The 54907-nt window shown below is 49.8% G+C and carries 65 protein-coding genes and 2 tRNA genes (2 of these 67 only partly in view); 49 read left to right on the top strand and 18 right to left on the bottom strand.

Annotated features, from left to right (window positions below):
- On the top strand, window positions 1-497 hold the 3' portion of the coding sequence (locus EVJ22_RS11660; protein WP_131443972.1) for a uridine kinase family protein. The gene continues 127 nt to the left of window position 1, outside the view; 497 of the gene's 624 nt are visible here — the last part of the coding sequence; its start codon lies beyond the left edge, outside the window; the stop codon is at window positions 495-497.
- 15 nt (window positions 498-512) lie between these two features.
- Here EVJ22_RS11660 and EVJ22_RS11655 read toward each other — a convergent pair whose 3' ends face one another.
- The gene (locus tag EVJ22_RS11655) at window positions 513-1295 is read right to left on the bottom strand and encodes a sporulation protein (protein ID WP_131443971.1); all 783 of its coding nucleotides are present in this window, start codon (window positions 1293-1295) and stop codon (window positions 513-515) included.
- A gap of 141 nt (window positions 1296-1436) precedes the next feature.
- On the opposite strand from EVJ22_RS11655, the gene EVJ22_RS11650 reads away from it, so the two are divergent.
- From EVJ22_RS11650 to EVJ22_RS11615, 8 genes are all read left to right on the top strand, one after another.
- A tRNA-Met gene (locus EVJ22_RS11650) sits at window positions 1437-1513 on the top strand.
- A 25-nt stretch (window positions 1514-1538) separates the two neighbouring features.
- Window positions 1539-1615 (top strand) — tRNA-Met (locus EVJ22_RS11645).
- A gap of 105 nt (window positions 1616-1720) precedes the next feature.
- Window positions 1721-2170 carry a tRNA (adenosine(37)-N6)-threonylcarbamoyltransferase complex ATPase subunit type 1 TsaE gene (tsaE, locus tag EVJ22_RS11640; protein WP_131443970.1) on the top strand — a complete coding sequence of 150 codons (450 nt, stop codon included), beginning with the start codon at window positions 1721-1723 and terminating at the stop codon, window positions 2168-2170.
- Window positions 2167-2823 (top strand): tRNA (adenosine(37)-N6)-threonylcarbamoyltransferase complex dimerization subunit type 1 TsaB, encoded by a 657-nt coding sequence (tsaB, locus tag EVJ22_RS11635; protein ID WP_071399031.1) that lies wholly within the window; start codon window positions 2167-2169, stop codon window positions 2821-2823. The genes tsaE and tsaB overlap by 4 nt, the downstream gene beginning before the upstream one ends.
- Entirely contained in the window at window positions 2816-3277 is a 462-nt protein-coding gene (gene rimI, locus EVJ22_RS11630) for a ribosomal protein S18-alanine N-acetyltransferase (protein ID WP_131443969.1), read from the top strand. Before tsaB ends, rimI begins: the two co-directional genes overlap by 8 nt.
- Window positions 3274-4296 carry a tRNA (adenosine(37)-N6)-threonylcarbamoyltransferase complex transferase subunit TsaD gene (tsaD, locus tag EVJ22_RS11625; protein WP_071399029.1) on the top strand — a complete coding sequence of 341 codons (1023 nt, stop codon included), beginning with the start codon at window positions 3274-3276 and terminating at the stop codon, window positions 4294-4296. The genes rimI and tsaD overlap by 4 nt, the downstream gene beginning before the upstream one ends.
- Before the next feature lie 13 nt (window positions 4297-4309).
- Complete coding sequence (locus EVJ22_RS11620; protein WP_071399028.1) at window positions 4310-4876, top strand: hypothetical protein; 567 nt, start codon at window positions 4310-4312, stop codon at window positions 4874-4876.
- A gap of 510 nt (window positions 4877-5386) precedes the next feature.
- Window positions 5387-5899: a DUF2599 domain-containing protein gene (locus EVJ22_RS11615; RefSeq protein WP_158625529.1), complete on the top strand. Its 513-nt coding sequence runs from the start codon at window positions 5387-5389 to the stop codon at window positions 5897-5899.
- Window positions 5900-6279: 380 nt separating this feature from the next.
- Here the strand turns inward: EVJ22_RS11615 and EVJ22_RS11610 are convergent, their stop codons facing one another.
- Together EVJ22_RS11610 and EVJ22_RS11605 are read right to left on the bottom strand one after the other, a co-directional pair.
- Complete coding sequence (locus EVJ22_RS11610) at window positions 6280-6687, bottom strand: hypothetical protein (protein ID WP_233589699.1); 408 nt, start codon at window positions 6685-6687, stop codon at window positions 6280-6282.
- Window positions 6684-8585, bottom strand: a complete 1902-nt coding sequence (locus tag EVJ22_RS11605; protein WP_071399025.1) for an ABC-F family ATP-binding cassette domain-containing protein — start codon at window positions 8583-8585, stop codon at window positions 6684-6686. The genes EVJ22_RS11610 and EVJ22_RS11605 overlap by 4 nt, the downstream gene beginning before the upstream one ends.
- A gap of 149 nt (window positions 8586-8734) precedes the next feature.
- On the opposite strand from EVJ22_RS11605, the gene EVJ22_RS11600 reads away from it, so the two are divergent.
- The 6 genes from EVJ22_RS11600 to EVJ22_RS11575 all read left to right on the top strand — a co-directional run bounded on the left by EVJ22_RS11600 (window position 8735) and on the right by EVJ22_RS11575 (window position 15121).
- Window positions 8735-9391, top strand: a complete 657-nt coding sequence (locus EVJ22_RS11600) for a redox-sensing transcriptional repressor Rex (RefSeq protein ID WP_070328993.1) — start codon at window positions 8735-8737, stop codon at window positions 9389-9391.
- The gene (locus EVJ22_RS11595) at window positions 9391-9609 is read left to right on the top strand and encodes a twin-arginine translocase TatA/TatE family subunit (RefSeq protein WP_286203278.1); all 219 of its coding nucleotides are present in this window, start codon (window positions 9391-9393) and stop codon (window positions 9607-9609) included. Before EVJ22_RS11600 ends, EVJ22_RS11595 begins: the two co-directional genes overlap by 1 nt.
- A gap of 3 nt (window positions 9610-9612) precedes the next feature.
- Complete coding sequence (gene tatC, locus EVJ22_RS11590) at window positions 9613-10401, top strand: twin-arginine translocase subunit TatC (RefSeq protein ID WP_071399024.1); 789 nt, start codon at window positions 9613-9615, stop codon at window positions 10399-10401.
- A gap of 143 nt (window positions 10402-10544) precedes the next feature.
- Window positions 10545-13184: a hypothetical protein gene (locus EVJ22_RS11585; RefSeq protein WP_131441542.1), complete on the top strand. Its 2640-nt coding sequence runs from the start codon at window positions 10545-10547 to the stop codon at window positions 13182-13184.
- Window positions 13185-13288: 104 nt separating this feature from the next.
- On the top strand, window positions 13289-13582 hold the full coding sequence (locus EVJ22_RS11580; RefSeq protein WP_131441541.1) for a hypothetical protein: 294 nt from the start codon (window positions 13289-13291) through the stop codon (window positions 13580-13582).
- Window positions 13583-13774: 192 nt separating this feature from the next.
- Window positions 13775-15121, top strand: a complete 1347-nt coding sequence (locus tag EVJ22_RS11575) for an FAD-dependent oxidoreductase (protein WP_131443967.1) — start codon at window positions 13775-13777, stop codon at window positions 15119-15121.
- Between the two features lie 39 nt (window positions 15122-15160).
- Here EVJ22_RS11575 and EVJ22_RS11570 read toward each other — a convergent pair whose 3' ends face one another.
- Window positions 15161-15343: a PspC domain-containing protein gene (locus EVJ22_RS11570; RefSeq protein WP_071399020.1), complete on the bottom strand. Its 183-nt coding sequence runs from the start codon at window positions 15341-15343 to the stop codon at window positions 15161-15163.
- 138 nt (window positions 15344-15481) lie between these two features.
- Here EVJ22_RS11570 and EVJ22_RS11565 point away from each other — a divergent pair, with 138 nt between their 5' ends.
- Window positions 15482-15955: a hypothetical protein gene (locus EVJ22_RS11565; protein ID WP_071399019.1), complete on the top strand. Its 474-nt coding sequence runs from the start codon at window positions 15482-15484 to the stop codon at window positions 15953-15955.
- Window positions 15949-16554, top strand: a complete 606-nt coding sequence (locus tag EVJ22_RS11560; RefSeq protein WP_330857587.1) for an NADPH-dependent F420 reductase — start codon at window positions 15949-15951, stop codon at window positions 16552-16554. Before EVJ22_RS11565 ends, EVJ22_RS11560 begins: the two co-directional genes overlap by 7 nt.
- Window positions 16555-16593: 39 nt before the next feature.
- Here EVJ22_RS11560 and EVJ22_RS11555 read toward each other — a convergent pair whose 3' ends face one another.
- On the bottom strand, window positions 16594-16953 hold the full coding sequence (locus EVJ22_RS11555; RefSeq protein WP_071399017.1) for a TM2 domain-containing protein: 360 nt from the start codon (window positions 16951-16953) through the stop codon (window positions 16594-16596).
- A gap of 118 nt (window positions 16954-17071) precedes the next feature.
- Here EVJ22_RS11555 and EVJ22_RS15575 point away from each other — a divergent pair, with 118 nt between their 5' ends.
- From EVJ22_RS15575 to bsh, 3 genes are all read left to right on the top strand, one after another.
- Complete coding sequence (locus EVJ22_RS15575) at window positions 17072-17230, top strand: hypothetical protein (protein ID WP_173647387.1); 159 nt, start codon at window positions 17072-17074, stop codon at window positions 17228-17230.
- A complete protein-coding gene (locus EVJ22_RS11550; protein ID WP_158625528.1) occupies window positions 17227-17640 on the top strand; it encodes a hypothetical protein in 414 nt (137 codons plus the stop codon). Before EVJ22_RS15575 ends, EVJ22_RS11550 begins: the two co-directional genes overlap by 4 nt.
- A gap of 132 nt (window positions 17641-17772) precedes the next feature.
- Window positions 17773-18747: a choloylglycine hydrolase gene (gene bsh, locus EVJ22_RS11545; protein WP_131441538.1), complete on the top strand. Its 975-nt coding sequence runs from the start codon at window positions 17773-17775 to the stop codon at window positions 18745-18747.
- 34 nt (window positions 18748-18781) lie between these two features.
- Here the strand turns inward: bsh and EVJ22_RS11540 are convergent, their stop codons facing one another.
- A complete protein-coding gene (locus tag EVJ22_RS11540) occupies window positions 18782-19060 on the bottom strand; it encodes a hypothetical protein (protein WP_131443965.1) in 279 nt (92 codons plus the stop codon).
- Between the two features lie 121 nt (window positions 19061-19181).
- On the opposite strand from EVJ22_RS11540, the gene EVJ22_RS11535 reads away from it, so the two are divergent.
- Together EVJ22_RS11535 and EVJ22_RS11530 are read left to right on the top strand one after the other, a co-directional pair.
- On the top strand, window positions 19182-19559 hold the full coding sequence (locus EVJ22_RS11535; protein WP_131441536.1) for a hypothetical protein: 378 nt from the start codon (window positions 19182-19184) through the stop codon (window positions 19557-19559).
- A 176-nt stretch (window positions 19560-19735) separates the two neighbouring features.
- Entirely contained in the window at window positions 19736-20137 is a 402-nt protein-coding gene (locus EVJ22_RS11530) for a hypothetical protein (protein ID WP_131443964.1), read from the top strand.
- A 13-nt stretch (window positions 20138-20150) separates the two neighbouring features.
- On the opposite strand, the gene EVJ22_RS11525 is transcribed toward EVJ22_RS11530, so the two are convergent.
- The gene (locus EVJ22_RS11525) at window positions 20151-20360 is read right to left on the bottom strand and encodes a YdiK family protein (protein ID WP_131443963.1); all 210 of its coding nucleotides are present in this window, start codon (window positions 20358-20360) and stop codon (window positions 20151-20153) included.
- A gap of 16 nt (window positions 20361-20376) precedes the next feature.
- Window positions 20377-21027: a CPBP family intramembrane glutamic endopeptidase gene (locus EVJ22_RS11520; RefSeq protein ID WP_071399011.1), complete on the bottom strand. Its 651-nt coding sequence runs from the start codon at window positions 21025-21027 to the stop codon at window positions 20377-20379.
- Between the two features lie 258 nt (window positions 21028-21285).
- On the opposite strand from EVJ22_RS11520, the gene groES reads away from it, so the two are divergent.
- The 4 genes from groES to EVJ22_RS11500 all read left to right on the top strand — a co-directional run bounded on the left by groES (window position 21286) and on the right by EVJ22_RS11500 (window position 25069).
- Window positions 21286-21570, top strand: coding sequence for a co-chaperone GroES (groES, locus tag EVJ22_RS11515; RefSeq protein WP_016510840.1), 285 nt, complete (start codon window positions 21286-21288; stop codon window positions 21568-21570).
- 43 nt (window positions 21571-21613) lie between these two features.
- The gene (gene groL, locus EVJ22_RS11510) at window positions 21614-23254 is read left to right on the top strand and encodes a chaperonin GroEL (RefSeq protein WP_016510836.1); all 1641 of its coding nucleotides are present in this window, start codon (window positions 21614-21616) and stop codon (window positions 23252-23254) included.
- A 190-nt stretch (window positions 23255-23444) separates the two neighbouring features.
- On the top strand, window positions 23445-23768 hold the full coding sequence (locus EVJ22_RS11505) for an ArsR/SmtB family transcription factor (RefSeq protein WP_131443962.1): 324 nt from the start codon (window positions 23445-23447) through the stop codon (window positions 23766-23768).
- Window positions 23769-23842: 74 nt separating this feature from the next.
- Window positions 23843-25069: an MFS transporter gene (locus EVJ22_RS11500; RefSeq protein WP_131443961.1), complete on the top strand. Its 1227-nt coding sequence runs from the start codon at window positions 23843-23845 to the stop codon at window positions 25067-25069.
- 63 nt (window positions 25070-25132) lie between these two features.
- Here the strand turns inward: EVJ22_RS11500 and EVJ22_RS11495 are convergent, their stop codons facing one another.
- The 3 genes from EVJ22_RS11495 to EVJ22_RS11485 all read right to left on the bottom strand — a co-directional run bounded on the left by EVJ22_RS11495 (window position 25133) and on the right by EVJ22_RS11485 (window position 27802).
- Window positions 25133-25840 carry an ABC transporter permease gene (locus EVJ22_RS11495; RefSeq protein WP_071399006.1) on the bottom strand — a complete coding sequence of 236 codons (708 nt, stop codon included), beginning with the start codon at window positions 25838-25840 and terminating at the stop codon, window positions 25133-25135.
- A complete protein-coding gene (locus EVJ22_RS11490; protein ID WP_071399005.1) occupies window positions 25837-26685 on the bottom strand; it encodes an ABC transporter ATP-binding protein in 849 nt (282 codons plus the stop codon). Before EVJ22_RS11490 ends, EVJ22_RS11495 begins: the two co-directional genes overlap by 4 nt.
- A gap of 130 nt (window positions 26686-26815) precedes the next feature.
- The gene (locus EVJ22_RS11485; protein WP_131443960.1) at window positions 26816-27802 is read right to left on the bottom strand and encodes a LytTR family transcriptional regulator DNA-binding domain-containing protein; all 987 of its coding nucleotides are present in this window, start codon (window positions 27800-27802) and stop codon (window positions 26816-26818) included.
- A 122-nt stretch (window positions 27803-27924) separates the two neighbouring features.
- On the opposite strand from EVJ22_RS11485, the gene EVJ22_RS11480 reads away from it, so the two are divergent.
- Complete coding sequence (locus EVJ22_RS11480; RefSeq protein ID WP_131443977.1) at window positions 27925-29574, top strand: DUF2075 domain-containing protein; 1650 nt, start codon at window positions 27925-27927, stop codon at window positions 29572-29574.
- A gap of 133 nt (window positions 29575-29707) precedes the next feature.
- On the opposite strand, the gene EVJ22_RS11475 is transcribed toward EVJ22_RS11480, so the two are convergent.
- Complete coding sequence (locus EVJ22_RS11475) at window positions 29708-29917, bottom strand: hypothetical protein (protein ID WP_131443959.1); 210 nt, start codon at window positions 29915-29917, stop codon at window positions 29708-29710.
- A gap of 144 nt (window positions 29918-30061) precedes the next feature.
- On the opposite strand from EVJ22_RS11475, the gene EVJ22_RS11470 reads away from it, so the two are divergent.
- The 4 genes from EVJ22_RS11470 to EVJ22_RS11455 all read left to right on the top strand — a co-directional run bounded on the left by EVJ22_RS11470 (window position 30062) and on the right by EVJ22_RS11455 (window position 32460).
- A complete protein-coding gene (locus tag EVJ22_RS11470; RefSeq protein WP_131443958.1) occupies window positions 30062-30631 on the top strand; it encodes a YdeI/OmpD-associated family protein in 570 nt (189 codons plus the stop codon).
- A 278-nt stretch (window positions 30632-30909) separates the two neighbouring features.
- A complete protein-coding gene (locus tag EVJ22_RS11465; protein ID WP_131443957.1) occupies window positions 30910-31131 on the top strand; it encodes a TIGR04104 family putative zinc finger protein in 222 nt (73 codons plus the stop codon).
- An 83-nt stretch (window positions 31132-31214) separates the two neighbouring features.
- Window positions 31215-31535, top strand: coding sequence for a nucleotide pyrophosphohydrolase (locus tag EVJ22_RS11460; protein ID WP_131443956.1), 321 nt, complete (start codon window positions 31215-31217; stop codon window positions 31533-31535).
- Between the two features lie 454 nt (window positions 31536-31989).
- A complete protein-coding gene (locus EVJ22_RS11455) occupies window positions 31990-32460 on the top strand; it encodes a hypothetical protein (RefSeq protein ID WP_131443955.1) in 471 nt (156 codons plus the stop codon).
- Between the two features lie 26 nt (window positions 32461-32486).
- Here the strand turns inward: EVJ22_RS11455 and EVJ22_RS11450 are convergent, their stop codons facing one another.
- The 4 genes from EVJ22_RS11450 to EVJ22_RS11430 all read right to left on the bottom strand — a co-directional run bounded on the left by EVJ22_RS11450 (window position 32487) and on the right by EVJ22_RS11430 (window position 34764).
- Window positions 32487-32759: a hypothetical protein gene (locus EVJ22_RS11450; protein WP_131443954.1), complete on the bottom strand. Its 273-nt coding sequence runs from the start codon at window positions 32757-32759 to the stop codon at window positions 32487-32489.
- A gap of 18 nt (window positions 32760-32777) precedes the next feature.
- Entirely contained in the window at window positions 32778-33005 is a 228-nt protein-coding gene (locus EVJ22_RS11445) for a hypothetical protein (protein ID WP_071398995.1), read from the bottom strand.
- Window positions 33006-33839: 834 nt separating this feature from the next.
- Window positions 33840-34292, bottom strand: a complete 453-nt coding sequence (locus tag EVJ22_RS11435) for a helix-turn-helix domain-containing protein (protein ID WP_071398992.1) — start codon at window positions 34290-34292, stop codon at window positions 33840-33842.
- A 190-nt stretch (window positions 34293-34482) separates the two neighbouring features.
- Entirely contained in the window at window positions 34483-34764 is a 282-nt protein-coding gene (locus EVJ22_RS11430; protein ID WP_071398991.1) for a hypothetical protein, read from the bottom strand.
- Between the two features lie 458 nt (window positions 34765-35222).
- Here EVJ22_RS11430 and EVJ22_RS11425 point away from each other — a divergent pair, with 458 nt between their 5' ends.
- Entirely contained in the window at window positions 35223-36263 is a 1041-nt protein-coding gene (locus tag EVJ22_RS11425; RefSeq protein WP_071398990.1) for a flavin monoamine oxidase family protein, read from the top strand.
- Between the two features lie 42 nt (window positions 36264-36305).
- On the opposite strand, the gene EVJ22_RS11420 is transcribed toward EVJ22_RS11425, so the two are convergent.
- Window positions 36306-36737 (bottom strand): MarR family winged helix-turn-helix transcriptional regulator, encoded by a 432-nt coding sequence (locus EVJ22_RS11420; protein WP_233589698.1) that lies wholly within the window; start codon window positions 36735-36737, stop codon window positions 36306-36308.
- A 14-nt stretch (window positions 36738-36751) separates the two neighbouring features.
- The gene (locus tag EVJ22_RS11415; protein WP_131443953.1) at window positions 36752-37957 is read right to left on the bottom strand and encodes an MFS transporter; all 1206 of its coding nucleotides are present in this window, start codon (window positions 37955-37957) and stop codon (window positions 36752-36754) included.
- Window positions 37958-38107: 150 nt separating this feature from the next.
- On the opposite strand from EVJ22_RS11415, the gene EVJ22_RS11410 reads away from it, so the two are divergent.
- The 17 genes from EVJ22_RS11410 to EVJ22_RS11330 form a co-directional block, all read left to right on the top strand.
- On the top strand, window positions 38108-38575 hold the full coding sequence (locus tag EVJ22_RS11410) for a hypothetical protein (protein ID WP_131443952.1): 468 nt from the start codon (window positions 38108-38110) through the stop codon (window positions 38573-38575).
- Between the two features lie 78 nt (window positions 38576-38653).
- A complete protein-coding gene (locus EVJ22_RS11405; protein WP_071398986.1) occupies window positions 38654-39109 on the top strand; it encodes a hypothetical protein in 456 nt (151 codons plus the stop codon).
- Window positions 39110-39120: 11 nt separating this feature from the next.
- Window positions 39121-39582, top strand: a complete 462-nt coding sequence (locus tag EVJ22_RS11400) for a hypothetical protein (RefSeq protein ID WP_131443951.1) — start codon at window positions 39121-39123, stop codon at window positions 39580-39582.
- Window positions 39583-39593: 11 nt separating this feature from the next.
- Window positions 39594-40088 carry a hypothetical protein gene (locus EVJ22_RS11395; protein WP_131441513.1) on the top strand — a complete coding sequence of 165 codons (495 nt, stop codon included), beginning with the start codon at window positions 39594-39596 and terminating at the stop codon, window positions 40086-40088.
- A gap of 6 nt (window positions 40089-40094) precedes the next feature.
- Window positions 40095-40583: a hypothetical protein gene (locus EVJ22_RS11390; protein ID WP_071398983.1), complete on the top strand. Its 489-nt coding sequence runs from the start codon at window positions 40095-40097 to the stop codon at window positions 40581-40583.
- Window positions 40558-41040, top strand: a complete 483-nt coding sequence (locus tag EVJ22_RS11385) for a hypothetical protein (RefSeq protein ID WP_131443950.1) — start codon at window positions 40558-40560, stop codon at window positions 41038-41040. The genes EVJ22_RS11390 and EVJ22_RS11385 overlap by 26 nt, the downstream gene beginning before the upstream one ends.
- A gap of 283 nt (window positions 41041-41323) precedes the next feature.
- Window positions 41324-43477 carry a glycoside hydrolase family 3 N-terminal domain-containing protein gene (locus EVJ22_RS11380; protein WP_131443949.1) on the top strand — a complete coding sequence of 718 codons (2154 nt, stop codon included), beginning with the start codon at window positions 41324-41326 and terminating at the stop codon, window positions 43475-43477.
- Window positions 43474-46692: a GH36-type glycosyl hydrolase domain-containing protein gene (locus EVJ22_RS11375; protein ID WP_131443948.1), complete on the top strand. Its 3219-nt coding sequence runs from the start codon at window positions 43474-43476 to the stop codon at window positions 46690-46692. The genes EVJ22_RS11380 and EVJ22_RS11375 overlap by 4 nt, the downstream gene beginning before the upstream one ends.
- A gap of 35 nt (window positions 46693-46727) precedes the next feature.
- Window positions 46728-48260, top strand: a complete 1533-nt coding sequence (locus EVJ22_RS11370; RefSeq protein WP_131443947.1) for an alpha-glucosidase — start codon at window positions 46728-46730, stop codon at window positions 48258-48260.
- 17 nt (window positions 48261-48277) lie between these two features.
- Complete coding sequence (locus EVJ22_RS11365) at window positions 48278-49249, top strand: LacI family DNA-binding transcriptional regulator (protein ID WP_131443946.1); 972 nt, start codon at window positions 48278-48280, stop codon at window positions 49247-49249.
- 149 nt (window positions 49250-49398) lie between these two features.
- The gene (locus EVJ22_RS11360; RefSeq protein WP_131443945.1) at window positions 49399-50640 is read left to right on the top strand and encodes a sugar ABC transporter substrate-binding protein; all 1242 of its coding nucleotides are present in this window, start codon (window positions 49399-49401) and stop codon (window positions 50638-50640) included.
- A gap of 42 nt (window positions 50641-50682) precedes the next feature.
- Window positions 50683-51570, top strand: a complete 888-nt coding sequence (locus EVJ22_RS11355) for a carbohydrate ABC transporter permease (RefSeq protein WP_131443944.1) — start codon at window positions 50683-50685, stop codon at window positions 51568-51570.
- Between the two features lie 12 nt (window positions 51571-51582).
- The gene (locus tag EVJ22_RS11350; RefSeq protein WP_016510018.1) at window positions 51583-52476 is read left to right on the top strand and encodes a carbohydrate ABC transporter permease; all 894 of its coding nucleotides are present in this window, start codon (window positions 51583-51585) and stop codon (window positions 52474-52476) included.
- A 121-nt stretch (window positions 52477-52597) separates the two neighbouring features.
- A complete protein-coding gene (locus EVJ22_RS11345) occupies window positions 52598-53536 on the top strand; it encodes a DMT family transporter (RefSeq protein ID WP_131443943.1) in 939 nt (312 codons plus the stop codon).
- A 19-nt stretch (window positions 53537-53555) separates the two neighbouring features.
- On the top strand, window positions 53556-53981 hold the full coding sequence (locus tag EVJ22_RS11340) for a DMT family transporter (RefSeq protein ID WP_131443942.1): 426 nt from the start codon (window positions 53556-53558) through the stop codon (window positions 53979-53981).
- 11 nt (window positions 53982-53992) lie between these two features.
- On the top strand, window positions 53993-54652 hold the full coding sequence (locus EVJ22_RS11335; protein WP_071398980.1) for a Crp/Fnr family transcriptional regulator: 660 nt from the start codon (window positions 53993-53995) through the stop codon (window positions 54650-54652).
- A 12-nt stretch (window positions 54653-54664) separates the two neighbouring features.
- Window positions 54665-54907: the 5' portion of a DMT family transporter gene (locus tag EVJ22_RS11330; RefSeq protein ID WP_071398979.1), read on the top strand. 231 nt of this gene lie beyond the right edge of the window; the window shows 243 of its 474 coding nt (coding positions 1-243); it begins with the start codon at window positions 54665-54667; the stop codon falls past the right edge of the window.

Here is a 54907-nt window from a genome sequence, read left to right as displayed (position 1 = left end):
AGGTCAACTACATTAACACCGACCCGTATATCACGGACTCAACGCTTCGGAAGAGTGCGATGATCGACTATATGGTCGATGGGAAGGTGCATCACTATAAGATGACGGCCTGTCATCCGGCGGCGCATCACTTGTTGTCGCTCGAGCGGGACGTCCGGATGGTACGGGAAGGGGTCGGGTTTTATACGATGGATGTCCCGTATCTCGAACGGACGTGGATCGATCCCGAGAAGCAGGTCACCATCGTCGAGGGGATGAGCGTCGCCTTTCTCGATCCAAGGTATATGGATTTATCGGTCTATCTATATACAGATGGGGATACGGAGTTCGCCCGACGCGCTGCTCGTGACATAACGGAGCGAGGGATGGAGATGGAATACTTGAAAGCATCGCATGAAGAACGGCGTCTGCAATACGAGCTGTTCATGCATCCGTATCGTGACAACTTTCAAACGATCGTCTCGATCAACGGTGACACATGGACGATTGAAAAATAGCCATTAAAAAACCGCTCATGAAGAGCGGTGGCTGCGTAGCGTATCTTGGATCCCGAGTCCGAGACGGTCTTGTTCGTGCTCGAGCTGTTCCCAGGTGAGGGATCGGTGCCGGAGTTCGACGTCGGTCGCCATCGAGTCGAGCGTGCGCTGTCGTTCGATATTGTCGAGCCAGTAATAGACGTCGACCCCATTTTCATCCATGCGCCAGAATGATTTTACGACCTCGAACTCATCGGCCCAGTCGCCGACGGGCTTAAACCCATACTTTTCGACGAACGGATAAGGTCGTTCTTCACCGAGCGGGTCGATGACGTTGCGGACGAACATGAGCTCGAGTCCGGCATGCTCGGTCGCCTCGAGCAACCGTTTCAACTCAGGGAGTGGTTCGATCTCGATATTTTCGACGACGTCGAACCATACGCGTTTACCATCGGTGTCCCAAACGGTCGCCTCGACACTGTAAGGAGCGCCTGATGTCGATGGGGCATACATCGTCAAGTCGAACGTGAACGGGATATGTTCTTCTGCCCCGGGCTCAAGCACGGCCGTGAGGCGGATCGGGACTTCCTGAATGTCAGCCTCGCGGTTGAATTCGTTACCTTCAAGCGTGATGTCTTTGAATGTTGTCAGGAAGTTGAGCGTCAGTTCACGCAGACGGATCACTTTTGACGTCGGGTTCAAGACGCGAAGCGTTCCGTGAACGGTTTGCTTTGGCACGAACGGGATCGTATGGAAATAGACGGACGCATCTAACTCGGAAAAGAACCATTTTTTAAAGCGGTTGCCCCATTTCGACATGTCGGTCGCGCTCCTTTTCTGTTAATAAAATTACACTCCTTTAAGTGTTCCCGATTCTAATTTCCAAAAAACATTAAGAAAAAGGTTGCATTTTATAACCGTCTCGCTTATTATAGAGAATGTCGAAACAATTCAAATCGTCGCGGGGTGGAGCAGTCTGGTAGCTCGTTGGGCTCATAACCCAAAGGTCGTTGGTTCAAATCCAGCCCCCGCAACCAATTTTTATTTAATTTCATATGTCGTCGCGGGGTGGAGCAGTCTGGTAGCTCGTTGGGCTCATAACCCAAAGGTCGTTGGTTCAAATCCAGCCCCCGCAACCAATTTTTAAATGAGATAGCGAAACGATGACGTTTCGTGTTTTTTTTTGTCTAAAATTGAGTGTACAATGAGTACGTATCGCTAGAATCGACCAAAGGAGAAACATCATGTATACATTGATTACCCATTCCGCGCCAGAGACGCAGGCCGTAGCGGAAAAGCTCGCCGCGCTCGTCAAAGCGGGAACGGTCATAACGCTTAACGGGGACCTCGGTGCCGGCAAGACGACGTTCACCCAAGGGTTCGCCAAAGGACTCGGCGTGACGCGTAACGTCAACAGCCCGACGTTCACCATCATGAAACAATACCAAGGGCGCTTGCCGCTCTACCATATGGACGTCTATCGTCTCGAGGACACCGGGGACGATATCGGTCTCGAAGAATACATTAATGGTGACGGCGTCGCCATCGTCGAATGGTCGAACTTGATCGAGTCGTCGCTACCGACCGAGCGGCTCGCGATCACGATCGAACGGACAGGCGACGAGGAACGTTCCATCACGTTCATACCGACTGGTGAAGCGTATGACACGCTCGTCAAGGAGGTGCTCGTATGAAGCAACTGATGATCGACACGGCGACGACACGTCTGTCCGTCGCCCTCAGTGAGAACGGAAGCATCCATGCAGAAGCGACGGTCATGGTCTCGAAAAACCACGCCGTCACGCTCATGCCGATGATCGAGCAGCTCATGGCGGCCGTCAAATGGACACCGACCGAGCTCGAACGCATCATCGTCACGACGGGACCTGGGTCTTACACCGGTATCCGTATCGGCGTGACGACGGCGAAGACGCTCGCCTATACATTGAAACTTCCGCTCGTCGGCGTATCGGCGCTCCGCCTCATGGCAGCGGCCCCGAACACCGAACTTCCGGTCGTGTCACTCATTGACGCGCGTCGCGGCAACGCCTATATCGGGCACTATCAACAAAACGCACAAGTCACCCCGGACAGTCACGCCTCGGTCGCCGATTGGCTACAAGCAAACATGACGGGACCGTTCGTCGTCGTCGGTGACGTCGAGCCGTTCCGTGACGTGCTTGCAGCATATGACTATATGGAAGCGCCGGCCGCCCACAGTTATGGCCGGGCCGGTGATCTCGTCGCTTTAGGTGAAGCGACGGCGGACGTGCACGCGTTCGAACCGGAATACCTTCGTCTCGCTGAGGCCGAGGCAAAATGGCTCGAGGGACAAAACAATGGCTGACATCAAAATCCGTCGTATGAACTGGCTCGATGTCGAAGAAGTCACGAAAGTCGAAGAGGCGTCATTCGCCATCCCGTGGACGAAAGAAGCGTTCATGAACGAGATGCTCAAGAACGAGCAGGCGATTTATTTCGTCGCCGTCCATGAGCGCCGCGTCATCGGGTTCGTTGGCGTCTGGCAAATCGTCGACGAAGGGCATATCACGAACATCGCTGTCTTACCGGAATACCGGGGCCAAGGCGTCGGCAATATGCTCCTCACGCAGCTCGTCGAGTTCGCTCGTTCGAAGTCACTCGCCGCGCTCACGCTCGAGGTGCGCGTCTCAAACATCGGCGCCCAAAAATTATATGAACAGTTCGGCTTCGAGAACGCAGGTCGCCGGAAACGATACTATCAAGACAATAATGAAGACGCCTATATTTACTGGGCGAAGTTAGGAAGTGAATCACTATGAACACATCGCTCATTCTCGCGATCGAGTCGAGTTGTGATGAGACGTCGGTCGCCCTCATTCGTGACGGCAAGACGCTCTTATCGAACGTCGTCTCGTCGCAGATTGAAAGTCATAAACGGTTCGGCGGCGTCGTACCTGAGGTCGCCTCGCGTCACCACGTCGAACGGATCACGTATGTCATCGATGACGCCCTCAGTGAAGCCGGTGTGACGATGGAAGACGTCGACGCGGTCGCGGTCACGCAAGGACCAGGACTCGTCGGTGCCCTTCTCGTCGGGATCAGTGCGGCCAAAGCGCTCGCGTTCGCCCACAGTAAACCGCTCATCGGCGTCCATCATATCGCCGGACACATCTATGCGAACGAACTCGTCGAAGAGATGCAGTTTCCGCTCGTCTGTCTCGTCGTCTCAGGTGGACACACCGAGCTCGTCTATATGCCGGAGCACGGTGTGTTCGAAGTGATCGGTGAGACACGTGACGATGCGGCTGGTGAGGCGTATGACAAAGTCGCCCGCACGCTCAGTCTCCCATATCCAGGTGGCCCGGCCATCGATCGGTTGGCAGCTAGCGGGGAAGATACGTATAAATTCCCGCGTGTCCGGCTCGAGGCTGGAAGTTTCGACTTCAGCTTCAGCGGGCTCAAGTCGTCCGTCATCAACGCCGTCCATAACGCCGAACAACGCGGTGAGACGGTCGTACCAGAAAACTTGGCGGCGAGCTTCCAAGCGAGCGTCGTCGAGGTGCTAGTGGAGAAAGCGATCCGGGCCGTGAAAGAAAAAGGCGCGAAGCAACTGCTCGTCGCCGGTGGGGTCGCGGCGAACCGTGGGCTCCGGGCCGCCCTCAAGGAAGCGACGGAACGGGAAGGCATCCGTCTCGTCATCCCGCCGCTCAATCTGTGCGGGGACAACGCCGGTATGATCGGTGTGGCGGCGCATCACGCGTATGTGCGCGGCAAGCGCGATACACTGGCGATGAATGCGGTTCCTGGGTTATCCTTAGAAGAGAGCATGACAGTCTAGGGGGAACAGAGAGATGACGAAACGTATCATCATTGGAGGGCTCATCGTATTGCTCGTCGTTGCGACGTTTTTGCAAGTACGTGAGATCATCCGCGCTTATAATATCGCTTATGTAGAAGAAATCGTCCCAGAAGAGACGCGGGTCCGTTCGCTGACGGGCGCTGATACGCTCGAAGGCATCACCCGTGTGACCGGTGAGAACACACTCATCGAGACGCTGTATGGTTATAAGAATCTAGAAGACCAAGACATCAAGAGCGTCATCGTCGTTGACCGTAACCTCGGCGTGCAGCCGAAAGCGAGCGACGCCTATTACGAGCTCTTCCCGGGCCGTGAGGCGACAGAGGAAGAAGCGGCCAAGTTCGATGCGCTCGTCAAAGAGTTCGACGAACAACAACTGTTCGCGCAAGTCATCTCGGCCCATGAGGCCCGTTATGTGACGAACCGCGAAGAGACGCTGACGTTTTATAAAGTGTTCGTCCGCGACGTCGATACGAACGAGTACGTCTTCTTTATCACGGAAGACGGTATCAAGCTCGACTTCCACACGCGCGGCTTCCAACCGCTGCGCTACTTCTAAAAAAGGCTCACAGAAACGGATATTGTCCGTCTCTGTGAGCCTTTTTCATTTGTCTTCGATGAAGAACGTGACGACGAGAAAAGAACTGCAACTACGGTAGACTTTATAGAAAATGCGCCAAGTGAGTATCGATAGTCAGCCGGCCAATAATATGTGCGCATGGATGGGACGCAATTCATAATCCATCAAGCGGATATTTTTAGTCTACTCCATTGATTTCACCTACTTTCTGTTGTTCGTTTACATAGTCTATCTGACAGTCGGATGAACCGGGCTCGTCACTTTATGGTGATCTTTTTAATAGTGGACTCTGGATAAAATTATAATCACAAAAATGGGAAATGGTTACTTTGAGGGCCATAAGCCTAGTATATTTTTCATGACCTAAGAAAATTGTTGTACTATTGTCCTTTTTGTTTTGATAAAAAAGACATCTAGAAAATTGATTAGCAATCTTGAATACTATTAGAAGGTAGTCGAATTATTCACGAAGATGGAGAGTACAAAATTGTGAATGAAAAAGGTGAGGTAGAGGTCTTCATTGGCTCCCCTTGGGCGAAAGACAGTAATGGAAACGAAGTCGAAACATATTATGAGATTAAAGACCAACAGTTGATCCAACATATTGATTATGAAGGAACGGATTATCCTTTAGTCGCTGATCCATTGTTCTGCTCGGATACAATCGATAATACAGCGTCGAAGTATACGGACTCTAATACTTTTTCTGTATATCCACGGACATGTGCACGAACGTATATTACAGCTAGCTATACTTTGGGTGGCGCATTATTAGGCGTTTTTGGGTCAACTGCTATCGGAAAACAGATGTGGTCTGAAGTTGTAGCAGACGCTTCGTATCAAGCGACAAGTACGGCAAACCGCCCGAAGCTCAAAGATCAATTTATCTGTCATGCAGTTAACCCGACTACGATTTGGAAATCATCTTGGAATCTAGATACGAATCGACCGGATGTTTCATTGTTGGATACGTATAAAGCACTTTGTAATCCAGACTATTAAAGGCGAGGTAAACTATGAACATTCAATACTTTGAACCAGATTCGTTATTTTTCATTGTAATCGCGTTGCTAATCCTCTATCCAATCCTTCTTTTAGTAGGGGTGACTACGAGTAAAACAAATCTTATTGGAAAGATTATTTACGGTATTTCAGCATTCTTTTATGCTTACGTGATTTGGTATAGCTACAGCCTAGGCATTTACTTAGACGAGATGTCTGATCCGGCACAAGATGAAGTCATCTTTGGTAGTATAGGATATTTCCATTTAATTTTGTTGGCATTCCCCTACATCTTTTTAACGATGGGTTTTACGTTCAAACAGCATACTCGATCATAATAAAAGAGCGCCTTCCGCTATACGCGGATTGGCGCTCTTTCGTCAGTTTTTCGGTTGTCGATAATTATTTCGATACCACATATTCACCCGGCTCACGACGTAGACGATAAACGCGAGCACCCACATGAACAGCGTCTCTCGATAAAAGTGGCCCCAGACCGAGCCAGGCGCATAAAAGCTATGCACCGTGACATCGATCGGCCAAATGACGAGCCGGATGAACAACGTGCTCATAAGCAAGCCGCTGAAGAGGCTGATGATGATACCGGACCATGTTTGGATGATAAACCCGACGACAATCGGCAGGAAGTAAAATAAAATGATCGGGACGTTCGTCGCCTCGCCGCGGATGAGTTCCGAGATATACTCGGTCCCACTCGGCACGATGTAGACGAACCCGGTCAGGAACGCATGCATCCAATCGATCCGCATGGCACGGGAACGCATCATGAATGGAGTTCCTCCCATTCTGTGAACAGTTCCGTGATCGACTCTTTCGTCGCGTCGGACTCGGTCGACAGCTCTTGGGCGCGGGCGAAGTCGTTGAACACGTCCGGTTCGCATAACAGCTGCTCGATTTCTTCAAGCCGAGCTTCGTGGCGCTCGATTGTCAGCTCGATCTCTTCGACCCGCTGTTTCAACCGGCGTTCTTCGCGCTGCTGTTCCTTGTCGGCGCGCTGCTTCTTGACGACGACTTGTTTCGTCTCCTCGCGGGCGAGCCGGGCAAGGTCCTCGAGCTCTTCTTTCTTCTCGACGTAATACGAGTAGTCGCCGAGGTACTCATCGATGCCGTTCGGCGTGATCTCTAAGACACGCGTGGCGAGCCGGTCGATGAAGTAACGGTCGTGGGAGACGAACAGGATCGTCCCGGGATAGTCGACGAGCGCGTTCTCGAGGATCATCTTCGAGTCGAGGTCCAAGTGGTTCGTCGGCTCATCCAAGACGAGCAAGTTCGGTTGCTCGAGCTTGAGCTTGGCGAGCGTCAGCCGGGCTCGTTCGCCGCCGGATAGTTCTTGGACGCGTTTCATGACGTCGTCGCCGCTGAACAAGAACTGGCCGAGTAGACTGCGGACTTCTTGCTCGCGCATGAGCGGCCAGTCGTTCCAAATCTCATCGATGACGCGGTTCGCGTCCGACAAGTTCTGTTGTTCCTGGTCGTAGTAGCCGATCTCGACGCCGGTACCGTAGCGGATGTCACCGGTGAGCGGTGGTTGTTGTTTCGTCAACACTTTGAGGAGCGTCGATTTGCCGACCCCGTTCGGGCCGACGAGGGCGACCGACTCGCCGCGCTGCAGTTGGAAACGCAAGTTCTGTGCAATCGGTTCTTCGTAGCCGATGGCGAGGTCGCTGCCGCTCAACACATCGTTCCCGCTTTGACGTTTGATCGAGAACGACAACACCGCGCTCCGCTCATCACCGTCCGGCACGTCCATGCGGTCGATCTTCTCGAGCCGCTTGCGGACGCTTTGGGCGCGTTTCGTCGTCGTCGCCCGGGCAATGTTCCGTTGGATGAAGTCTTGCATCTTGGCGATCTCTTCTTGTTGCGAATCGAACTGTTTCTTCTCTTGCTCGTAGAGCGCGGCCTTCTGCTCGAGGAATTTCGTATAGTTCCCGACGAAGCGGCGGCTGCGGTTGCGTGACAGCTCGTAGACGACAGAGACGACGCGGTCGAGGAAGTAACGGTCGTGGGAGACGATGAGGACGGCACCTTTATAGCCGCTCAAATATTTCTCGAGCCAGCTGAGCGTCTCGATGTCCAAATGGTTCGTCGGCTCATCCAAGATGAGCAGGTCCGGGCTTTGCAGGAGCATCTTCGCTAAGGCAAGACGTGTCCGCTGTCCGCCTGAGAGCGTATCGATCCGACGTTCGAAGTCGTCCGGATAAAACCGCATCCCGTGCAAGATCGAGCGGATCGTCGCTTCGTACTGATAGCCGCCGCGGTCTTTGAACGTGTGTTGCTCCTCGTCATACGCCGCGAGCAGACGCTCGTAGGCGGCCGGGTCGTTCAAGATGCGCTCCGAGCCCATGTCTTGCTCCATCTGGCGGAGCGTCTTCTCTTGTTCGATCAAGTCGGTGAAGACGGTGAGCATCTCGTTCCACATCGTCTCGTTCGATTCTAATCCTGAGTCTTGGGCGAGATAGCCGATCGTCACGTCTTTTGGCTTCATGATGTCGCCCGAGTCATAGTTGTACTCGCCGGCGATGACTTTTAACAGTGTCGACTTGCCGGCGCCGTTGCGGCCGACGAGGGCGACGCGTTCGCCTTCTTGGATTTCTAGTTTGACATTCTCTAAAATCGGCTCGACGCCGAACGATTTGGATAAGTTGTTGACTTGCAGTAGGATCAAGTGAAAAAACCCCTTTCTCTCTGTTTAGTATACTTTATTTCTTCCCCTTTTCAGGTATATTCATTGAGTGCTTATGTGAATTCGTTTACAATCAAGGTGTATGAAATCAGATTCGTTTGAAACGCGTCGTAAAAAGGAGGCTCTTTCCGTTGAGTCAAAACGAACCAAAGATTCCGCAAGCGACAGCCAAACGGTTGCCACTATACTATCGGTTTATCCAAAGCCTACATTCGTCAGGGAAACAGCGTGTCTCTTCTGCTGAACTGAGCGAGGCGGTCAAGGTCGATTCGGCAACGATTCGCCGTGACTTCTCATACTTCGGTGCGCTCGGTAAAAAGGGATATGGCTATAACGTACAGTATCTGTTAGAATTTTTCCGTAAGACGCTGAATCAAGACGAGATCACGAACGTCGCCTTGGTCGGGGTCGGTCATCTCGGGACAGCGTTCGTCAACTATAACTTCCTTAAAAACAATAACACACATATCGTCGTCGGGTTCGACGCAGACGAGACAAAAGTCGGCACGACGATGTCAGGTGTCCCGATTCATCACGTCGATGAGATGGAACAGATCATGAAGCAAAACAAGATCGATGTCGCCATCCTCACGGTCCCGTCCGCTTACGCGCAACCGGTCGCCGATGATTTGGTCCGCTATGGCGTTCGAGGGATCTTGAACTTCACGCCGGCACGATTGACTGTACCGGACACGGTCCGCGTCCATCATATCGACTTGTCGATCGAACTCCAGTCGCTCATTTACTTTATGCAACACTATCCATCCGCTGAGGGGGTCCATCAATAATGGAATTTCTACAATCATCACTCGTCGTCGGTATGCCAGGTGGCGTCAGTATTTTCGTCATCGCCATCATCGCGCTCATCCTCTTCGGGCCGAAGAAATTGCCAGAGTTCGGCCGGGCAGCAGGGCAGACGCTCCGTGAGTTCAAAAATGCCACGAACGGTATGATGAAAGAGCACGACGAGACCGACAAGAAAGAAATTGAGAAGAAAGAGCAGTAAGCCATGAGCCATCAACCTGATCAAGAACGGGCACTGTCCGATCACTTGACAGAGCTGCGGAGACGACTGATGCTGTCGGCATTTGTCGTCTTTGCCTTCTTTCTGATCGCTTTGCCGAGTGTCAAGTACGTGCTCGCCTATCTGCAGGCGGACCTCGTCGAACGAGGGCTCGAGCTGAACGCCTTTGGGGTCGCGGACCCGCTCATGATCTACTTGAACTTGGCGCTCGTCATCGGGCTCGTCGCATCGGGTCCATTTCTACTGTATCAACTGTGGGCGTTCGTCGCACCTGGTCTGCATCCGAATGAACGAAAATGGACGCTCGCCTATATCCCGGTCATCTTTATCTTGTTCCTCATCGGTCTCGCATTCGCCTACTATTGGTTGTTCCCGCTCGTCCTCGATATCTCGACGGACCTCGGGCAAGACCTCGGTCTGACACAGATCATCGGAGCGACGAACTATTTCACGTTCCTGTTGCAGCTGACGATCCCGTTCGGGCTGTTGTTCCAACTTCCGGTCGTGACGATGTTCTTGACACGCATCGGTGTCGTGACACCGTACTTCCTCTCGAAAATTCGGAAGTACGCTTACTTCGCCTTGTTCGTCATCGCGGCATTCATCACGCCGCCGGATTTGACGTCGCACCTCATGGTGTCGCTGCCGCTCTTCTTCCTATATGAGATCAGCTTATCGATCTCGCGCGTGACGTATCGCGGTGTGCTCCGACGTGAGAAAGAAGCGCAAGTGAAAGAACAGATGGATTTGATGAAACAGATGAATGAGAAATGAACACTACGTCATGAGACGGAGTGTTCTTTTTTTATAATTTAGGGCTATTCAATTTTGAAAAAACAACTTAAAATTAGTAATGTTAAATCAAAAATGGATTATTTTTGAAAGTTATGTATTCATAAACAGAAATGAGGAGAACGATGAACAAATGGTTATGGAGCATACTCGTTGTGCTCGTCATGGTGGCGGCGCCCGGATTAGATGTTCGGGCAGATAGTTATGCCAAGCCTGAAATTATTCCGGCGGGAGAAGTGGTAGGAAATAGTGAATATGTGTGGCGCTCGGGAGATCCTGAGACGCTCGTACATGTGAAGACCGGTGAAGTCTATACATTACCGATTCGAGTGTCTGCTGCTTATAATATTTATGCGATCGGGGACGGCCGATTTATGTTAAAAGGGTGGCCGGAGTGGGTGATGTGGGATATACGTACGAATGTAGCGACGACATTCCCAATCGAAGCAGGAAGTGAGAATCGACTCGTCTCAACGAATGTAACAACAGGAATGATGTTATGGGCTGATGACGAAAAGTATATCATCACATCGATGTCAGGTGATATTCGCGGATCACTCACGAAAGGCAGTGGTCAGGTATACAGTTTGCTCGACGATGGGAACGTCCTCGCGTTCGCCGGCGGTCAAGTGACGAAGCGGACGGTTACAGGAGAAGTGCTTGAGACAATCAGTTCCTATTCAGGACAGGTGAAGTGGGCCCGTCACATCAAAGAAGCGAATCAATGGTTCGTAATCAAAAGCGATGACTCGGAGCACATGTTTATTTTCGATTTGGCGACGAAACGATGGATTGAGAAAGATGCGCCAGACGTAAGTAATCTTACGTGGAAAGACGGCACCTACTACTTTATGACGCGAGAAATGTATACGACATTCTATGTCAGTTATAACGTCAGCACGAATGAGTGGAAAGAGGCACCAATTGATGACGCTGACATTCGACAACACGGTCCTTGGTACGTTTTTGGCATGAAGAAGACGGAGGTCTACACACCGGAGTCTTTATGGAAAGCGCCATGGCAATTGAATATTAATGTTCCGAAAACGACGACTCGCTATGAGGTAGGTCGTCCCTATGAGGTCAGCGGAACGGCGACACTCGTCGATGGAACAGCCTTACCGATTCCATGGACTGAGCTGACTGCACGTTTAGCCTATCAAGACGATCCATTCGTTTGGGAGCAAGGGAAACTGACGCTACAGACGAATGAATCGTATGACATGATTTTTAAGTGGAACGATTTTGAGCGACGGTTAGACTTATGGGCATCGAAATATGTGCCGCTCACGCTCGACCCGCCAACCGGTGTCTTAGGCCCAATCAGCGGGAAGACGGCACCGAACACGCCGGTGTTTGTCAGCGTGACGAAAAACTTGTATCAATCGAATTCATCGGATTCATTGTTGAACTATCAATCGACGACGGTCCAATCAGATGAATCAGGGCGCTATACGTGGCAACCGGCGCGTTGGTTCACACCGGGGTCTCGCGTGACCGTGAAAATCGGTAGTAAGTCTGGCGTGTACGCCGAACCAATCGAACTTCAGACGGTCAAGGAGAGTGAGGAGACGTCACCTAACGGCATCTCGGTTCTGACGAAAACCGTCACTTCAGGTGTCACGTTAAAAACGACGCCGAACGCCTCGGTGGATGTGTTGATTCGCAGTGGGAAATACTACGAAATTTCGAATGAGCAGGCAGATGAGGACGGACTCATTTCGATTAAAGAGTTCAATACGATGCCTGTAGACATCGGAACAAAAGTCTACTTCAAATTAAAAGAGGCACCCGCTTCAGCGTTCCGACTCACAACCGTGGAGACAAGAGTGGAACCGCCTGTCTTTACTTGGACTCGGACACCGTTGATTTATGACAAATCCATCAACGTTACATCGAATACCGATCAGGCCTATCGCATTTATCGAAATGGGATGCATGTGGCGACAACACGTGCGATGCCGTACACGTTTGACACCCCACTGAAAGAAGGGGATGTCATCCTCGTCACACGCTCGAGCGGCGATGCGACGTACGAACTCACGAAGACGGTCCGTGCGTTCACTCCGACGCTCAGTGTGACGGATACGTTGATGACGAAGACACAAGCGACACTCTCAATCAAGAAGACGAGCACGGCGACAGTTCGATTTTACGTGAATGATAAGCTCGTCACGGCGAAACGTCTGTCGACGACGCGTTACACGATCCCGGCCAAACCTGGGGATGTGATTCGTGTCCGAGCGGCGGTCGGATCGAAGTCGCGTGACGTCTCGGTCAACTTGCCGAAGACATCGTTGTCGACGCTCTCAATCAACGATGAGAAGTCGCTTTGGGTCGGATACGTGATTCCGAACAGTACCGTCACGTTGAAGAACGGTTCGAAAGTACTTGCTACGGCCAAGGCAAGCAGTACCGGACGAGTGACGCTCCGCTTCACCCGTCAGCCGATTAACGGGACGCTGTCCTTGACGAGTCAAGGAGGACTGTTCCGCCATGTGCAGACGTTGAAAGTGACTGTTGGTCCGACGCCGACATTCGTGACGACGATTCCATCGAGTGCGTCGAAAACGCTCAAGGCGACGTCGAATGTCGCATACGGCACATTGACGCTCACGCGTGGCTCGACCGTCCTCACCAAGAAGACGGTGACGGCTACGTCGACGACGCTCAGTTTCGCCTCACAAAAGAAAGGGACGAAATTGACGCTCCGTCTCGTGACGCCGCAAGGCCGGAGTGTGACGAAAACAATTTATGTACGGTAATAGAGGAGCCATTCGCTGAAGCGGATGGCTTTTTTCTGAGATGGGGAATGTAACAAGAAAGTGATACGATTAAACCAATCAAACACACGTCAGGGGGAGAAGCGATGACTTGGGAGTACTACGGGGATGAGCTCATCATCATCGGTGTGTTGACGACAATTTTGTTGATTGCTGTGCTGAACTTTTGGAAGTCGCCATTCAAGCGGAGACTTGTCTTCTCGTTGACGCTGCTCGTCGTGGGATACGTGTCGTGTATCATCGGACTCGTCTTCGTCCGCGGATGGGACGCCCTGGGCTGGATCTTGTACGGCTTTGCCTTGTATGTGATGGGTCTCGTCACCTATATCGGTGTCGTCATCTACCACTGGGTGAAAGCGAGACGCACGTCCAATTCATGATCAAAACCGTTCCGGTCGCGGAGCGGTTTTTTGTCGTCACAACCAGCGTTCAAACTTTAGACATAATTACGTGAAAAACTGAGCAAAGGGATTGTCAAACCTTCTTGTGAAATAGTACACTAAGTTCAGAAAGCGAATGTGATATTTGTCACAAACACTAACTTGCCTACAACTCAAAGGAGAGACTACCATATGAAAATCGCAGTCATCGGATGTACACACGCAGGAACAGCAGCAGTCAAAGGCTTACTCGCCAAGCACGACAATCTCGACATCACCGTGTATGAGCGGAACGACAACGTCAGCTTCCTCTCGTGTGGGATCGCCCTCCACGTCGGTGGCGTCGTCAAACGCGCTGAAGAATTGTTCTACTCATCACCGACCGAGCTCGAAGAACTCGGCGCGACGATGCGCATGAAGCATGACGTGTTGAACATCGATACGGAAGCGAAGACGGTGCATGCGAAAAACCTCGAGACAGGGGAAGACGTGTATGACACGTTCGACCGTTTGATCGTGACGACAGGATCTTGGCCGATCGTCCCGACGCTGCCTGGAATCGAGATGACTGGGATCGAACTTTGCAAAAACTACGGCCACGCTCAGCGCATCATTGAGCGGGCGAAGGGCGCGACAAATATCGCCGTCATCGGTGCCGGCTATATCGGCGTCGAGCTCGTCGAGGCGTTCGAAGTGTACGGCAAGCACGTCACGTTCATCGACAGTGCCGACCGCATCTTGAACAAGTACCTCGACAAGTCGTTCACGGACCAACTTGAAGCCGACATGACGTCACGCGGTATCGACCTTGAGCTTGGCCAAACGGTCGAAGCGTTCCGCGGCACAGACGGAAACGTCACGCACGTCGTCACCGACAAAGGTGAATTCGAAGCCGACCTCGTCATTCTATGTGTCGGTTTCCGCCCAAACACGGGACTGCTCGCAGGACAAGTCGACATGCTCGGCAACGGCGCCATCATCGTTGACGAATATATGCGCACGAGCAACCCGGACGTCTTCGCAGCTGGTGACAGCTGTGCCGTCTACTACAACCCGGCGCGCACACACGCCTACATCCCGCTCGCGACGAACGCTGTCCGCATGGGTACGCTCGTCGCCGAGAACCTCGTCACACCACGTGTCCGTTACCAAGGTACACAAGGAACGTCGGGTCTTCGTCTCTATGACTGGAACATCGCCTCGTCAGGCCTCACGGAAGAAGCGGCCGGATTGTTCGGCCTCGAAGTCGAGAGCGTCGTGATCGAGGACGCGTACCGCCCTGAGTTCATGCCGACGGCGGAGCCGGTCCAGTTCAAACTTGTCTATGAAGTCGGCACACACCGTGTTGTCGGGGGACAAGTGCTCTCGAAAGCGGATATGACGCAAGCGGTCAACACGTTGTCGCTCGCGATCCAAAACGAGATGACGGTCGAAGAGCTCGCTTACGTCGACTTCTTCTTCCAACCGCACTACAACAAACCATGGCACTTCATCAACAGCGGAGCGCTCGCGGCAATGAAAGACAAAGTTAACGCATAACGTAAAAGATTCGAAAGCCGCGGCTTTCGAATCTTTTTTTTATAGGTAACGTGGCGCGTCCTGCATCGAGTTGGCGAGGATGATGTAGACGAGGATGTTTCCGGGCATAATAAGAAAGAGTAACCGGACGCCGAGCGAGGACATGCCGAAGTACTCGGCGATGCCGCCGCAGACACCGGCGAGTGAACGGTCGGTCGCGGATTTTCTGAGTCGCCTATTCATGCGTGTTCACCCTTTCGAGTTTTATAATTTAAATTTAGCATATTTTCCCTGTTGCTGTGATGTTTTTTCAATCCTAAACCCGGGGAATAACTAAAGGAAAGCTGATGTGTCCCTGTATTTGTAAAAGGAGGAACCAACATGAGTAAGAAGGAAAAACAGCCGTACCATATCGTCACGTTCACGTTTCCAGAAGAGTCGATTTCGTATCAGGCGTTCAGCAAGTTGAAAAAGTATCACGCTGACGGGCTCGTCGGGTTTGAACAACTCGTCATCATCAAGCGTGAAGACAACGGGGCATTTTCATTTGAAGACGCGGTGCAGTTGAAACCGGTGACGAAGTCAACGAAAGGCGCGTTGATCGGGATGGCAGTTGGTATCCTCGGGGGACCGTTCGGGATTCTGTTCGGGACGCTCACCGGTGGACTGATCGGTGGGACGAAAGACTTGAAGCACGTCCAAAGCATTCAAGAGACGTTCAAACGGACCGTCGGTAACATCGAACCCGGTCAGACGGGCGTGATGGGAATCGGGGAAGAGTTTGACGAGTCAGTGCTCGACGGGCTCGCAAGCGAGCTCGGTGGCACGATCACCCGGACGGACGAAGAATTATAAGGGGGACTCGATACATGAAGATTGGGATATTAGGCGCAGGTAAGGTCGGGCGGACGCTCGGCCGCAAGTTCGAGGACGTCGGCTATGACGTGTTATACGGGACTCGGACCGAACGGGAAGGGACGATGTCGCTCCAAGAAGTGGCGTCAAACAGTGACGTTCTGTTACTGACGACTCCGTTCGCGGCGGCGATCGATTTGATTCAGTCGCTCCGGGATTTGGACGATAAGATCGTTATCGATGTGACGAACCCGATCGCCAAAGAGTTTGACGCGATTGAACGGCCGGAAGGGAAGTCCGGGGCCGAACATTTGCAGGACTTGGCTCCGCACGTCCGTATCGTCAAGGCGTTCAACCAGACCGGCGTCGAGAACTTGGAGAACCCTAACATGTCGATGATGTTCATCGCCGGGGACGAGCAGGAGGCGGTTCGGGCCGTCCAAGGCTTGGCCTCGAAGATTGGCTTCGACGCGCATACGCTCCACCACTTGAAGCTCGCCCGTGAACTTGAATCGCTCGCATGGTTATGGATTCATTACGCGACGAAAGAGCGGAAACATCGCAATTTCGCATTTTATTTAAAAGAGAATAACTTCTGAAAAAAGACGGTCACGCGATTGCGTGGCCGTCTGATTTCGTTAAAAGGCTGCTTGTTGCTCGTTACGAGTTTTCAACGACTCAATCGTCTCCCGCTCGATCGTTTCGACTTCGCGTTGTTGCCAACCAGGCATGAGGAACGCATCGACGAGCGCCCAAATTCCTGCTGCGAACAGCCCGACAAAACCGATCAACACAATCGTAAGGACGATTGAACCAACCGTTAGAGCGAGCATCGCGAGGGCACTACTCGTCTTTTTAAAGTAGAAACGGTGTGCGCCGAAACCTCCGAGGAAGAGCCAAAGCAAATACGCGACGACGAGATTGCGTTTCTTTTTCTCGACTTCGCTGTTGACGAGGAGCATTTCCTCGGTCGTTAAATCGGTACGTGAATAATTCATGGTGTGGTGTGCCTTCTTTCCAAAAATTGATATAATGAATTCAGACTTTATTGTAACGGGAAACGGATGAATTCCCATGATTTTCTATTTATTTTTTTGGGGAGAGAGGAATTAGCCAATGGGCTTTGCCATTTTGACGTTCATCGTCGCGTTTATTCACGTGATTGCCGGAGCGGTCGTGTTACATAAGTATCCGCAGTATAAATCGATTGCCATTAGCGTGATTGTCCTTGGCTTCATGTATGGACTATTGACGGTCGGGTTTATCGTATTATGAAGAAGCGTTCGGTAATGCTTCGTGTTCGGGAGAAGTTTTCGAACCAAGACGTACTGAAACTAGGGACGGCCGTTATGCTCGGGATGGTCGTAGTGGAACTCCTGCTCGGGGACGTGCCTCAAAGTACTTTGATGTCGTTCGCGTTAGTTTTTTATTATTGGCGCCATGACGTGGCGTATTCACAGGGTGACGCGACGGGGAAAGCCATCGGGGAACAAGCAAGTACGTTCACGCTTCGCGTCGTGATTGTCGCGTTGATGATCGGGTTCTTCATCTCGTTTCGGGTCGAGACAATCGACTATTCGTTGCGCGCGCTCATGCATTACGGACTGGCGCTCGTCTTCGGATTAAAGGGCTTTGGTCTCTGGTTTTTTCAAGACCTGGAACCTTCTATCGAACGTCACGTATAACATAGCGAGCGAGACCGGTGAAGCGACAGCTTGACCGGTCTTTTGTCGTCAGGAACTGTGGTTGAAGTCCCCGGATAACGTGAATAGACTAAAGAGTGTCGTTGTCTGTTTTTGAACGGAAGGAGTCCTGTTATGTGTACAGCCATCACGTATTCAACGAAAGATCACTATTTCGGCCGCAATCTTGACCTGAACGTCTCCTATCACGAACAAGTGACGATCACGCCTAGGAACTATCCCTTCACATATAGACGCGTGGGCGACGTCCCTCATCATTACGCGATGATCGGGATGGCGACGGTCGTCGATGACTATCCGCTTTATTATGAAGCGACGAATGAAACAGGTCTCAGTATGGCCGGGCTTAATTTTCCGGGGAACGCCGACTTCAAACCGGAGGCGAGCGGTTTAGATAACGTGACTCCGTTCGAGTTCATTCCGTGGATACTCGGACAGTGTGCCACGGTGGGCGAGGCGAAGCAACGACTTGAGACGATCAACTTAGTCAACATCGATTTCAGTAATGAACTGCGGCTGCATCCGCTCCATTGGATGATTGCCGACCAACAGCAGTCGATCGTCGTGGAGCCGCTCAAAAACGGGTTGCGTGTGTACGACAACCCAGTCGGCGTGTTAACGAACAATCCGTCGTTTGACTATCAATTGTTCAATTTGAACGACTACCGTCATGTGTCGACGAAGCTACCGGACAACACGTTTGCGAAAGCACTCGAGCTCGAAGCGTATTGCCTCGGCTTAGGCGGTCATGGCTTACCCGGTGACTTATCGTCGACGTCGCGATTCGTACGAGCGACGTTCGCCAGATTCAATTCGGTCTCCGGGCAGACTGAGTCGGAGAGTGTCAGTCAGTTCTTCAAGCTACTGGACACGGTGATGCAGACACGGGGGCTGAATGAGGCAGCGGACGGGACGTTCGAATATACGATCTATTCGTCTTGCTGCAATATGGACCGAGGCATCTATTATTATCAAACGTATGAGAACAGCCAGATCACGGCCGTGTCGCTGTTCAATGAAGATTTAGACGGGACGCGGCTGATCGCTTACCCGCTCGTCACCGGGCAACAGATTCATTATGCGAATTAAGACACAGCCGGCTTCCTGAGAAGCGGGCTGTGTCTTAGAGTGTATCGTTATAGAGCGGGGTTTCAGCGTCCGTGCTGATGACTTTCAAATGACGCTCGTTTTTCACATAGACGCTTTTATACGCCACACGTTCATCTTCATAGAATAGGATGACGCGGTTGCCGTCGTTGTCCGTCTCGACTTTCGGTTCATATTGTGCGACATCAATCGTCTCTTCGAGCACGTCATATTCTTCGTATGTTGACAGGTCGTCTGCGTTTGAACAGGCGACGAGAAACAGGGAAGCAACCGTCGCGAGAAGTACTTTCTTCATCATATCTCTCCTTATTTGATAGTCTGTCTATCAAATATAACGTAGATTGACGTCTTTTTCAAAAGCGAATGAAACTTCTAGATGACTTCTTCGTATAGAGGGGAGAGAGGAGGTGAGCGAAATGGACGGACGTAAGATGGCCATTGGCGCCGGAATCGGATTGGTGGTCGGGGGAACCATCTTCGGTGTGTCTTCGCATCTATTGTTTCTCATCGCGAGTGTGCTGTTTTATCGGTGGCACCGACGAAAAGCCGGACAGTATCCGACCTCGATCAGAGAACGCTTGTTTTGGCGCTCTAGTGAGAAGACATGGCTTGTCGCGATCATCGTGTTCATTGTGATCTTCTTAATCGGGTTTGGTGCGACGCGCGTGACGCAATCGACACAACAGTTCGCACTGACCGCGTTGACGTATTTGTTTGCGACAAAAGGACTGTTCTTGATGAATGAGATACATATGTATGAGCAAGCGGTTGAACAGGAACAGGATGAGAGGTAAGGCATCTGGCTGTTACAAAGACGAGATGACAGAACGGATACGACAATAGGCTGACGCGGACATTCGACGCGTAGTTGCTCCATTGGCAAATCGAGCGTGAGTTGAACGAAGGCCTTTATTTCATTTCACTTTATAATGAAGAACGGAAGGACGTCTGTATCGTGAGGAGGGACTTAATGAGGAAAAAATTATTGTTTGCGTTTCTGCTCTTTAACCCAATCGTATTTGTATTGGGGTGGTGGAATGGTGAGCTCATCATGATCACGTGGGCAGCGTTCGGTGTTGTCGTGCACACGTATTATCATGAGCAACTCGAACGGCTCGACGCCGAGACAATCATATCGCTACAACGGACGGTCGATTCGAAGTTGGTGTCGTCGCTCTCGTTCGTGACGATTTTCGTATTTTTTGTCGTCGTCTGGTTCTTTGATGAGATGACCGTTCCGTTACTTGATACGCTGTACGTCATCGTTGGATTGGTGATGGTACGACGGGGTCTTTTGATTCGACGCGCCATACTCGATGAAATGATTGATACGACAAATATTGTTTACATGAAGAAAAGCCCGAGCTCCTAAGCCCGGGCTTTCGTTATGCAGATTTGTCTGACCCGTCTTTTTTAGCTTTCCGAGCGAGCGTCAAGATTTGGTATACCTTGAAGAAGTCATAAGCGGCTACGGCGATGATGAAGTACGTCCAGAAACTGAAGCCGTACTCTTGCACCGAGTAGTAGGCGAGGACCGTAAACAGAATCCCGAACGAGAGACTGAACAAAAACATAACTTTTAAGTGTCGCGGCATAAGTGCCACCTCATTTCTACATTAGGAATAATACGACCATGACGAGCGCGTTGTTGAACGCGTGAATCGCAATCGGGACGATCAAGCGACGCGTCTTGGCGTAAGCGACCGTGAAGGCGAAGCTCATCGCCACATAGACAAGGATCTTGTTGTCGCCGTGGATGAGTGCGAACAAGAGTGAACTGACCGCAAACGCGATCCAAAACCCGAAGCGGGCGCTCAAGTTGCCGAACAGGATATGGCGGAACAAAATCTCTTCCATGATCGGTCCGAGCAAGACGACTGAGAGCGTCATGACTGGGACGAGACGGACGATATCAGCGATTTGCTCGGTGTTTTGTGACCCTACGAGATCACCTGATATCGCGGTCTCAATCAGGTTGGCGACGATCACGAGCCCGTACTGCATCAAAATCCCGAGCCCGATCCATTTGACCGTGTCGTTCAAGTTCGACTGGATGCCTTGTTGCTTATACAGCTTCAAGTCCGGCCAAAGCAAGAAGAACGAGATGACGATCGTTAAACTGAAGCCGATTGCGAACCAAAGGCCGGTCGACGTCGGGGTGATCCACTCGGGACGGACTCCACTAATGAGCAGCGGGAAGAACTGCACGAACGCGTAGAGTAGAATCGGGATGATGTGCCGGATTCGAATGTTAGGCGCCATCGAAAACCGGGTATTTATCGATTGGTTTGAGTTTAATGTGGCCAATTCAACACTTCCTTATTCACTAGAGTTAAGCGTTCCTTTCAATCATTGTAACAAATAAGGTCTCTTGACCGCGAGTGGAAGCGTTTTTTGATGTTCCCGCTTGCATTTTTCATCGTCTCATACTACACTAAACAGTGTTAGCACTCCATTTTGACGAGTGCTAAAACTTACGATACAACGATACATCATTCATATTCGGAGGAGGTTTTTTCAATGTTAAAACCACTAGGAGATCGCGTTATCATCGAAGTCGTGGAGAAAGAAGAAAAGACGATCGGAGGCATCGTGCTTCCTGACACGGCGAAAGAAAAGCCGCAACAAGGGAAGGTCCTCGCAGTCGGCACAGGCCGCGTGACAGACCAAGGCGAGCGGATCGCTCTCGACGTCAAAGAAAATGATTTGGTCATCTACTCGAAATACGCGGGTACCGAAGTGAAGCATGATGGAAAAGAATACTTAATCGTTCGTGAGAGCGACATTCTAGCAATCGTAGGCTAAGACTCACCATTTTTCAAAAATCTTTTTTAGGGGGAAATGAACAATGGCAAAAGAAATCAAATTCTCAGAAGACGCACGTCACGCGATGCTTCGAGGCGTCGACGCACTCGCTGACGCGGTAAAAGTAACGATCGGACCGAAAGGACGTAACGTCGTCCTCGAAAAGAAGTTCGGCTCACCACTCATCACGAATGACGGTGTGACGATCGCGAAAGAAATCGAACTTGAAGACCACTTCGAAAACATGGGCGCGAAGCTCGTCGCCGAAGTCGCGTCGAAGACGAACGAAGTCGCAGGGGACGGTACGACGACAGCGACAGTCCTCGCTCAAGCGATGATCCGTGAAGGTCTCAAGAACGTGACAGCGGGCGCGAACCCGATGATCCTTCGTAAAGGGATCGACAAAGCGGTCCGCCGTGCGCTCGAAGAACTAAAAGCCATCTCGAAACCAATCGCGTCAAAAGAAGCAATCGCGCAAGTCGCGGCCATTTCAGCAGCTGACGAAGAAGTCGGCGAGTTGATCGCAGAAGCGATGGAACGTGTCGGCAACGACGGCGTCATCACAATCGAAGAATCACGCGGCTTCACGACTGAACTCGATGTTGTTGAAGGTATGCAGTTCGACCGTGGCTACTTGTCACCATACATGATCTCAGACTCAGACAAAATGGAAGCGGTGCTCGACAACCCGTTCATCTTGATCACTGATAAGAAGATCTCAAACATCCAAGAAATCATCCCAGTGCTCGAGCAAGTCGTGCAACAAGGGAAACCAATCTTGATCGTCGCAGAAGACATCGAAGGCGATGCACTCGCGACACTCGTCTTGAACAAGCTCCGTGGTACGTTCAACGCGGTCGCGGTCAAGGCACCAGGCTTCGGCGATCGTCGTAAAGCGATGCTCGAAGACCTCGCGACGCTCACAGGCGGCCAAGTCATCACTGAAGATCTCGGCCTCGAGCTCAAGTCGGCGTCACTGAACCAACTCGGACGCGCATCGAAAGTCGTCGTCACGAAAGACACGACAACGATCGTTGAAGGTGCTGGCGATGAAGCAACAATCAAGTCACGCGTTCAAACAATTCGCAACCAAATCGAAGAGACATCGTCTGACTTCGACCGTGAGAAGCTCCAAGAGCGTCTTGCGAAACTTGCAGGCGGCGTAGCCGTCGTCAAAGTCGGTGCTGCTACTGAGACTGAACTCAAAGAGCGTAAGCTCCGCATCGAAGACGCACTCAACGCGACACGTGCAGCGGTCGAAGAAGGTATCGTCGCAGGTGGTGGTACAGCCTACATCAACGTCATCCCAGCGGTTCGCGCACTTCTTTCTGAAGTGACAGCGGATGAGGCGACAGGTGTCAAACTCGTCCTCCGTGCGCTTGAGTCACCGGTCCGTCAAATCGCGGAAAACGCGGGTGAAGAAGGTTCGGTCATCGTCGAGAAGCTCAAGAACGAGTCGGTCGGCATCGGCTACAACGCCGCCACTGGCGAGTACGTCGACATGATCGCATACGGTATCGTCGATCCGGCGAAAGTGACGCGTTCAGCGCTTCAAAACGCAGCATCAGTCTCAGCCATGTTCCTCACAACGGAAGCGGTCATCGCAGACAAGCCAGAACCAGCAGGCGCTGGCGGCGGCATGCCTGACATGGGCGGTATGGGTGGAATGGGCGGAATGATGTAAGTCATACGCCTGAACCTCTAAATTAGAGAGTTCGTGAATTATTGAAACACAAATGGCTAAGTTGGTTGTGTAAACAATCCAGTATAGCTTTTGAGAAAACCTCCAGTAAGTTCTATAAACTTACTGGAGGTTTTTTTATTAACAATCGGTTTACTAGACATATCGAATTAAATCGATATAGGATAAAGACATGGATAACTTAAATGTTTTAGATATTTTCAAGGCGCTATCAAACGAAACTCGTCTTAATATTTTGAAATGGTTACGAGAACCTGAGAAAAACTTCCCTGTTCAGCAAGCCCATTTACCAAAGGAGGTTAGCATCAAAGGTGGCGTTTGTGTTGGGGATATTCAAGAAAAGGTGAACTTATCTCAATCGACCGTTTCTCATTACTTGTCTCTTATGCAAAAAGCGGGATTGTTAGAAGCTGTTCGCTATGGACAATGGACATATTACAGACGAAATGAAGAGACATTGGCGAAAATCTCAAAGTTTATCGAAGAAGAAATTTGAGAGCCTGATGTCTTTTTTTGACCGCTTATATCGACATTTCTAGATATACCTATATGAAAATAGAGGTGACACCAATGGATCGAACTTTGAATCAAGAAGGACTAAATACGAAACAAAAAGTATTGGCGTTCACGCTGACGTTATTGACGTTTGTCATGGGGACGAGTGAATTTGTAATTGTTGGTTTGTTGACGGAAGTATCTTTGGATTTAAATATTAGCTTAGCGACAGCAGGAACTCTTGTATCCGGTTTTGCGATTGCCTATGCAATCGGGACACCGGTGTTGACGGCGTTTGTTAGTCATTTCCCAAAATATCCGTTAATGTTGACGTTGATTTCTATTTTTATCATTGGAAACATCATCAGTGCGTTATCCGCTACGTATGAACTATTAATCTTGTCTCGCATCCTTACGGCAGTAGTAAGTGGTGTTCTCGTTGCCTTATCGATGAGCATAGCCGGTGACATTATGCCGAAAAATAAGAAAGGATCAATCATCGCCTTAATTTTTGCGGGCTTTACAATTTCAAATGTGATCGGTGTCCCAATTGGCACATTGATTGGTCAACTTGGAAACTGGCAACTTACATTTTGGTTCACGACGTTGTTGGGTATAATCAGTTTGATTATGGCAATTTTGATTCTTCCGAAAAAAATGAAAGTAGAGAAAGGGTCCTTGAAAGATCAACTCGTGTTGTTGACGAATCCACGAATGTTATTGGCTTTCTTTATACCGACATTCTCGATTGCAGGGACATATACCATTTACACGTACATCACACCGATTTTAGAACAAGGTCTAGATATTCCGACAAGTTACGTGAGTATGATTTTACTAGCATATGGAGCGTTCTCGATTTTGAGTAATATTTTGGCAGGAAAGATTGCGAGTCGTAACGGAATCAGTAAGTTACGTTATGTATTTATTGTTCAAGCAATCATCTTGGGTTCACTTTACTTTACGATGAATTCAACTGTGGCTGGACTGATGAGTCTCATGTTGATGGCAATCATGATTTATGCCATGAATGCGACCGTTCAATTGTATTTAATGAACTTAGCGACAATTTATGCACCAGCAGCGAAAGATTTTGCTTCTTCGCTTACACCAGTAGCCGTTAATGTCGGAATCGCATTAGGTGCGACGATTGGCGGTTACGTAGTAGCAAGTGGTAATCTAATTCATCTTTCTTGGGTGGGCGGATTATGTGCATTGATTGCCTCTGGGTTAGCATTTGCTAGTTATCGACTTGACCGGAAAGATGCGCTGATAAGCACGAAAACGTCAAACGCATCATGATTTAAATGTTCTCAATGGAAAAAACAACCGCGAAGAAGTGACGTCACTTCTTCGCGGTTGTTTTTAGTCTGTCTGTTTCCGGTTATACATGACAATACTTCCGACAAATACGACGAGCGCCCAGGCGGCTAGTAGCGCAAGTTCTACCCAAATCGCGCCAAGTCCAGCTCCAGACTCAATCTGAAACGCAAGATCGATTAAGACGACGTTCGGTAAGTAGTCGAGAAGGCCGATGATCGCGAACCGGTCTTCGTACACCGACAACATCGGTGAAAACGAGAAGAAGAAAAACGCTGGCATGACGATGAGCGAGGCCTCCATGACTGTCTTTGTCATCAAGCCGAGTATCGTGCCAATCCCGATATAGAATAAGGTCGATACAATTAATGCGAGCGAGATGATGAACAGGTTCGCCGGCTTATACCCCATGATCCATGCACTGATGGCGACGAGGATGAGTGTCGTGATGAACGTCAACGCGCTCTTCCCGAGCAAGATGTCGAACGTGCTCGCCGGTGACAACATCAACCCGCGGAGCGTGTTTTTCTCTTTCTCTTCGGCAATCAACGCACACTGGACGAACGTCGCGACGAGGCTGAACGTGATGTTGATGACGAAGTACGTCACGTCGATGCCTTCTCCGCCGAGCTGTGAATAGAAGACGGCGAAGAACAGCGGCATGATCAACGTCGAGGACACGAATAAGTTCCGCGACAAGTCTTTATAGTCTTTCTGGAAAATGGCGAGTGCCCGTTTCATTGAAAATGTCATGATAATTTCCTCCCCGTCACTTCGATAAAGATATCCCCGAGCGTCGGCTCGTTCGAATGGATGGCCGCGATGTTTTGGTCGCGCATCTGTTCATGGAGCCAATCAGCCCCGTCTTTTCCTTGTTTCAAGTCAACCGTTTCCCCGTCATGCAGTTCGACGCGCATCGAGCCGTTCGCATATTTCCGGCGCAATTGTTTCGGGGCGTCGAGCAATTGGATTTCTCCTTGATGTAAGAAGGCGACGCGGTCGCACAGTTCTTCTGCCTCGTTCATGTCGTGCGTCGTCAAGAAGATGGTCGTCCCTTTTGCCTTCAACCGTTCGATTCCTTTATAAATATGACGCGAGTTGACCGGATCGAGCGCGGACGTCGGCTCGTCTAAAAATAACAGCTCCGGTTCATGTAGTAGCGCCCGAGCGAGAGTCACCCGTTGCAGCATCCCGCGCGATAAGTCGGAGATGCGTTTTTTGCGTTCTCCAGCCAAGTTCACCATCTGGAGCACTTCATCGATTCGTGTTCGTGGCTCGTCGTATAGGTCGCAATAGAGTTGCAGATTCTCTTCAATCGAGAGACGTGTGTAGAGGCCACTGTTATCGGTCAATACGCCGATCCGCTTCCGATACTGTTCTTGTTTTAACTCGGAGACCGGGACACCGAACACGGTCGCGTCACCTGACGTCTGGATGAGTTGTGACGTTAAGATTTTAATGGTCGTCGTCTTCCCGGATCCACTCGGTCCGAGAAAGCCGAACACTTCTCCTTTTTTAACGGAAAACGTCACGTCCTGTAGCGCCTCTTCATTACCGAATAACTTTTTTAGTTGGCTTACTGTGATGATGTCCTGCATAGTTGTTCCTCCTCGTCAGCATGTTTGTTGCTGCTTTCATCGTATGCTGATTTAGAGGGACATGCATTAAAATGGCCGTGAACAGCGCTTCTTGAGGAGTGAGTGGAGCGAATCGGTCGGTGAATGGAGCTTATTTCAGTCCGATCATCATCTTCAATTCGGCCATTTTCGTTTTCGAGAGCGGAATGGTCGTCTTTTCTGGATCATCGAGCACGAGACTGAAACTGTTCTTCGTATACGTGATGACTTCACGCACCCGTTGAAGGTTGACGATATACGATCGGTGACAGCGGAAGAAGCCGTACGCGGTCAGACGCGTCTCGAGCTCGTTCATCGTGAAGACGCTCGGGAACTGTTCCGATTGACTGTGTAATACGGATTGGCCGTCCTGGCTTTCGATGTAGTCGATTTCTGGCGGATCAAGCAAGACGATCTTCTCGTTCACTTTCGTCGGAATCTTTTCGAAACGGACGTGCATCACCTCTGGCGTGACGTCTTCGTTCGCATCCGGTTCATCCGGTTCGACATCGAGTAGGCGCAAGTGTCGATGGTCGATGCGATAGATGGTCGATGTGACGAACAAGGCACTCTCCATATTGCTTGTCAGAAGCAGGATGGTTTTTTGTTGTTGCTTCAGGTGCATCAAGACGGTCGCGAATAAGTGCCGTGTCTCTTGGTCGACGTTCTGATCCGGTTCTTCGAGGACGTAGATGTCCCGATTATGTAGCAGCAGTGCCGCGTATTGCACGCGTCGGACGAGTGACAGGCTGAGCCGGTTCAATCGTTTGTTCCGGTATGGGGTGAGTTGGACGGTTTGCAGAATCGAGTCGACCGCTTCCGTCGATTCGTAGAGCGTGTGCGTGAAACGCAAATATTCCTCGACCGTCAACCGGTCGTATAACCCGTCACGGATGGAAAAGAGCGAAAGCGTAAGATGTTCTGTATCGATGGTCCCGGAGTAGTTCGCGTGCGTATCGGTCAATAGCGCGAACAATATTTCCCGGGAAGTGACGCCACAGTGGATGGCTGCAATTTCACCCGGATTGATGGTAAACGAGATATTTTCAAGGATGAGCGTGTCTTGTTTGCGAACAGAGACGTTGTCGAAAGTAAGCACCGAATCCCTCCCTTTTTAGTGGGATTATACCATTGATTCAAAGAAGACTTGAGTAACGAATTGGAATAAGACTATGCTAAACTGGAGATAATTTGAAATTAGATGAGGGTGGGCCAGTGACTATGATCGAAGTCGTTCCGTTAGCATTTGAAAAAAATAGTCTAGACGCGATTGACCGGACGGCTGACTATTTGAACTATCCGGTCATTTATATCTTGAACGGACAAAAAGAAGCGTACATCGGGGAAACGGTGCATTTTCAAAAACGCATGAAACAGCATCTGAAGCTGAAACAAGCTGACCGGAAGAATGTGGACCAAATCAATCTCGTGAAGCACGAGACGTTCAATCGATCGGCGACGTTCCATCTCGAGACGAAGCTGATCAACTACTTTTTAGGGGACGAGAAGTACACGTTACAAAACAAAAGCAAGACGGCGAGCGACTTCACGCACAACTATTACAATAAATCGTTCTATGACAATGAGTTGTTTCCTGAGTTATGGGGAGAGCTACATAAGAATGGGCTCGTCGAAAACGACTTGCACGCCATCGAGAACAAAGACATCTTCAAATTGTCTCCGTTCAAAGAACTATCTGTTGAGCAGATGGACTTAAAAGAGCGCGTGCTCGAATTTTGTGAGGGGCGGATTACGGAGTCGAAGCCTGAAGATATGTATGGAGACTTGTACGTTATTGAAGGAGAGGCAGGCGTCGGCAAAAGTGTAGTACTCAGTTCCATCTTCAATACCATTCAGGCACGGACGAATGAGGCGGGTTCGAAGCTGTATCAGACGGAGAACTATCTGGTTGTCAATCATGAGGAGATGCTGAAGACGTATAAAGGGATTGCCAAACAGGTCAAGCATTTGAAAGCGGGTCATTTTACTAAGCCGACACCGCTCCTTAACAAATTGAAAGACCAGAAAGTCGACATCATTTTAGTCGATGAGGCGCACCTTCTGCTGACGAGATCAGATGCATACAACAACTTTCGGGCAGAGAATCACCTCGAGGAGTTGATGAAGCGTGCGAAAATCGTCATCGTCATTTTTGACCAACATCAAGTATTAAAGTTGAAAAGCAAGTGGAATCAAGGTTTACTTGAATCATTCAAACAGAAAGCAAAGCATGCGGAGACGTATCAGCTGACGAATCAGTTCCGGATGCAAGCGAGTGAAGAAGTCATCGATTGGATTAACGCCTTCAAAGACAAGCGCATTCAGGCATTCCCGGAGTCAAACGATTATGAGTTACGCGTGTTTGACACGTTAGAACAGATGCATCAGTTGATCATGCAAAGAGATAAGGAGCACGGACTCAGCCGGGTCGTGTCGACGTTTGATTATCTTCATAAAAAGGACGGCGAAACGTATTATGTCTATGAGTCGAATGGGGAATATAAATTGCCTTGGAACACGACGGGCGGAAAAACGACGTGGGCCGAGAAGTCAGAGACGATTGCTGAGGCTGGGTCGATTTATACGATTCAGGGCTTTGATTTGAACTATGTCGGGGTCGTCTTAGGTCCGTCAGTAACATACGATGAGACGAAGGATTGCCTGGTGATCGACACGAATCTTTATAAAGATACGGGGGCATACGCCGGGATTGATGGAGTCGAGAACGTCGAATTGGCGAAAGAACAAATCGTGTTGAACTCAATCAATATCTTGATGAAACGAGGCGTTCAAGGACTCTATTTATATGCGAGTAATCAAGCATTGAGAGACAAATTGTTACATATTCAAAAGAAGCGTATTCAAAGATGAATCATCATTTTTTCCACCAAGCCTTCAATCGCGAAGGCTTTTTCTTGTTTTCCAATAACGGAGTTAATTGCTTTGCCATCGCATCCGCGATTTGTTTACCGGTTCGGGAGGCAGATTGATTGTCCCAAACCGTTTAAATCGAGAATCCAACGAACTGTTCAAGTAACTCGCTATTTAACGTTAAGCTGTTCCCGCCACTTTGCACGAGTACACCACCAGGTAAAAACGTCTTAGCTTCTGTCCGATCGTGATGTGTTCTAAATGCAGATACGTATACAAGAATTTTGTTTTCAAAAGTTGTCTCAATAAATCGTTCTTCTTCAGTATTATAGTAACGAATCATTGTTTTCACCTCCGTATGTAAATATTCCCGATTCTAACTCATGACAGTCCTAGGATGAAGCGGAATGCATAAGAGCTGCTTTTTGTTTACCTCCTGTCTTCGTACATAAGATAATGAAGAAAAGGTTGGAAAAGGAGAAAATGCATGGAAATTGACCAAGTCTTGCGATTTCAACATCGAAATGACTTTCGAAAATGGCTTGAATCACATCAAGACGAACAATCGTTTTGCTGGGTCATCCTCAGTCGGAAGGGTAGCAGCGATGGACTATTGTATTTAGACGCCGTGGAAGAAGCGTTATGTTTCGGATGGATTGATGGGATTGCTAAAAAAACAGAGGAAGATAAATTAGCGCAACGGTTTTCACCAAGAAGGAAGAAAAGTAATTGGACCGAACTGAATAAAGAACGTGTCCGCAGGCTCCAACGATTGGGGTTGATGACAGAGAGCGGGATGCGTGTTCTGCCTGATATGCGGAACGAGTCGTTTGTCATTGATGAAGAAATAATCGAACGCTTGAAAGAGGACATGCAAGTGTATGAACACTTCATGGGATTCCCTGAGTTGTACCGCCGCATCCGCATCGATACGATACAAAGTGTTCGCGAAGACCGCGATTTGTATGTGAAACGACTTGATAAGTTTATCGAGAAGACAAAAGCCAACGAGATGTATGGACAGTGGAATGATGGGGGGCGTCTACTCGGTGATTAAGCTACTTTGATTGATTTTGTCGTTTGTTCTCGCCTGTTGGGCAATTCAATATGGGGTTCACGACAAAGGATTGGGGTTTCATCGATATGTGCCATTATTCACTGGTTTACCAGCGTGTTTCTATATGGAGTTGATTTAAGAGAGAGGTTGAGAAAAACACCGTAACGATGAACGAAAGCCGAATCCAGATATGCTCTTCGCATTTTATACGGTCGCTGTGACAATGTGAAACTTCTCAGGTGTTTATTCGTAATAGAAGACAGAGAAGGAGGGGGAGTATGGTACCACGTTGCACGAATTGTCACTACGAGTGGAAAATCAAAGAAGTGCTGTCACTTGGGTTTTCAAAAGACGGAAAAGCTTGTCCGAACTGTGGTCAACGACAATACATTTCTAATGAGACACAAAAGTTGTTTACGTTGGGGTATATTAGCCTCTTATTTGTTCCGTTTCTTTTTTTCCGGATCAAGTTAAGCGATCAAAATGACCCTTTTCCATAAGAATTGAATCAACTGACCCATAATAATCAGGTATGAAGATTTATTTTGAGCTTTCTTACAATACAAAACAAGGACGTGGATAAATGAACGAAGTACAACGATTGATGGACAAAGTGATCGAATTCCGTGACGAGCGCGATTGGGCATTCCACCATAACCCGAAAGATTTGGCGTTATCGTTATCGCTCGAGGCGAGTGAACTGTTGGAACTGTTCCAATGGGTGTCGAGCGAAGAAGTGCTCGAGACGAAACACGTCGAGATGAAAGAAGAACTCGCAGATGTCCTCATCTACGCGCTGACGTTTGCCCATGCGGCAGGAATTGATGTGTCGCAGGCGATTGAAGAGAAGCTTAAGAAAAATGCAATCAAATACCCGAGTGTGACAAAGGTGAAAACGCCATGAGAACGAAACACCGACGCCTTTTTCTCATGTATCTCAGTTTAGGTCTATTGAATATCGGCCTTTTGCTTATGATGCCGCTTTTTCAAATCGAGAGTTCAACATGGATGATTGTCATGTTTCCGTTATTGACTATCATTTGGTTTGTGAATGCGTTTGTGCAGTGGAAACAAATGAAAAAAATTTCGGATGAACATAGTAAAGTTGTATGAGCCAAATTAAAAGGAAATCAAGAGAGTGAATGCACGAGCCAAAATGTGGTACGGGCTCGCCATCCTTCACGGGATGATTGGCTTATTCGTAACGATTGTAGGACTTCCTTTGTCCCGTATGATTGTCCCGCTGCTACTGTGTGGGTTTCAGATTCTGTTAGCGAGACAAGAACAGGAAGTGTCCTTAGACAAATGAATGTAAATCAGATGAAGACTAGAAAGGAAGACTAGAAAGGAAGACGAATATGACCCAACGCGAACGGTTTGACCACTTATACGAGGCGGGGAAACGTTCCACTCGCCAAGCACTTCTTCTTGGATTATTCATCATCTTACTCGGCGTCATCTTTTGGTTCACAGGAGAGCGTCGACTCGCCGAACTAATTTGGTTCGTCTTATTCATTCCAGCAATCGGGTTCGTCAAAATATGGTCACGAACGAAGACCTTGCTCACGTTCAACGACGCCTCCGACTATCGGCGCCTCGTCTGGTATGAGTATTGGAGCGGGATGGCCGTGATTGTGATCTTTTGTGTGTTGATTGTGACGTTGCTGTTACGTCCGGAACAAGAGAATATTTTGATTCTCGTTGTGGCGTTCAACCTATTTGCGTGGATGGCCTCTTCTAAAATTGATCAAAAGCTTGCTAACATCGATTCCGAGCACGTCACGCATAAAATATATGAACGCGGGAAAGTCGGTTTCTTTCCGAAATGAAAGTAATCAAAAAGGAGTAGCGCGCGCTACTCCTTTTTGATTACGCGATCGACCAAGTGTTTCGCTTCAAGAAGCGACAGGTCATATGTCTCACGCAAGAATTTAACGGTTGGAATCACGCCAATCGTATCAATTTTTTCTTTGATAGACGCATGAAACTCAGCATCTTGCACGATGGGTTCAGTATGGAGTTGTTTTCGTTTCAATGCCCTCATATCTCTTGCATGTCGCGCAATGATATTGAGCAAGAAGGCGTTCAAAAGCAACGAGGCAGTCAACATGATAGTGGTCCAATCCATTCGAACACTCCTTTCGGTTTACGGGCGAGTCTCCATTTTTTCTTCGATTCGCTCGAGGCGCTCCACTAAGACGTCGAACTGTTGTTGCTGATGAGCCGCGTTTTGACGCTCAAACTCGAGTCGCGCGTCAGCTCGCTTTTCATAGCGACCCATGAATCGAAAGATCAACACGATGACGGTGATGATTAATGCTGGTGGGACAAGCATCGAAAATAAACTAAATAGTGACATAAGTAAGATATCCATTCTGTTTCCTCCTTACCAAAGTAATCCAAAACCAGTATATGTCATCACGAGTATTTAAACACACAATTATATAAGTAAAATCTACCCCCACCACATGGCCACCACAAAAATCGACCAAATAACAGCAATGGGTGCTATTATGAACAACGCCATGATAAGTTCCCGAAAGTATGTATAAGTCGAGTTTTGGTGCTTAAATAATCGAGGTATTAAAAAGACGCTTAACAAATATAATAGCCATCCCAAAATGGTCAATCCCGTTAAATAATAAATCGGATGAATCCCAACAACGTGCTCGCTTAAAAAGTAGGCAATCCCTTGTCCAAAAATACATAAGATCGTTGCCGTCAAAAGACTAGTAACCAAAATTCCGTAAAATTTCCCCATTTAATTTGCTCTTTTATTACTTATCAGCTTATTTTTTACTTGATACACTAAAAAGTTTAGAGTCAGACCATATAACAATCCGACTGCAACTCGGAGGATATAACCCGTCCACAAAATTTCAAGAGTCGATTCATCCATTATAAAGCTCCGAAATGTTTCACTATAGACCATGTGATATAGAATTGGATCTAATCCGAAAAAAAAGAACAAGAGGCCTTTATCATCTTGGTTAGTAAAGTTTAGGTAGGAGACAATCAGAGAGACAAGGACAAACCAAAAACTAAATGTTTTAATAATTTTCATAAATAGTTCCTTTCTGAGCTCTCATTTGTATGTAATCTAGATTTAGCTCGTTTTCTAGATGGTTCTAATAAGATTTTGCTTTGTTATAAAACGTCAACAAACAACACAACGTTAAGTGGATTGTTCAGAAACACCAATGACGTTTCACTTTTTTTCTAAATATTTCAGATGAAGCATGGCTTCCTCCAACTCAAAGGAACTGAACCACCGGTAATTTGAATCATCAATAATTCGAAAATGTTGGGTCACAACATTTTGTTGGAGTCTAAACTCTTTTCGTCTTTCTACTTCTTTCCACCAAATCTTCCCACCCAATGTCTTCATGACAGGTTCCTCGATATGATTAAATGTAACTAGCCTTACAACTTCCAAGCTATCTTCCCCTAGACCATTTTGTAAGATTTCACTTTGTTCAAAGAAGGCTACACATGTGACAACAACGTTCCAACTGGCTACCGCTCTTCCTTTTTCAATTTGAATCAATGTTTTTTTTGAAATACCCAAAATTTTAGACATTTCTTCTTGTGAAAACTCTTTCTCTAAGCGGATTAACCTTATTCTTTGCGACACAATATCAATCAGTTCTTCCTGGTTCATTCAAACACCTCAACTTTCGTACGAGTGTAATATTACACTATAAATGTAATTGGGGCAATAGAGACATAAATAGATAGACAAGTATATAAATGAAAATTTTACCTCTTCAGAATCTAGAAAACAGGCGAATGCCTACGAGGAACGGATAGAGTAACGACTTGAGAGAATTAGGCATGTTGGTAAATAGACGTTACCGTTCATTAAGTGGAACGTATCCAGGCTTGGTGCGTCGCCGTCTGACGTCAGAATCAAAATAATGAAACGGTGTATACATGGCTAACGAGATATAGCATGTAGCAAACGTCTTCAAGTAGAGTGGTAGTTGAATAAAATCACCTAATATTGAAATCATCAACGGGGTAAAGATGACAAATAACGCAAACGTCATCATCGATTCTGTTTTGATGAACCGATATAATACACGCATCAACCAGATGAACGGGAAATAGAGACAATAAAACAAACGCTGCACTTGAACCGTCCTTTCCTGAGCGGTCTGCTCAGATGATTTAGATTAGTCTTTTAGAAGACGTATTGATTTTTTTCTTGAACGTCACCACTCATTGCGTGGGATGTAGCCTGGTTTTGTCCTTCTGCGTCTGACATCCGATTCGAAGTAAAACATTGGGGTAAAGAGTCCTGCCGAAAGATAAAACACACTCACAATCTCTAGTAATAGCGAAACTGGAAGGCTATATCCGATTATGAGGATGTGGACAGGAACAAAGAACAGCATAAATGCATTAGACATTGTAGCTTCCGTTTTGATGAACCGATGTAATCCTCGCATCAACAAGATGTATGGGAATAAAAGATAAAAGAAAATCTGTTTCACGTCGTAACGCCCTTTCCTGAGCGGTTCGCTCAGATGATGTAGATAAGTCTTTTTCAGTATAATGGGAGCACTACGTATAAAGAAGGAGTATTTACATGAGCAAATCAATCGCCATCATCGGGGCTGGCGTCAGCGGCCTGTACGCTGCCTCGCTCCTCATCGAAAAAGGCTATGACGTCACCGTGTTCGAGGCACGCGACCGCATCGGGGGACGGGTGTTGAGCCAAAACGGTTTCGACCTCGGTCCGACGTGGTATTGGCCGGACACCGAGAAGACAATCACACAACTCGTCGACCGGCTCGGACTTCCGGCGTTCCCGCAATACGCGACCGGTGACTTGATGCTCGAGCGGCAAGCTGGTGTGATTGAGCGCCACACGTTGCCGCCCGAGCAGACCGTTCTGTCGATGCGACTTGAAGGCGGTATGGCGACACTGACCACAGCGCTCGCTGCCAGACTTCCAAAAGGGACAATCGAACTCGAGACGACCGTCACGTCGATTCAACAGACAGAAGACGGGGTATCGGTCACGGTCGAAGCAGGATCGTCAAAAACGTTCCATCACGTCATCCTAGCCATCTCGCCCCGGCTCGTCTCACGTATCTCGTTTCAACCGGAACTGTCTGAAGCGACGAAGGCAAAGCTGTCGGCTACACCGACGTGGATGGCCGGGCAGGCGAAAGTGGTCGCCGTGTATGACCGACCGTTTTGGCGAGACGCCGGCTTATCGGGCCTCGGTATGAGTTGGTCCGGGGTGTTGCAGGAGATTCACGACGCGTCAGCGCCGGGAGGGTACGGGGCACTGTTCGGTTTCTTCCGGTTGTCGCCTGCTGAGCGGGCCGCACTAGACCGGGACGAGCTCAATCGTCTCGTCGTCGAGCAATTCGTCCGACTGTTCGGGGAAGAGGCACGCGAGCCGCGTGACGTCTTGTACGTGGATTGGTCGAGTGACCGCGACACGGCAAGTTCGCAAGATGCCCAACCTTTGACCGACTTCCCTGTTTACGGACCGATTACGCTCGACACCGCTTGGGCAGGACGTCTCTCACTTGCTGGGACCGAGACGGATTCCATGTTCGGCGGTCATATCGAAGGGGCACTTCGTTCTGCAATCCGGGTCGTCGAGCAACTCTAACCAAAAATGCGTATCATCCCAAGTGAGGGACGATACGCATTTTTATTTGAACTTCTGAATCATCAACGCGAGTGCGCGATTGATCATCTTCATCTCGTCATCCTCGAGCACAGAGAACATCTCTTCGGCGAGCTGTTCTTCGATCCGGTCGACTTGTCTCGAGTAGTCGAGGCCGACCGGACCGAGCCGGATGAAGCTCTCACGCAAGTTGTCCGGATTTTTCTCTTTTTGGACGAACTGGCGTTGTTCGAGCACTTTCAACACTTGGCTGACCGCACTTTTCGAGATATTCATCTTCGTCGCGATCTCGGTCGTCGTCCATGTGTCTTTTCGTTTGAAGAGCAGCAACATCTGTTCTTGCTGGTAACTGAGTTCAAACTCGTTCAAGTCGGTAAAGTATTTGGTGAACAACAAGTCGAGCTCGTCGACTTGACGATACATCTCGATGACTTGTTGTTTGCGTGTGTCATTCAATGGTCGTTCTCCTTTCATCGCGTGTTACGGAACGTCTGGCTCCGCACATACAGGACGATACTAAATGCTAGTCCGATTATACCAAACGTGATGAGGAGCGTTTGAATCGGAACGGATAACGCGACAAGGATTGATAGCACGGCGAACGCGATCGGCTCTAGGCCGGACGCGGCGAGCGCCATGATGCTCATGACGCGACCGATCTTATCTTGGTCGCTATGCTCTTGCATGAGCGTGACGGCCGGTAAATAGACGAGCATCAGCATGAAGCCGCTCATGGCCGCCGCGAAAGCGAGCATCGGGACGGACTCGGCTTGCGTGTAGAAGAGAAATGCGGCAATCGTCAAGAACAAGGCGCGGAAGACGAAGCGGCCGCGGTGGACCGACCGCAGCAACAAGACGAGAAAACTTGCGACGAACGTCCCGACGGCGAGCCCACCTTCAATCAGACTCAAGTCGAACGCCGTTCCACCTCGTTCGCCGACGAGGATCGGGATGCTCATGATGAGCGGTCCCATGATGAACAAGTTGACGATCGCAATCGAGAACGTACCGCTTCGCAAGATTGGTGTCTTTGAGACGTAGCGGATTCCTTCTTTCAAATCAAAGACGACGTGCTTGAGCGACATCGTTTGTGCCGCTGGAATATGGTCTCGAATCAGCCGCGGCATCATCAAGAAAGCAGAGATAAAGATGAGCGAAGCCGCTGTACTAAAGCTAAGACCGAAGCCGCCCCACGTCAACAGAAGACCGGCTAAAAATGGACCGATCACGAACATGAGCTCGAGCGACCCTTGGAATAACGAGTTGGCGCGTTGAAGCTCGTGTTTTTTGACTAGAGACGGGATGAGTGAAGATAGCGCCGGATACGACATGCCGTCCAATATCCCGAACGCGATCGAGATAAGGATTAAGACGATCACGGAATAAGCGTCGGCCAAGTGCAGCGCGACGACGACGAGCATTAAGACACCTTGCCCGAGGTTCGTCAAAAATAAGAGACGACTCTTTTGATAGCGGTCGGCAAAGACACCGCCGAACACCATCATAATTACGCGTGGCAACGAGACGGCCGTCATGATGATTCCGAGCAGAGCCGGCTGTTTCAACACATCGATTGTGAGCCACGACATGCTCAAAAAGAAGATGGAAAATCCGAGCGTCAGCGTCATGCCGGACAGCCAAGTGAAAATGAAACGGGAATTGTGTAGCAAGTTCATAAGGAGACCTCATTTTTAAATAAAGTTAAGTTAACTAAACTATAAATCGAGATTTGAATCTGGTCAAGAAATACGGATTGGGAAGAAAAATGTAAAAAAACGGAACTTTCTTCGGCGGAGAAACGTATAATTACAGAAGAGGTGAACGAGATGAACAAACAAGAACGATTACGCAAAGTAAAAACGATGAATCCCCAATGGTTAGTGTTACGACTTCTCTTTGCGCTTCCCACTGGTGTACTTGTATTTTATTTTTTACAGACAGAGGCGGATCCCTGGCTAATGGGAGGGATGCTCCTAGCACTGACGATTACAGCAAATGTTTTATTCTCACGAGAATCAAGCTTTGTCAAAAGCCTTACACCGAACGAGCAAGCTAAAAAGGTAGTGGGTATTCAATATAAACTCGACTATTTGTTTGTCATCATGATGGCTGTGATTTTTCCACTTATGATGCGATTTAGTATGTTGACACTTAGTCCATTCATTTTGTTTATGGGTAGCGCCATCTTAATTTTGTTTACTCAATTCAAACTTGATCAACAGATAGAATGGATAGATGCTGAGCAACCGACCCGTCGAGAAATTCAACGCACACGATTTAGTTGGAGAGCTTGAATAGCTGTAAATGAGAATGCTAGTGAACGTGCAACATGTGCCACGTGACATGAACGATAACAACTAAAGGAGTCTCTGATGAACAAACATGAACGCTTGAAAAAAATGATAAAAGCAAACCGGAAATGGCTTCTCGTCAGGCTCGGTTTTGCGATTCCGATTGGGATATTGCTCTTCTTCTTTCTACAAACTGAGACACGATCGATCGTTTACGGAAGTTTGATGGTGGTGTCGCTGTTAGCGTACGGAGTGATGATTGGGCGGGAAAGTCGATTCATGAGCAGTTTCACAAACCACATTCGAGCGAAGCGGGTCATCCACATTCAATACGTGTTCGACTACATGATGGTTGTCTTCATCTGTTTGTCTTTCCCATTGCTTTTGAAGTTAGAAACAATCAGTTGGGTCCCGTTTTTCATCTTCTCCCTTACAGCGTTAGCGCTGGTGATTGTCGAACGCCTGCTTGATGAGAAAGTAAAACTGATTGATCCCGAGCAACCGATGCGTCGCGACGTAAAACGGGAAAGCTTTTAAGGAGTGATTCGATGACAAAACAACAACGCATCAATCTGATTTATAAAACGAATGTGAAGACGGCCGTTATTCAAAGTCTGCTCACATTTCCAATGGTATTTTGCCTCGTAGGTTTGATTGAATCGGATTCATGGAACGGATGGTACGTGGCCGGCATACTCGTCTGCTTGTTACTGCTTGGCGGAATCTTTTTCAAGGCGAATCGGGTCGAGGTTGAATTGACTGAGCAAGAGGATGCCAAAACCATCATCGCCCGTCGGAACGGATCTATGTTTGCGCTATTTGTCTTATTCATTTTATCGTTTGCACTGACAATTAAACTCGGTTGGATGTATGCGTGGATAGTGGTGCTGACAATCGGTGTGTTGTATGGAGGATACCGGTTGATTCGAAAACAAGACGAGCGATTGACGGACATCGACCCGGAGCAACCGAGGTTTCGGGAGATTCGACTCGATAATGTCAGGGATTAAGGAGGAGACTGATGGACCGGGAAACTCGATTCCAAGCGCTGTTACAAGTCGACAAAACGTATCGAAGCTTTATGATCGGGAGCAGTATACTCCTTTTCTTGGGTGCGTTCTACTTTATGATGCACACGACTTACTCCGTCATGATTGCGGCTGTTGGCCTCGTGCCGACGTTGTTTTTCGAATGGAAGAAGACGATTGTCTACCTGAAATTCAATGACGACTGGGCGTATCGTCGTCTCATCAAATCGAACTTTTTCTTACTATGCTTCACCTTCTTCTTATTGTTCGGTGTTATCGCCTCGTTTTTGACGGGCCACATGAATCGTGATGGATTTGTGTGGGCGATGGTGATTGGCGGGTTACCCGCCATCTTGTTGCCATTTTGGATTGATCGGAAACTGCTGCAACTTGACCCGGAACATGTTACTTCCAGTATGCTAGCAAAAGCCAGTCGTGAGCAGCTGAAGCGTCGGCTTGACGGAATCAATGAATTAGAAAAGGACTGAAATGGTATGACGAAACAAGAACGAATTCAAGCAATCGGAGCTTATCGAGAACCACATCAAAAAATCATTTTTTGGCTGACGGTCGCCCTCATCTTTTTTAACTCTTTCACGTTAGGCTTTGACGATATCTGGTGGATGTGGGGCATCGGTTCTATCTTTGCCGCCATCGGACTCGTTCGTTTCATGCTTCGTGAAGGTGAGGTGTTGATGGCTTTTACGAACGGACGAGGAAGGGTGCTCACGAAACGTTTGTATCAGATGTATAGTCTCTGGATTGTGTTGGTCACGGGGACGATTCTCCTCAGTCGGATACACATTCCAACGTTCGGATGGGTGCTCTATGGTGTCTGTTTCGTGATCTTGGGCTGGAGCCATTACACGATACATAAGCAGTTCAAACAGGCAGACCCGGATCAACCGACACGAGATGAAATCACAAAAGGCTACCGATCTTATGAGAGGAGTACATATGCTGACAAAACAAGAACGCATTAACCAGCTGCTCGCACAAGATGATACCCATTGGTTTGTACGGTGGTGGATTTGGATGGCCGGGCTCATCGCCACGGTCGTCGTCGGCTATATGGCACCGACGTGGCTCCCGTTTGTCTTGGCCATCTCCTATTTCCCGTATTTATGTCTGGAGTGGCGTAAGACGAAGCTCTTGCTCACGTTCAACGAAAGTCGTCGCTACACACGCTGGGTCTACATGGGCTTCGTGTTCGAATGGATCGGATTCGTCGCGATTTTGAGCATGTTCGCTTTCTATCATGCAGGTGTTGTTTCGATTCAAGTTCTGCTGGCACTCATTGTCAGTTTGATTGTTTTCAGTATCCTCACCCCACGCTGGCTCGATCGATTCATCTTGATGTTCGATGACGACCATGTCACCGCGAAAGTGTTGAGCAAAACAAAAGAACAACGGAATACCGAGCACAAAACGAGTCAATGACACATGTCATGGTTCGTTTTTTTTCATTAAGCAATCTCGAATTATGAATCGATAAGCTTCGTAAAGACTCTAGTTCACATAAGGATCCACTTTGTGAGAGTTGGAGAATACCGAGGGCATAGGTAACAAGGTCATTGACCTAAAGATAAGATTTATCCATAAATTATATTTTTTATAGAAACGTTTCGATAAACCATTGCATCTCATTTTGTAAGCGCTTATACTTTTGGTATACACAGGTGAAACGTTTCGATTTACAAATTAGAGATAAAGGCGGGATGGAATGAGAGCGACACAATTAGTGCAGCAAATGACGGTAGCCGAAAAAGTGGGACAGCTTGTTCAGACACTGCCATCCATTTTTTCGGATGACGAGCAAGATGTGATCACCGGACCGATTGCGGAGCTACTTAAGGAAGACGGCATCACCGACGAGAATCGGTGGAACATGGGATCGGTCATCGGGATCAGCAACGCGAAGCAAGCGCGAAAACTGCAGGAAAGTTATTTGCGACATAATCGACTCGGCATCCCGCTCCTGTTCATGGCGGACATCATCCACGGGCACCGGACGATTTTTCCGGTCCCGCTCGCGATGGCCTGTTCTTGGGATCTCGACGGACTCGAACAAATGGCACGCACTTCTTCTATCGAAGCGACGGCCTCCGGTCTACACGTCACGTTCTCTCCGATGGCTGACTTGTCACGTGACCCGCGGTGGGGGCGCGTCATGGAATCGACCGGAGAAGACGTTTGGCTGAACGGGGAGATGGCGGCGGCGTTCGTCCGTGGCTATCAGACGAACGATTTGACGAGAGAAGATGCGCTAGCAGCCTGCGTCAAACACTTCGCGGCCTATGGTGCACCCGAAGGCGGACGCGACTACAATACGGTCGATGTGTCCGATCGCGAACTGCGTGAGTACCATCTACCAGCCTACAAACGGGCCCTTGAAGAAGGGGCGAAAATGGTGATGACGAGTTTCAACGTCGTCCATGGTGTTCCGGCCTCTGCGAGCGAATATCTCATGCGGGACATCCTCCGAAGCGAGTGGGGGTTTGAAGGCGTGCTGATCTCGGATTGGACAGCGATCAAAGAACTCATTCATCATGGCGTCGCTGAGACGTTGAAGGATGCGGGCGAACTCGCGCTACGAGCTGGCGTTGATATCGACATGATGTCGGGCGCATATTCTAACCATATCGAAGCGATGCTTGAAGAAGGGATCGATGAGGCGTTACTCGATGAGGCGGTCTTACGGATTTTGACGCTAAAAGAAGAGTTAGGTTTATTCGACAACCCTTACCGAGGGATAGATCAGACGAAAGAGACAGCGCTCCATCTGTCAGATGAGCACCGTGATCAAGCGCGGCGTCTGGCCGAGAAGAGTGTGGTCCTCTTGAAAAATGATGGTGTCCTCCCGTTACAAAAGCAACGTGTCGCGCTCATCGGACCGTTCGCCGACTCGAACGACGTGCTCGGTCCATGGGCGGGCTACGGGAAAAAAGAAGAGGCCGTGACGTTGCGACAAGCGTTCGACCGGGCCGAACTTCCATATACGTTTACGGGCGGGGCGACCGTCGAAGCAGAGATTGATTGGACGGAAGCATGCCGTATCGCCGAGCAAGCGGACGTGATCGTCTTGGCGCTCGGTGAAGCATCATGGATGAGTGGAGAAGCCGGCAGTCGGACGGACATTCGTCTTCCGAAGACGCAACGCGAAGGGCTTAAACGCCTGAAGGCGCTCGGGAAGCCGGTCGTGACGATCTTGTTCAACGGCCGTCCGCTCGACCTTCGCGACGTTGTCGAGCAGTCGGATGCAGTGCTTGAAGCCTGGTATCCGGGGACCGAGGCCGGTTCGGCACTCGTGAACTTGTTGTATGGGCAAGTCAGTCCGTCCGGGAAGTTGACGATGTCGTTTCCTTACAACATCGGACAAGTGCCGATTCGCTATGATGCGCTACGGACAGGGCGTCCGTCAGACATCGAACACGCCGACCCACGCTACACGAGCAAATATCTCGACGCGCCGAACGAGCCGCTCTTCCCGTTCGGATATGGCATGACATACACGACGTTTAGTTACAACGACTTCATCGTCAAAGAAGTAACGGACGGCATCGTCGAGGCGACGGTCGTCATTCGGAACGACGGGGCGACGACGGCAGACGAGATCGTCCAATGGTATATCCAAGACAAAGTGGCCAAAGTCTCGCGGCCCGTCAAGCAATTGAAAGGGTACGACAAAGTGACGCTCGAAGCAGGCGAGTCCGTGACGGTAACGTTCACTGTTGAGGCAGACATGCTCCGCTATCTTCAGCCGAACGGTACGTTTGACGCCGACCCTGGAACGTTTACGCTCTTTGTGGGCCCGAACAGCCGTGACGTATTGGCAAAATCTTTTGAACTAAAAACAAAAACGAGGTGTACGACGTGAATGTATTAACCGAACAGACGACGCTGACAGCTGGAGACGTGAGCCTCTCGCTCACTCCGATGGGAGATATCCGTCAATTGAAAACCGGACCGATCATGGTCAACCAGTTGATTCACCATCCATTTGATGGCTCAATGGCAAACCTTTATATCCGATATGAGGGAGAAGTTGCCCGTCCGTTGCTTGGGCTTCATTCACCTAGTGATTTCGTGGCCTCAGGCCAGGAAATCGTTTGGTCCGGGCGATACCCTGAGTTCGCTTATGAAGTACGGGGGACGCTCAGTGACAATGGCGTTCGCTTTGACGCGACATTCGAAGGGACAGGCCGATTCGACGTCACGTACGTCCAAGATCTCGGGCTCGCTGATGAAGGCGGTGTCCGCACGAACGAGGCGTACATGGCCCAGTATATCGACTATGTGAAGACGGGTGCGGCGCTGATGGCCCGCCAAAATCAAAAGCAGTCGACCGGGTTCCCGGCGATTCGGATGACGTCGTCCCGAGCCATCGCAGAATATGCGACGGACGGATTTGACGTGTATGGGACATCGTATAAATTGACTGGACGGGCCGCGGGGCTAGACGGGATATTGCCTTCCCGCGTGTATCAATATGAGTTCGCCTTGCCGACGCTTCGGACCGAAACGTTGGACATGGGGACGGACCGAGAAATCGCGTTCGAACTGTCATTCGTTCAAGATCATCCAGAGGCGCTGACAGAGAAATCGATCGAGCGTTTCGCAACGGTCGAAGCGGGAGTGCCTGTCGAACAAGCAGTCCGTCCGCGTCCGCGTCTTCGCCAACCGTTCCAATCAATCAGCGGAGCCGAGCTCACGATGACCGAAGTCGAGCGCCTCTATCCGGTGCGCCGGCTCGAGGAGACGGAAGACGGACAGCCCTTGTCCTTCTTCACAGAAGAGGGCGCGCACGTCGTGTTGGCGGCGAAAGAGCACCTCGTTGAACGGAGCCACGGCAATATCCTATTGAACGCCGGCAGCCTGATGCCGGACGAGTCGAAGCTCGCGACGACAGTGTTCATGAACGGCGTCTTCAACTCGCACATCGTTTACGGCAACACAAACTTCAACAAGTGGACGACTAACGTCCGCAACCCGCTCAACGTCCCGAAAACTTCAGGGCAGCGCATCTATGTCGAGATGGACGGGGCATACCGTTTGTTAACGATGCCGAGTCTGTTCGAGATGCGTCTGAACGAGGCAGTGTGGCGCTACGAGTTGGACGGGGAGACGATTGTCGTCCGTACGTTCATCGCTTCGGATGCTCCGGTCATCAAGACAACCGTCGAATCGTCAAAACCGCGACGGTTCGTCATGAGTAACCAGATCGCGATGAACACGCAAGAGTACGTCGCCCCGTTCCACATGGAGCAGACGGACAACCGGCTCGTATTCAAGGCGGATGAGACGTCAGACAACGCCGGGATACGACCTGATCTGACGTATGCAATCGAGAGCGATCAGCCGTTCCAACTCCTCAAAACATCGGATTGGTTCGATCAACCGTTCGAGGACGATCTCGTATGGATGGCTTACGAGCCGAGTGAGCGTGTGACGATGCACCTTGGTCTGACGACGCACACTCCGTTCGAGCTAGATGAAAAGCAGGAGCTACACGCTTACCGTACATGGATGGACAGCTATATGAACGGGCTCACACTTGAAGGTGAGACACCGGACATCGAGGCGTTGAATATTCAGGCGCTATGGTACGTCCAAAACATGCGGGTCCACTACCAGTCACCGCACGGTCTTGAGCAATATGGCGGAGCCGCCTGGGGGACGCGGGACGTGTCGCAAGGACCGATGGAGTTCTTGCTTTCGACCGGTCACTTTGACGAGGCGCGTAAACTTCTCCTCGTGATTTTCAGCCATCAATTCAAAGATGGGGACTGGCCGCAATGGTTCATGTTCGATGAATATGCGGGCATCCAACAAGAAGATAGCCATGGTGACGTCATCGTCTGGCCTCTCAAGGCGCTCTCGGACTATTTGAGCCGGACCGAGGACGTGACGTGCCTCGATGAAACGATTCCGTTCCGCGACCGGGACGGTAAAGCGGAGGCGAACGCTACACTTTATGCACACGTCGAACGCGCTCTCGGATTCATTGAAGAGCATTTCGTCGACGGCTCGGTCTTCTCCGCCTATGGCGGGGGAGATTGGGACGATACGCTGCAACCGGCCGATGAGGACTTGAAACGTCACTTGATCAGTTCATGGACGGTCACCTTGACGTACCAAGCGTTCCGTCAGTTGCATGAACAGTTGCCAACGTCTGCTTTGGCAGAACGTCTAGGCGAGTTGAGCCAAATCATCCGCAAACAGTTCACTGAGGAGATGATCCGTGACGGTGTGATCGCAGGGTTCTTGAAAGAAGTCGATGGACGGTTCGAGGCAATGCTCCACCCGTCCGATGAAACGCTGCCGATGCGCTACCGCTTGTTGCCGATGACGCGCAGTGTCATCGCGGAACTTGTCGATCAAGACCAGATGACACGTAACTTTGATTTGATCGCCACGCATTTGACGTTCCCGGACGGGGTTCGTCTCATGAACCGGCCAGCTGAATACCGCGGCGGCGTCAGCCGTCACTTTATGCGGGCCGAGCAGGCGGCAAACTTCGGTCGGGAGATCGGACTGCAATACGTGCACGCCCATATCCGTTACATCGAGGCGCTCGCGAAAGCAGGACATCGTGAGAAGATTCGCCCGGCCTTCAACATGATCAACCCAGTCCGGATGGACGAAGTGAAAAATGCCGCACCACGGCAACGGAACGCATACTTCAGTAGCTCGGACGGGGACTTCGCTGACCGCTACGCAGCGGAGTCGCAATTCGACCGCTTGAAAGATGGGACAGTACCCGTGAAAGCGGGATGGCGCATCTATTCGAGTGGACCGGGAATCTGGTTCAACCAGCTCGTCTCGAACTACCTCGGGATTCGTCTCGGGACAAACCATGTCGAGCTCGATCCGATCGTGGATGCCGATATGCATGTCCAGCTCCGCCTCTTCGGTGCGGATACGACGATCCAGTTCCGTAAGGGTGACCCGAGCGTGACATTGAACGGTCAGAAATTGACTGGTCACGCTCTGTCGAACCCTTACCGAGAGGCAGGACAACGCATCGGAAAAGATGAATTTTTACGCTACGCCAAGGAAAAGAATGAGTTAGTGATTACGGTGAAAGGGTGACGAATTCGTCACCCTTTTCTTAATAGGAGGAGCATATGGACGCAAAACAAATGAACACGGTCTATCAAGTGTATCCGAAGAGCTTTCAAGACAGCGACGGTGATGGAATCGGTGATTTAAGAGGCATCATCGGGCGTCTAGACTATCTGGAATGGCTTGGGGTCGACATGGTGTGGCTGAATCCGGTATACGTCTCGCCCGGTTACGATAACGGTTATGACGTCGCGGACTATGCGCGGATCGACCCGATGTTTGGGTCGATGGAAGATATGGACGAGTTGATCCGAAAAGCGAAAGATAGAGGGATCGGCATCATGATGGACATCGTCGCCAACCACACGTCGCATCAGCATGACTGGTTCATCCAGTCCGAGCGTGAGCCGGAAGGCACATACGGCGACTTCTACATTTGGCGAGATACACCGAACGAATGGAGCTCGTTCTTTGGGGGCGGAACGTGGACGTACTCACCGATCCGGGGCCAGTACTATTTCCATGCGTTCGCCCCGGAGCAACCGGATTTGAATTGGGGGAATGAGCAAGTACGGACGGAGATGGCGGGCGTCTTGGCGTTTTGGGCCGAGCGCGGGGTGAGTGGTTTTCGTTTTGACGTCATCGATTTGATCGGAAAAGACGTCGACCGCAAGCAGTGGCTCGACTTCCCGTTGATGCGCCGTTACTTGAAAGATTTAGTGGCGCAAATTGACACTTCTTCCTTATTGCTTGTCGGGGAAGCGGGCGGTTTGACCCCGGACGAAATTCTAGCTTTGCAACGGGACGGTTCGTTAGACGTCGTCTTCAACTTTGAAGTCTGTGCCCTTGACGAACAAGCAGGGCAAGGCAAATGGAAGCTCGCCCCGTTCGAGCCGTCGCGGCTGAAAGCCACGCTCGACACGTGGCAACGGGCGTTCGCGGCCGAGGGATGCAATAGCCTTTTCTGGAACAATCATGACCAGCCGCGCGCCATTTCAAGATGGTATGACGGTGACGAGCGGGCGGCGAAAATGCTCGCGGTCCTCTTATACGGGTTGAAAGGAATCCCATTCCTCTATCAAGGAGAAGAGGTCGGCATGACGAACGGGATGATCGCGCCAGAGGATTATCAAGACGTCGAGACGCTAAATTATTTACGGACGGGTGGAACGCTTGATGCCGTTCGAATGAAAGGACGTGACCATGCACGGCTTCCGATGGCATGGGGCGAAGGAGTGGACACGTTCAGCACGGGAACACCGTGGCTTCGGTCGGTTCGCCACGACGAAGGTAGGGACGTCTCGACGATGCGCTTGGATGAAACGAGTCTGCTTCACTTGTATCGGGAACTGATTGCGCTGCGGCGGACGAATCGGGTGCTGCGTGACGGGGCGTATGAACTCGTTACGACCGAAGATCATCTGTACGTGTATCGCCGCTTCCTCGCGGAGGAGACACCACTCCTTGTCGTCGTGAATCTGTCTCCGGACACGGTACCGATACCGGTTGAATGCGGGGATCGATTGATTGCCACAGAGCAGGTCGAGTCACCAATGCTACGGCCGTATGAAGCGTTCATATGTTATAATTTTTGACAGAAGGAAGTGAGGAAATGGCAGGAATCAAAGACATCGCAAAAGAGGCGGGCGTTTCGATATCGACCGTTTCGTATGCGCTAAACGGTAGTCCGAAAGTGACAGAAAAAACGAGGCAACGCATCATTAAAATCGCCGAAGAGTTGAACTATGTGCCAAACGCCGCGGCGCGTACGCTAAAGACAAGAAAAACACATATCATCGGAGCGTTTCTCGGAGACTACTCCGGATCGTTCTACGGGGAGTTACTAAAAGGGATCAACCAAGAGCTGGCTGATACCGGCTATGAGTTGATTGTTTGTAACGGTCCCGAATCACATCGTCTGATGACTGAGCGCATGGTAGACGGGGCGCTCATCTTAGGGCATCGTTTCACCCAAGAACAAATTTTAGAGTTCGCGGACCGAGGCCATCCGCTGACGATGCTCGACCGTGAGATTGAACATCCGAACATCAGTTGTGTGTTACTCGATAATCAAATTGGAATGAATCAAGAAATGGAAGCGATTTTGGAAACGAACCCTAATCAGATTCATCTGGTGAACGGTCCGGTCGGCAACCATGATGCTGTCGAACGACGTAAAGTCGTCGTTGATCGCGCAAACGCAGCCGGAGTCGCTGTTCGAGAATGGAACGGCGAGTTTACGAAACGTTCAGGTATCCGGGCAGCGAGTGAATTGCTTGAAGTGATTCAAGAAGGCGACGCCATTATTTGTTTGAACGACGATATGGCACTCGGGGTTTATGACGTCTTGCAAAACTTTTCTCTCCGGATCGGGGAAGATATCTCGCTCGTTGGCTTTGATAAACTTGAAATCACCAACTATACTCAACCTCGAATCGCGAGTGTCAGCTACTCGAAGCCGGACTGGGGCAAGAAGGCGGCTCGTGCGTTGCTCCATTTGATTGAAGCGAAGGAAAATTCAAAACAGACAATCCCGTCAAAATTCATTAAAGACGCCTCAATCCGAAAAAAAAATAATAAATAATAAAATACGTATTGTAAGCGGATACATTGTGAACTATAATGTTTATAGAAACGTTTAACCTGTTGATTTTGCAGTAAACCTTTGTATAAACATTATTTTTTTACATGATAATCGAAACGTTTCGATTATCGAGAAACGGAGGAATTCAGATGAAAAAATTAGGGTTAGCAGCGGTAGCGGGCACGGTAATCATTTCAGGTGTGTTGGCGGGATGTTCTTCTGGATCGAGCGGCGATGACGCGAATACGATCACGGTCTGGGCGATGGGCGAAGAAGGCAAGGCTTTACCGAAACTAGCAGAACAGTATGAAAAAGAGAATGAAGGTGTCAACGTCAAAGTACAGGCAATCCCTTGGGACACGGCGCACGATAAACTGTTGACTGCGGTCGCTTCGAAAAATGGTCCGGACGTCGTCCAAATGGGAACATCTTGGATGCCTGAATTCGTAGAAGCGGGCGCACTCGCTGATATGAAAGAATTCGTCAAAGACTACCCTGAGCTCGATCCTTCGAATTTCTATGAAGGTTCAATCGAAACGGTTGAATTCGAAGACGGCCTTTACGGAGCACCTTGGTACGTCGATACACGCGTTCTCTACTACCGGAAAGACGCGCTCGAAAAAGTAGGATACCCAGAAGCGCCGAAAACGTGGGATGAATTAGAAGACGCTTCGAAAAAATTGTCGGAACGTGATGGCGAAAACATGTACGGGATCACGTTAGATACGAACGACCAAATGTTGTCGTTCATGTTCGCTCGTCAAAACGGTTCAGAGTTGTTGACAGAAAATCAAGAGCCGCTCTTTGATCAACCGGAATTTATCGAAAGCGCGGAATATCTAACAAACTACTTCACAGAAGGCTATGCGCCAATCGATTTAGGGCTTGATGTCGTCCAGGCGTTCGGAGCAGAAGAGCCGAACGTACCAATGTTCATCAGCGGACCATGGATGATCAATATCATCAACGATCAAATGCCTGGCATTGAAGACAAGTGGAGCACAGCTGTTCTTCCAGCGAAAGAAAACAATATCTCGTTCCTTGGTGGATCGAACTTAAGTATCTTTGAAAGCAGTGAGAAGAAAGATGAAGCTGCGAAATTTATCGCTCACATGAGCAAGCCAGAAACACAGACAGAATGGATGGAGATGACGAAGTCGCTCCCATCGACGAAAGCGACGTGGGCAGAGAACGAAACACTTAAAAATGATGATAAGCTCAAAGCGTTCGGAGAACAGTTGGAAGCGGCTGAACCGATGCCGATGATCACAACGTGGGAAAAAGTAGCGCAATCGTACTTGCAAAGCTTTGAGAAAATGTATCGCGGCGCATCTTCTGTAGAAGATGAAGTTAAGGTGTTCCAAGAAAAAGCGAAATCGATTTTAAAATAAACGGAGGGGTGCCCCCCTCTCGTTTAATTAAAGGAGAACCTTATGAAACAATTTCTTAATGATCGAGCGCCATACTTGCTCGTTGCGCCGACCGTTCTCTTGTTACTCATGTTCTCAATCATGCCGCTATTCATCGCGTTCTTCATGAGTTTTACGGACATGGACTTGGCGGGAATTGCGAACTGGGCAAACATTGAATGGATCGGGATCACCAACTATATCGAAATCTTCAAAGATGAAGTGTTCATTCAAGCGCTATTGAATACGGTCGTTTATGTCGTCATTGGGGTACCGATCGTCATCGGTCTCTCACTCGCGATTGCGATGTCGATCAATTTCGGGACCGGAAAAGTCTTCGAATGGTTCCGTGTCGTCTTTTATATGCCGTCAATCACGAACGTTGTTGCGGTCGCAGTCGTCTGGGGATTCTTGTTCAATCCGCAGTACGGACTATTCAACTTCATATTAAACACAATCGGGCTTCCAGACGTTCCGTGGCTTCAAGACCCGTTTATCGCAAAACTATCATTGATCATGCTCGCCGTATGGCGTGCGGTCGGGATCAACATGATTATCTTCTTAGCGGCGCTTCAAGGTATTCCGCGTACGTATTATGAAGCGGCAGCGTTAGATGGAGCAAGTACGTTCCAGCAAATGTTTAAGATCACGATTCCGTTGCTCCGTTACGCGATCTTCTTTGTAACGGTCACGACGCTGATCGGCTGGATCCAGTTCTTCGAAGAACCGCTCATCATGACAGAAGGCGGTCCGCTCAATTCGACGACGTCGCTCGCACTCTTTATTTACAACAACGGTTTCCAACTCAGTAACTTTGGTTATGCGGCTGCCGGGTCTGTCGTGCTGTTCATTTTGATCATCACGGTGACACTCATTCAGTTCCGTCTCCAAAAGAGCGAGAGTAACTATTAAGGAGGGACATTCATGATTCCAAACGAAAAACCGGTTGCCGTGAATGTGAAGCGAGAGAAATTCTCGCCACTTCCCGACTTGAACCATAAACGAAAAGCCAAGCTGTCGCAGTTGATCGTCGCCCTGATCTTGACGCTCCTAGGCCTGGCCTTCCTGCTCCCGTTCTTTTGGATGGTGGTCTCGTCCTTCAAGACGGACGCAGAAATCTTGGCGTTACCGCTGACGGTCTTCCCTGAGAACGTGACGTTCGAGCATTATATCAACTTGTTCGTGAATTTAAACTTTTTGACGTATTTGAAAAACACGCTCCTGATCGTGCTTGCATCATTTTTCGGTTTATTGCTCACAGCAATGGCCGGTTATGCGTTTGCGAAGCATAAATTTAAGGGAAGTAACGTCCTGTTCATCGGTGTCTTGGCGACAATGATGATCCCGGGTCAGGTTACGATGATCCCAGTTTATTTGATGCTCAATCAAATGGGTCTTACGAACACGATGACGGGGATTGTCCTCCCCGGTCTCGTCGGTGCGTTCGGGGTCTTCTTGTTCCGGCAGTTCATGACGACGATTCCAGAGGAAATGTTGGAAGCGGCCCGCTTGGATGGAGCGAGTGAGTTTCGAATTTTCTTCTCAATCGTCTTGCCGATGTCAAAACCGATTTTGGCTGTACAAGGGATCTTAACGTTCATCGGAGCTTGGAACAGCTTCTTATGGCCGCTTATTATCGCTAACGACGAAGCGCTCTACACGTTGTCTGTCGGACTAGCGCTCCTCCAAGGTCAGCACGGTGGGAACTATGCGTTACAGATGGCCGGAGCCACATTCATGGTCGTACCGATCATCATCATCTTCATGATTTTCCAAAAGTACATTATCGAAGGGTACAATATATCTGGGATGAAGTGAACCTTACGCCATGTAAGGTTCTTTTTTTATATTCAGGACATCGGTCCTTTATACTTTATATGAGTGAGATGTACATTGAGATAATCACTTGCTCTACATCATAGAATCGAGGAAACGAAATATGTTAGCCATTGTTATTGGACTCGTGATCGGCATCTTACTACCGATACAGACGAGCGTGAACTCGCGTCTGCGTTCGATCGTCGGGTCACCGTTTGTCGCTTCGTTCCTATCATTCGCGGTCGGGACGACCTTTTTATCGCTCATCCTTCTTGTCTCTGGACAAGGATTCGGGTTCGACTCGTCAATCTTTCAGCAACAGCCGATCTGGATGTGGTCGGGCGGTTTGTTAGGGGTTATTTTTTTAACGGGGAACATCCTCTTGTTCCCACGGCTCGGCAGCGTCCAGACGGTCATCATGCCAATCTTTGGACAGATCGTGATGGGGCTGTTAATCGATCACTTCGGTTGGTTCAATTCGACCGTGAGCGTCCTTACACCGTGGCGCGTGTTTGGGGCCTTGCTTGTTTTGCTAGGGGTCGTCGGGACGGTCGCACTCACAGACTGGATCAATCGACGCCGCGGAAAATTTGTCATCGCGAACCGGGTGGAGACCGGTAACTTGAACGTCTGGCGTTTACTCGGAATCGGGACCGGGATGATGAGTGCGATGCAGACCGCCATCAACGGCTATTTAGGGACTGTGCTCGAGTCTGCGCTAAAAGGCGCGCTCGTCTCGTTCGTCGTCGGAATCGTCGCACTTCTCCTCATCTTACTCATCCTCCGGCCGAGCGTCGAATGGCGCGGGCTATCGGGACAACCGTGGTGGATTTGGCTTGGTGGGATCATCGGCGCGCTCTTCATCGGCGGGAACGTCTTGATCGTCCCGATGGTTGGGACCGGCATCGCCGTCGTCATCGTCATTGTCGGATTATTATGCGGTAGTCTGCTGATCGACCGGTTCGGTTGGTTCGGTGCGGCCAAAAATCCAGTGACCGGGATTCAACTCGTCAGTTTGCTCGTCATGGTGCTCGGCATCATGATGATCCGTTTGTCATAACATATAAGGAGGGGATACGATGCGCGGAGTCTTGTTCGCCATCAGCGGCGGTTTCTTTTTAACGTTGCAAAGCGTCGCTAACGCACGAATCAGTTCACAGATCGGCACGTGGCAAGCCGCGACATTGACGCAGATGACCGGCTTCATCGTGGCGCTTCTTGTCATGCTGGCTGTGCGTGACCGGACGTATAAACAGATGCGACACGTGCACCCGATCTATTTGTCGGGTGGCGCGTTCGCAGCCCTCATCTTGTTCAGCAACATGACGGCCGTCCATCAGCTCGGCGTCACGTTGACAATCTCCTTGTTTCTGATTGCGCAGCTCGCCCTCGCGCTCGTCATCGATTGGCGCGGCTGGTTCGGGATGGTGCGGCGTGAGTTGAATGTGTCGCAATTGCTCGGTGTCGCCATGATGGTCGCCGGCATCATCTTGTTGAAATGGTAGGAGGGGACCGGATGCTAGAACAGTATTTGACGCAACAAGAGTTACAAGTCTTGCCAAAAGCGACACACGAACACTTCACGCTCGTCCGTTACGAGCCGGGCGCGACGATTTGCGCCCAAGGTGACGACGCGCACCACCTTCATTTTCTCGTCAAAGGCAAGATTCGCGTGGCGCATACGTCGGCAACGGGTAAACGCCTCGTACTGTCGTTCAAACGTCCATTCGATTTGATCGGTGACATCGAATACGTGCGCCGGACTCCGTACTTAAATACGGTTGAGGCGGTCACGTCGGTCGAGATGCTCGTCATCCGGTTCGACGATTTGGCCCGACACGCGGCGGACGATGTGGCATGGCTCCATTATCTGTTAGAAGAGATCACGAGAAAGTTCGAGTTGAAGTCGCAGTCGATGAGTTTCAACTTGTTTTACCCGGTCGACGTCCGGCTCGCGAGCTACTTGCTGTCGATGACGCCGGACGAGCGTGCGCTCGGGTCGACGGTCGATGAGTTGACCGATATCGCCGACTTGATCGGGACGAGTTATCGCCATGTCAATCGGACGCTCAAACGCTTCGTCGAACAAGGATTGATCGAACGGGATCGTCGGTCGATCGCAATCATCGATCGCGCCGGGTTAATCGCTGCCGCAGGGGAGAGTATTTATGAGTGAGGGGGAACGACAATGGCACTTGGAATGATGCTCGCGGTCATGGGCGGCATGCTCGTCTGTGTACAGAATACGTTCAACGCCAACGTGAAACAACGGGTCGGGGCTTGGGCGACGACGACGCTCGTCCTCGCACTTGGTTTTCTCGCCTCGCTCTTCATCGGATTGATCAGTGAAGGCGGCGGTTTGTTTGATTTACGTGACATGGAGACGTGGTACTGGTTCAGCGGCATCATCGGTGTCGGTGTCGTCATGAGT

Source organism: Exiguobacterium sp. SH0S7 (genome assembly GCF_004337195.1).
In the GTDB taxonomy this organism is placed as follows: Bacteria; Bacillota; Bacilli; order Exiguobacteriales; family Exiguobacteriaceae; genus Exiguobacterium; species Exiguobacterium aurantiacum_A.
The sequence above is the reverse complement of the archived record's forward strand: the minus strand, read 5'-3'. Positions and strand labels throughout refer to the sequence as shown.

Bases quoted from the DNA above. Each gene is read 5' to 3' on its own strand.
- EVJ22_RS11585 (WP_131441542.1), top strand. From the start codon at position 10,545: ATGAACAAATGGTTATGGAGCATACTCGTTGTGCTCGTCATGGTGGCG.
- EVJ22_RS11505 (WP_131443962.1), top strand. From the start codon at position 23,445: ATGGATAACTTAAATGTTTTAGATATTTTCAAGGCGCTATCAAACGAA.
- EVJ22_RS11450 (WP_131443954.1), bottom strand. From the start codon at position 32,759: ATGGATTGGACCACTATCATGTTGACTGCCTCGTTGCTTTTGAACGCC.
- EVJ22_RS11535 (WP_131441536.1), top strand. From the start codon at position 19,182: ATGGACGGACGTAAGATGGCCATTGGCGCCGGAATCGGATTGGTGGTC.
- EVJ22_RS11565 (WP_071399019.1), top strand. From the start codon at position 15,482: ATGAGTAAGAAGGAAAAACAGCCGTACCATATCGTCACGTTCACGTTT.
- EVJ22_RS11355 (WP_131443944.1), top strand. From the start codon at position 50,683: ATGAAACAATTTCTTAATGATCGAGCGCCATACTTGCTCGTTGCGCCG.
- EVJ22_RS11490 (WP_071399005.1), bottom strand. From the start codon at position 26,685: ATGCAGGACATCATCACAGTAAGCCAACTAAAAAAGTTATTCGGTAAT.
- EVJ22_RS11385 (WP_131443950.1), top strand. From the start codon at position 40,558: ATGCTGACAAAACAAGAACGCATTAACCAGCTGCTCGCACAAGATGAT.
- EVJ22_RS11425 (WP_071398990.1), top strand. From the start codon at position 35,223: ATGAGCAAATCAATCGCCATCATCGGGGCTGGCGTCAGCGGCCTGTAC.
- EVJ22_RS11575 (WP_131443967.1), top strand. From the start codon at position 13,775: ATGAAAATCGCAGTCATCGGATGTACACACGCAGGAACAGCAGCAGTC.
- EVJ22_RS11445 (WP_071398995.1), bottom strand. From the start codon at position 33,005: ATGGATATCTTACTTATGTCACTATTTAGTTTATTTTCGATGCTTGTC.
- EVJ22_RS11470 (WP_131443958.1), top strand. From the start codon at position 30,062: ATGGAAATTGACCAAGTCTTGCGATTTCAACATCGAAATGACTTTCGA.
- EVJ22_RS11570 (WP_071399020.1), bottom strand. From the start codon at position 15,343: ATGAATAGGCGACTCAGAAAATCCGCGACCGACCGTTCACTCGCCGGT.
- EVJ22_RS11435 (WP_071398992.1), bottom strand. From the start codon at position 34,292: ATGAACCAGGAAGAACTGATTGATATTGTGTCGCAAAGAATAAGGTTA.
- bsh (WP_131441538.1), top strand. From the start codon at position 17,773: ATGTGTACAGCCATCACGTATTCAACGAAAGATCACTATTTCGGCCGC.
- EVJ22_RS11550 (WP_158625528.1), top strand. From the start codon at position 17,227: ATGAAGAAGCGTTCGGTAATGCTTCGTGTTCGGGAGAAGTTTTCGAAC.
- EVJ22_RS11410 (WP_131443952.1), top strand. From the start codon at position 38,108: ATGAACAAACAAGAACGATTACGCAAAGTAAAAACGATGAATCCCCAA.
- EVJ22_RS11360 (WP_131443945.1), top strand. From the start codon at position 49,399: ATGAAAAAATTAGGGTTAGCAGCGGTAGCGGGCACGGTAATCATTTCA.
- EVJ22_RS11655 (WP_131443971.1), bottom strand. From the start codon at position 1,295: ATGTCGAAATGGGGCAACCGCTTTAAAAAATGGTTCTTTTCCGAGTTA.
- groL (WP_016510836.1), top strand. From the start codon at position 21,614: ATGGCAAAAGAAATCAAATTCTCAGAAGACGCACGTCACGCGATGCTT.
- EVJ22_RS11580 (WP_131441541.1), top strand. From the start codon at position 13,289: ATGACTTGGGAGTACTACGGGGATGAGCTCATCATCATCGGTGTGTTG.
- EVJ22_RS11460 (WP_131443956.1), top strand. From the start codon at position 31,215: ATGAACGAAGTACAACGATTGATGGACAAAGTGATCGAATTCCGTGAC.
- EVJ22_RS11465 (WP_131443957.1), top strand. From the start codon at position 30,910: ATGGTACCACGTTGCACGAATTGTCACTACGAGTGGAAAATCAAAGAA.
- EVJ22_RS11380 (WP_131443949.1), top strand. From the start codon at position 41,324: ATGAGAGCGACACAATTAGTGCAGCAAATGACGGTAGCCGAAAAAGTG.
- EVJ22_RS11555 (WP_071399017.1), bottom strand. From the start codon at position 16,953: ATGAATTATTCACGTACCGATTTAACGACCGAGGAAATGCTCCTCGTC.
- tsaB (WP_071399031.1), top strand. From the start codon at position 2,167: ATGAAGCAACTGATGATCGACACGGCGACGACACGTCTGTCCGTCGCC.
- EVJ22_RS11540 (WP_131443965.1), bottom strand. From the start codon at position 19,060: ATGAAGAAAGTACTTCTCGCGACGGTTGCTTCCCTGTTTCTCGTCGCC.
- EVJ22_RS11400 (WP_131443951.1), top strand. From the start codon at position 39,121: ATGACAAAACAACAACGCATCAATCTGATTTATAAAACGAATGTGAAG.
- EVJ22_RS11530 (WP_131443964.1), top strand. From the start codon at position 19,736: ATGAGGAAAAAATTATTGTTTGCGTTTCTGCTCTTTAACCCAATCGTA.
- EVJ22_RS11345 (WP_131443943.1), top strand. From the start codon at position 52,598: ATGTTAGCCATTGTTATTGGACTCGTGATCGGCATCTTACTACCGATA.
- groES (WP_016510840.1), top strand. From the start codon at position 21,286: ATGTTAAAACCACTAGGAGATCGCGTTATCATCGAAGTCGTGGAGAAA.
- EVJ22_RS11340 (WP_131443942.1), top strand. From the start codon at position 53,556: ATGCGCGGAGTCTTGTTCGCCATCAGCGGCGGTTTCTTTTTAACGTTG.
- tsaE (WP_131443970.1), top strand. From the start codon at position 1,721: ATGTATACATTGATTACCCATTCCGCGCCAGAGACGCAGGCCGTAGCG.
- tatC (WP_071399024.1), top strand. From the start codon at position 9,613: ATGAGCCATCAACCTGATCAAGAACGGGCACTGTCCGATCACTTGACA.
- EVJ22_RS11480 (WP_131443977.1), top strand. From the start codon at position 27,925: ATGATCGAAGTCGTTCCGTTAGCATTTGAAAAAAATAGTCTAGACGCG.
- EVJ22_RS11595 (WP_286203278.1), top strand. From the start codon at position 9,391: ATGGAATTTCTACAATCATCACTCGTCGTCGGTATGCCAGGTGGCGTC.
- EVJ22_RS11520 (WP_071399011.1), bottom strand. From the start codon at position 21,027: ATGGCGCCTAACATTCGAATCCGGCACATCATCCCGATTCTACTCTAC.
- rimI (WP_131443969.1), top strand. From the start codon at position 2,816: ATGGCTGACATCAAAATCCGTCGTATGAACTGGCTCGATGTCGAAGAA.
- EVJ22_RS11610 (WP_233589699.1), bottom strand. From the start codon at position 6,687: ATGATGCGTTCCCGTGCCATGCGGATCGATTGGATGCATGCGTTCCTG.
- EVJ22_RS11335 (WP_071398980.1), top strand. From the start codon at position 53,993: ATGCTAGAACAGTATTTGACGCAACAAGAGTTACAAGTCTTGCCAAAA.
- EVJ22_RS15575 (WP_173647387.1), top strand. From the start codon at position 17,072: ATGGGCTTTGCCATTTTGACGTTCATCGTCGCGTTTATTCACGTGATT.
- EVJ22_RS11370 (WP_131443947.1), top strand. From the start codon at position 46,728: ATGGACGCAAAACAAATGAACACGGTCTATCAAGTGTATCCGAAGAGC.
- EVJ22_RS11455 (WP_131443955.1), top strand. From the start codon at position 31,990: ATGACCCAACGCGAACGGTTTGACCACTTATACGAGGCGGGGAAACGT.
- EVJ22_RS11475 (WP_131443959.1), bottom strand. From the start codon at position 29,917: ATGATTCGTTACTATAATACTGAAGAAGAACGATTTATTGAGACAACT.
- tsaD (WP_071399029.1), top strand. From the start codon at position 3,274: ATGAACACATCGCTCATTCTCGCGATCGAGTCGAGTTGTGATGAGACG.
- EVJ22_RS11495 (WP_071399006.1), bottom strand. From the start codon at position 25,840: ATGACATTTTCAATGAAACGGGCACTCGCCATTTTCCAGAAAGACTAT.
- EVJ22_RS11405 (WP_071398986.1), top strand. From the start codon at position 38,654: ATGAACAAACATGAACGCTTGAAAAAAATGATAAAAGCAAACCGGAAA.
- EVJ22_RS11525 (WP_131443963.1), bottom strand. From the start codon at position 20,360: ATGCCGCGACACTTAAAAGTTATGTTTTTGTTCAGTCTCTCGTTCGGG.
- EVJ22_RS11365 (WP_131443946.1), top strand. From the start codon at position 48,278: ATGGCAGGAATCAAAGACATCGCAAAAGAGGCGGGCGTTTCGATATCG.
- EVJ22_RS11390 (WP_071398983.1), top strand. From the start codon at position 40,095: ATGACGAAACAAGAACGAATTCAAGCAATCGGAGCTTATCGAGAACCA.
- EVJ22_RS11350 (WP_016510018.1), top strand. From the start codon at position 51,583: ATGATTCCAAACGAAAAACCGGTTGCCGTGAATGTGAAGCGAGAGAAA.
- EVJ22_RS11620 (WP_071399028.1), top strand. From the start codon at position 4,310: ATGACGAAACGTATCATCATTGGAGGGCTCATCGTATTGCTCGTCGTT.
- EVJ22_RS11500 (WP_131443961.1), top strand. From the start codon at position 23,843: ATGGATCGAACTTTGAATCAAGAAGGACTAAATACGAAACAAAAAGTA.
- EVJ22_RS11395 (WP_131441513.1), top strand. From the start codon at position 39,594: ATGGACCGGGAAACTCGATTCCAAGCGCTGTTACAAGTCGACAAAACG.
- EVJ22_RS11415 (WP_131443953.1), bottom strand. From the start codon at position 37,957: ATGAACTTGCTACACAATTCCCGTTTCATTTTCACTTGGCTGTCCGGC.